The following is a 54,687-nucleotide window of genomic DNA, read 5'->3' on the forward strand; positions in this document are numbered from 1 at the left end:
CGAAGGCGCAGGTCGGGGAGGCGGCGGTCAGTCCGGCGCAGGAGGCCGTCCTGACCGCGCTGGTCGAGCGCGAGGGACGGCTCGGGCGGAAGAACGCGAAGGGCTTCTACGACTATCCGCCGAAAGGCCAGGGCCAGAAGAAGCTATGGCCGGGCCTTGCCGAACTCCAGCCGACGAAGCTCGATCCCGATGCGGTCAGCGTCGCCGAGCTGAGGCAGCGGTTCCTCGTCGTCCAGGCGCTCGAGGCGGCCCGCACCGTCGAGGAGGGCGTCGTGACCGATCCGCGCGAGGCGGATGTCGGCTCCATTCTCGGCTTCGGCTTCGCGCCGTTCACCGGCGGAGCGCTCTCCTATATCGACGGGATGGGCGCGAAGGCCTTCGTGGAGCTCGCGCGCAGCCTCCAGGCGAGACATGGCGCCCGGTTCCAGCCGAACAAGCTTCTGCTCGAGATGGCGGAATCAGGCCGGTCCTTCTACGGCCAGGGGGCTGGGAAGAAGGCGGCATGAGCGATGGAGATGCTTCCGCATGTCCGCATGTTCGCGGCCTACAACTCTTGGGCGAATCGCCGCCTGTATGATGCCGCGGCGCGGCTCCCGGACGAGCAGTACCGGGCCGATCGCGGCGCCTTCTTCAAATCGGTTCATGGCACCCTGAACCACCTGCTGGTCACAGACCGGATATGGATGCGCCGCTTCACGGGCGAGGGCGAGGTCGCCGACCGTCTCGATGCGATCCTGTTCGACCGACTGCCCGACCTGCGCGCGGCACGGGAGGCGGAGGACCGCCGCATCGAGAGCTATGCGGCGGGTCTGGGCGAGGCCGATCTCGTCGGAATCATCCGCTACCGGCGCGTCTCGTCGCCCGAGGAGGTGGTCCAGCCGCTCGGGCCCGCGCTCGCCCACTTCTTCAACCATCAGACGCATCACCGCGGGCAGGTGCATTGCCTGCTGACCGGGCTCCTGGGCGATGCTCCGGCCCTCGATCTCCTCTTCTTCCAGCGTGAGACCGGGACCGGGATGAGCTGAGCGCTCACTCTGCCTGCCCCTACGAATTCGCCCCTGGCTGGCGTCCTCCCGCGACCCGACCTCGGAGGCCTTGTACGGCCGCAAGCCGCGCCGCTCGAGCCACCGCAACGCGGCTTGGCGGCGCATTACTCAGCGGCCTCCGCCCGGGGCGGGGAAGCGGCGTTCACTTGCGGCAGCACCTTCTCGGCGAGCAGCACCATCGAGCGGCGCGCGAGCTCGCGGTCCGCCCAGTCATGGCCGGCATAGAGCAGGGTGCCGAACTGGCCGACCTCCTCGCGGAAGGCGAGCAGCTCGTCCGCGACCTTGTCCGGCGTGCCCCAGGTCACGAGCTTGTCGCAGACGAAATCGAGCGTCACCTCATCGTCCGGCATGTCGCGGCTGGTCTTGAAGAGCTCGAGCCGGCCGGCGCGCTTCATCTTCGTGAGCATCTGGCTGTAGTAGAAGCGATAGGGGCTGTTCGGGTTCGTGGCGTAGTCCCGGGCGGTCGCGAGGTCGTCGGCCACGAAGACGCTGCGGGCCACGCGCCACTTGCCGAGGTCGGTCTCGCGTCCCGCCCGCTCGCAGCCCTCGACATATTTTGGCCAATGGCTCTTCACCCAGGGCGGCATCAGGAAATTCGCCGAGATCGGGTCCCAGCCGCGCGCCGCCGCCTCCGTAACGCCTTTCGAGAAGGGCGCGACCGCCGTGACGACGATCGGCGGATGCGGCCGCTGCAGCGGCTTGGGCAGGATACCCTGCCCGATATCGGCGAGGAGCGTGCGCTCTGTCGTGATCTTCCAGAACTTGCCTTCGATCTTGTAGGGCGCTTCGCGCGACCAGATCTCCAGGATCGTGTTGATGCATTCCAGGAACATGGCTGCCCGGTCCTGGTCCAGGTTCCCGAAGACCTCCGCGTCCGAGATCAGACCGCCCGGGCTGATGCCGAAGATGAAGCGGCCGTCCAGCATGTGGTCGAGCATGGCGATGTTGGATGCGACCGCAGCCGGATGCGAGTTCGGCAGGTTCACGGTGCCGGTGCCGAGCTTCATCGTCCTGGTCCGATCGATGAGCGTCGCCAGAAACAGCATGCAGGAGGTGATGTTCTCCGCCTGATCGGTAGCGTGCTCGCCGCAATAGCCTTCCGCGAAGCCGAGCTCGTCGGCCAGGATGAAGGCCTCCTGATCCTCGCGCAAGCATTGCCGCCAGTCCTTGCCCAGCGGGTGGATCGGCATGGTGAAGAAGCCGAGCTTCATGCGGCGCCTCGAAAAACGAACGGGTCGCAGCCGCTCTACGGCCCGGAGCTCGCGCGGTGAAATGATAAGAACTGGTCTGCCCGATCCGGTTTCCTGATGGGCCGGACGGCGCTCATTCCGCGGTCCAGCCGCCGTCGACGAGGAGGGCCGAGCCCGTCATCAGGGCCGAGGCATCCGAGGCCAGGAACAGGATCGCGCCGGTGAGGTCCTGCACCTGTCCGAGGCGCCCGAGCTTGATCTTGGAGAGGACGCTTTCCCGGAACGCCTCGTCCTCGAAGAAGGGCTTCGTCATCGGCGTCTCGACGAAGGTGGGGCAGAGCGTGTTGACGCGGATGCCGTGCGGCCCGAGCTCGACCGCCATGGCCTTCGTGAGGCCCTCCAGCGCGTGCTTGGACGCGCAGTAGATCGTGCGGCGCGCGCTCCCGACATGGCCCATCTGCGAGGACATGTTGATGATCGAGCCGGCGCGGCCTGCCTCCAGCATCCGCCTGACCACCGCCTGCGCGGCGAAGAAGGCGGCCCGGACGTTCAGGTCCATCACGGCGTCGTAATCCTCGACCGAGACCTCCGCGAAGGGCTTCGGGCGGTTGGTCCCGGCATTGTTGACGAAGATGTCGAAGGGCTCGGCCCGCGCGACCGCGGCCGCGAAGGCGGCGAGGTCCGTCACGTCGACCGCCAGCGTCTCGGCCCGCCCCCCTCGGGTCCGGATCTCGGCCGCCGCCGCTCCGATCTCCCCGGCGGAGCGGGCCGCGAGGGTGACCTCCGCGCCGGCTTCGGCCAGCGCCTGTGCGGCCGCGAGCCCGATGCCGCGTCCTGCGCCGGTCACCAGCGCGCGCCGTCCGTCCAGGCGGAAGGACGGGAGGACCGGGGCAGCCAAGACAGCGTTCATTCGGCCGCGGTCGCGTAGGGGATGTTGCGGCCGCCATAGCGGCGCACCCGGATATTCGCCTGCTCCGCGTGGCCTGCGAAGCCCTCGAGCATGCAGAGGCGCGAGCAGTACTCCCCGATCATGGCCGAGGCCTCGTCCGTCAGGACCTTCTGATAGGTCACGGTCTTGAGGAACTTGCCGACCCAGAGCCCGCCCGTGTAGCGCGCCGCCTTCCTGGTCGGCAGCGTGTGGTTGGTGCCGATGACCTTGTCGCCGTAGGCCACGTTGGTGCGCGGCCCGAGGAAGAGCGCACCGTAATTCGTCATCCTCTCCAGGAAATAGTCCGGGTCGCGCGTCATCACCTGGACGTGCTCGGATGCGATGCGGTCGGCCTCGGCGACCATCTCGTCGTCGTCCGCACAGAGGATCACCTCGCCGTAATCCTCCCAGGCCTGCCGCGCGACCGCGCCGGTCGGCAGGATCTGGAGCAGGCGCTCGACCTCCTCCATCGTCTCCCGCGCGAGCTTCTCCGAGGTGGTGAGGAGGATCGCGGGCGAGTTCGGCCCGTGCTCGGCCTGGCCCAGGAGGTCGGTCGCGCAGAGCTCCGCATCGACGCTGTCGTCGGCGATGACGAGCGTCTCGGTCGGGCCCGCGAAGAGGTCGATGCCGACCCGGCCGAAGAGCTGGCGCTTGGCCTCCGCCACATAGGCGTTGCCCGGCCCGACCAGCATGTCGACGGGCTGGATCGTCTCCGTGCCGAGCGCCATGGCGCCCACGGCCTGGACGCCGCCGAGGCAGTAGATCACGTCGGCCCCCGCAAGGTGCTGCGCGGCGACGATGGCCGGGGCGGGCCTGCCCTGGAAGGGCGGGGCGCAGGTCACGATGGAGGGCACGCCCGCGACCTTCGCGGTGACGACCGACATATGCGCGGAGGCGAGGAGCGGATACTTGCCGCCAGGCACGTAGCAGCCGACCGAGTTCACCGGGATGTTCTTGTGGCCGAGCACGATGCCGGGCAGCGTCTCGACCTCGATGTCCTTCAGGGCCGCGCGCTGGTGCTCGGCGAAGTTCTTCACCTGCGCCTGGGCGAACTTGATGTCCTCGATGTCGCGCGCCGAGAGCTGGCTCAGGCAGTCGCGGATCTCGGCATCTGTGAGCCGGTAGTCGTCCCGGTCCCAGCCGTCGAACTTCCTCGACATCTCGCGCACGGCCGCATCGCCGCGCGCTCCGATATCGGCCAGGATGCCTTCGACGACGGCGCGGGTCTTGGCGTCGTCCTCCGCCTTCTCGTCGGCGCTGCGGCCGCGCTTCAGCACCTGTGGCATGGCTGGCTCCTAAATCACTCGGCCGTCATTCCGGGGCGTGCGGAGCATCGAACCCGGAACCCACGTCTCGCGTGCCGGGTGGGTTCCGGGTCTGCGCTGCACCGCGGAGCACTGCAGCGCGCCCGGAATGACGGAGTTTCAAACCGAACAATAGCGTTCCTGGATCTCGGCGTCCGCAAGAAGCGCCGCGCCCGTCGCCTCGTGTACGATGACGCCCTGATCGACGACATAGGCGCGGTCGGCGATGCCGAGGGCGAGCTCGACATTCTGCTCGACGAGCAGGATCGTCTGGCCCTCCGCCTTCATGGCCTTGAAGAGCTCGAACATCTCGTCGACCAGGACCGGCATGATCCCTTCCGAGGGCTCGTCCATCATGATGAGCTTCGGCTCGGAGATCATGGCGCGCGCGATCGCGAGCATCTGCTGCTCGCCGCCCGACATGGTGACGGCGGTCTGCTCCAGCCGTTCCGCGAGGCGCGGGAAGATGCGCTTGGTCCGCTCGATCAGCTCGGATTCGCGGCTCTTCAGCGGCGAGGCGACGAGACCGAGGCTCAGGTTCTCCCGCACCGTAAGGCCCGGGACGATGCGGCGCTCCTCCGGCACATAGGCGAGTCCGGCCCCGTAGCGGATATGGGCCGGGCGCCCTCGCATCTCCTGGCCCTCGAAGACGATGCTGCCCGTCGTCTTGGGCAGAAGGCCCATGATCGATTTCAGCGTCGTCGTCTTGCCGGCGCCGTTGCGGCCGATCAGGCAGACGATCTCGCCCCGGCGGATCTCGAGATCGATCCCCTGGAGCACATGGCTCGGCCCGTACCAGGCGTTCAGCCCCTCGACCCGCAACATGGCTCAGAACTCGCCTTTTCCCGCGAGCATGATCTTGTCCGCCAGCCGGTGCCCGTTTTGCGGGATCATGCTCAGTGCTCCCGCTGGCCGAGATAGACGCGCTTCACGGTCTCGTTCCGCCGGATCTCGTCCGGTGTGCCCTCCGCGAGCAGCTCGCCGTGATGGAGCACGAGCAGCCTGTCGCAGATGCCCATGACGAGCTTCATCTTGTGCTCGACCAGGATCACCGTGCGTTCGGAGGCAAGCCGCACGATCAGATCCATCATGGTGCGCGTCTCCTCCGGGCTCATGCCGGCCGTCGGCTCGTCGAGGAGAAGCAGGCGCGGCCTGGACGCGAGCGCCATGCCGATCTCGAGCGCGCGCTGCTCGCCATGCGCAAGCGCGGAGGCGAGCTCGCCGCGGCGGTGCCAGAGGCCTACGGTCCTCAGGAGCTCGTCCGCCGTCTCGATGAACTCGGTCATGGCGGCGCGCGGCCGCCAGATGTCGAACCGCGTCTTCAGCGCCTGGGCGGCGATGCGGACGTTCTCGCGCACGGTGAGCTGCGGGAACACGTTGGTGATCTGGAAGGACTTGGCGATGCCGAGATGCGCGAAGCGGTGCTGCGGCAGGCCCGTGACGTCCTTCCCCTCGAAGGTGACCTTGCCGGTGGAGGGCGCGAGCGAGCCGGAGAGCAGGTTGAAATAGGTGCTCTTGCCGGCTCCGTTCGGGCCGATGATCGAGGTCAGCGCGCCGCGGCGGAACTCGGCCGAGACATCCTTGAGCGCCACGAACTTGCCGAAGGAGCGGCCGACCCGCTCGGTGCGCAGGATGACGTCGGAGGAAGGCGCGCTCATCGGCGGCTCCAGTGCAGGATCGACCCCCAGATGCCGCGCGGGAAGAACAGCACGCAGACGATGAACACCACGCCCACCACGAGCTGCCAGTGGACGGTGTAGACCGAGACGAGGTTCTCCAGGATCAGGAACACGGCCGCGCCCACGAAGGGGCCGAAGAACGTGCCCATGCCGCCGAGCAGGCACATCATCACGGCGAGGCCGGAAGTCTCGATCGCCAGCATCTCCACCGGCACGATCGCCAGATGCAGCGCCTGGAGCGCGCCGGCGAGGCCGCAGAAGGCGCCCGAGAGCACGAAGGCGACGAGCCGCGTCCGGGTCACGTCGTAGCCGCAGGCGCGTGCGCGCGCCTCGTTCTCGCGAATGCCCTCGATCACCGCCCCGAAGGGCGAAGCGAGGATGCGCGACAGGAAGAACAGGCTCGCGAAGACGAAGGCGGCGACCACGTAGTAGCGCGTGAGCGGGTCGACGAAGTTCAGCGGGATGCCGAACGGGCTGATGGCCGTCACGGAGGGCAGCCGCAGGCCGTTCTCGCCGCCCGTCCAGTCCACTGCCTGGTAGAAGAGGTAGTAGACGCATTGCGCGAGCGCGAGCGTCACCATGGCGAAATAGATGCCGCGGGTGCGGATCGCGAGCGATCCGATGAGGGTGGCAATCAGCACGCCGCCCAGCGTGCCCGCCAGGATGCCGAGCCACCAGGGCGCGCCGAAATGGACCAGCGATATGCCGCAGAGATAGGCGCCACCGCCGAACAGCGCCGCATGCCCGAAGGACAACAGACCAAGATAGCCGAACAGCAGGTTGAAGCCGAGCGCGTAGAGCCCGTAGGTCAGGATCACGATCGCGAGCGCATGGAACGGCAGCACGAGCGGGAAGACGAGGAGGAAGATCCCGGCGAGCAGCACGCGGTGGCGCTCGGCGAGGTCGAGGAGCCGCGCGCCGGTCGAGGCGGGCGCCGTCTCCATGCGGGAGGTGGCGAATTCGGCCGACATCGGTTCAGCTCATCAGCCCGGCGCGGCCGAAGAAGCCCTGCGGACGGACGAGCAGGACCACGGCCATCAGGGCGAAGATCGATACCTTCGCCATCTCGGGCGCGAAGAGCGATGTCATGCTGACCACCACGCCGACGAGCAGCCCGGCCAGCACCGCGCCGAGCAGCGACCCCATGCCGCCGACCACCGTCACGACGAAGGCCTCCGCCAGGATCGTCGCCCCCATCTCGGGCGCGACGCCCTGGAGCGGCGCGGCGAGCAGGCCCGCGAGGCCGGCGATGCCGGTGCCGATGCCGAACACGATGAGCCAGACCTTCGACACGTCGACGCCGAGGATGCGCACGATCTGCGGATCGCGCGCGCCGGCCCGGATGATGAGGCCGAAGCTCGTCTTCTCCAGGAACAGATAGAGCCCGGCCAGCACGACGGCCGTCGCCGCGATGATGAACAGCCGGTAGAGGGGAAAGTAGCCGACCCAGATGTCGACCGCGCCCTGCAGCAGCTCCGGCGTGTCGAACGGGTATCCGGTGCGGCCGAAGATGATGCGTACCACCTCGATCATCACGTAGCCGAGGCCGAACGTGAGAAGCAGCGGGTAGTCGATGCCGCGGCCGTAGAGCGGCCTGATCAGCACGCGCTCGACGGCGAGCCCCACGAGCCCGACCGCGACCGGCACGACGAGCAGCGCCACCCAGAAGTTCGCTCCGATGGAGAGCGCGTAGAGGCCGATATAGGCGCCGATCATGTAGAACGCGCCGTGGGCGAAGTTCACGACGGTCAGCATGCCGAAGATCAGCGACAGTCCGATGGACAGGAGGACGTAGACCGCCCCGAGCGCGAGGCCTGTGAAGAGCTGGAGCGCGATCAGATCGGGCGTGAGGCCGGCTAGCATGGGCGTTCTCCCCTCCCCCTTGTGGGGAGGGCGGACTCGCGCTGAAGGCGCGAGCCGGGTGGGGGTGGTGCAGGGTGGAACATCGCCGGGGCATGAAGGGGAACGACCCCCACCCCGGACCTCCGCTTCGCTCCGGCTCGACCCTCCCCCCAAGGGGGAGGGATGAAGGCGGAGCGTGTCACGCCTTGTGGCCGAGCTCGGCGCAAGAGCGCAGCACGGACTCGCTCGGCTCCTCCGTATGGACGATGTCGAACACGTCCTCCGGCGTCTTCATGTCCTTCGACTTCGACTGGAGGATGAAGACCGACTGCACCGACTGGTGGTCGCATTTCCGGTAGTATTGCGGCCCCTTGTAGTAGTCGTACTTGAGCGCCTCCATCGCGTCGACGACCTTCTCGGTGTCGGTCGTGCCGGCCATCTTGGCGGCCTCGAGCAGGGTGCGGACGCCGCCATAGCCCATGGCGCCGTAATCGGTCGGGATCGCACCCCTGTGCATCTTGCGGAAGGCGTCGTTGAACTTCTTGGCCGAAGCGACCTTGTCTTCGAGACCCCAGTAGTAGGACGTACCGCCGACCACTCCGTCGAAGGCCTGCGCGCCGCCCGCGACGCGCGCGGTGTAGAGCATGACGGGCACGATGATCTTGGTGTTGCGCTTCAGCCCGAAATCGGTCGCCTGCTTGACCGAGATCTGCTGGTCGCGGCCGAAATTGATGATGCACAGGATGTCGGGCCGCATCGCCTGGATGCGCGGCAGCAGCGTCGAGAAGTCCGTGGTGCCGAGCGGGTGCTTGATCTCGGCGAGCGTCTCGGCGCCCAAGTCCTTGCCGGCCCGCTGGAAGCCCCGGGCCATCTCGTAGCCGTAGGCGTAGTCGGCCAGCAGATAGACGACCTTCTTGCCGAGCTTGCTGAAGGCGTAACGGCCGACCGCGCCCGCCGTCATGTGCGGGTTCATCGCCTCGTGGAAGGTGTAGCGGCTGAAGTCGCTCGCCTCGTTGATGGCGTCCGACTGGCTGATGGAGTTGAAGATGACCTTCCGCTCCTTGGTGATGTTGTTGATCGCGAGCTGGACCGAGGCCGACAGGCTGCCGACGATGAAGTTCACCTTGTCGTTCTCGATGAGCTCGAGGGTACGGGTCGCGGCCTCGCCCGGGTTCAGCTTGTCGTCGCGCGGCAGCAGCTCGGCCTTGCGGCCGTTCAGCCCGCCGGCATCGTTGAATTCCTGCACGGCAAGCTGCGCCGCCATGACCTGGTTCTGCGCTTCCGCGCCGTAGGGCCCGGTCAGCGGGCAGGGGAAGCCGATCCTGATCGGGCCTTCCTGGGCCTTGAGGATGTTGATGCGGAAGGACGAGGCCGCGAGAGCGAGGCCGGCCGCGCCGGTGGCGAGAGCACGCCGGCGGCTGAACCCGGCATTGCCGAAATCGTCTGTCGTCATCCGTTCCTCCCTGTCCCGCCCCCTGCGGCCCGGCGAGGGGCCGTAGCCTTGTCCGGCCTCGGCTGGGCTTACCGGCGCCTGCCGCGGCAAGTGAAACAATAATCCCTGCTCGCCGCCATCAGGCTTTCTGATGCGGTCAGACCCGCCCGAGCGCCCTGAGCACTCGCTCTGGCGTCATCGGGATGGAGGTGAGGACCACCCCGAAGGGGGCGAGCGCGTCGTTGACGGCGTTCATCACGGCAGCCGCGGCGCCGGCGGTCCCTGCCTCGCCTGCCCCCTTGGCGCCGAGCTCCGACTCGCCGGTGGGCGTCGAGACATGCCCGACCTCGATATCCGGCATCTCGAAGGCCATCGGCACGAGGTAGTCGGCCATGTTGCCGTTCAGGAGCTGGCCGTGCTCGTCATACAGGCAGTGCTCGTAGAGGGCGGGCCCGAGCCCCTGCACGATGCCGCCGCGCACCTGCTCGTCCACGAGCTGCGGGTTGAGGATGGTGCCGCAATCCTCCACGCACCAATGCTTCAGGAGCTTGATGAAGCCCGTCTCCGCATCGACCTCGACATAGGACCCCTGGATGCCGTTGGTGAAGGCGAAGGGATATCGCTTGGGCACGTAGTGCCGGGTGGCGACGAATTCCGGCTGGACGCCCGGCGGCAGCGTGTCCGGCCGGAAATACGCGATGCGAGCCACCTCATCGAGCGGCATGCGCTCGCGCCCGGTTTCGGCGTCGACGACGAGGCCGTCGCGGATATCTAGGTTTTCCGCCTGCGCCTGCAGGATTGCACCCGCGACCGAGAGCACGTTTCCGCGCAGGACCTTGCCGGCCTGCCAGGCGGCCTCGCCGCCGATGCCGGCTGCGCGCGAAGCCCAGGTGCCGCCGCCATAGGGCGTGTTGTCCGTATCGCCCGTGACCACCCGGACGCGCTCGATCGGCACCCCGAAGGCCGTCGCCACGACCTGAGCGGTCACGGCCTCGGCGCCCTGTCCCTGCTCCGTGACGCTCGATGCGACATGGATCGAGCCCTGGGCGTCCATGCGGACCGTGACGCCGTCCTGCGAGGATATCCTCGCGCCGCCGACGCCGTAGAAGGCGGCCGACGGGTTCGTCACCTCGATGAAGCTCGCGATCCCGATGCCGCGATGGATGCCCCGCCTCCTCGCCTCCGCCTGGTCGGCCCGCAGCGCCTCGAGATCCATCATGTCGAGGAGCTTTTCGAGCGCGGCCTGGTGCGACAGGCGCTCGAACTTCATGCCGGCCGAGGATTGGCAGGGATAGGCGTCGTCCGGGATCACGTTCTTCCGGCGGATCTCGACGGGGTCCATGCCGATCCGCCGCGCCGCGAGATCGACGAGCCCTTCGGTGACCGAGCAGGCGATCGGGTGCCCGACGGCCCGGTACTGGCAAGTGACGTTCTTGTTCTGGAATACGACCCGGGCGAGCGCGCGGTAGTTCGGGCAGGTATATTGCCCGCCCGTGAAGTTCACGACCTGGTTCGCCTCGATGGCGCTCGTGCGCGGATACATCGAATACGGGCCGATGCCGGTCAAGTCGTCGATCTCGAAGGCCGTGATCGTGCCGTCGTTCATGACGCCGATCCGGCCCTTCACGCGGTGGTCGCGGGCGTGGATGTCGGTGACGAAACTCTCGATCCGGTCGGCCACGAACTTCACCGGCCGGCGCAGGAGCTTGGACAGCGCGGCCGTCGCGACCTCGTCGGCATAGACATGGACCTTGATGCCGAAGGAGCCGCCGACATCCTTGCACAGGACCCGCACCTGGCTCTCGGGAAGGTCCAGGTGCTTCGCCAGGATGTTCTGGATCATGTGCGGCGCCTGGGTCGCCTGGTACACGGTCAGGCGGCCATCGCCGGCATTGTAGTCGGCGACCACGGCGCGCGGCTCGAGCGTGACCCCCGTATGCCGGCCGAACCCGAAGGTCGCCTCGATCACGTGGTCGGCGGACGCGAAGGCGGCGTCGGGATCGCCGGCGACGTGCAGGCGCTCCCAGGCGAGATTGTCGCCGAGCTCCGGATGGATCACGGGCGTCCCGGGATCGAGCGCCGTCTCCATGTCGGTGACGACCGGCAGCTCCTCGTAGTCCACGGCGACGAGCTCGGCCGCATCCTCGGCCTGGGCGCGCGTCTGGGCCACGACGGCCGCGACGGCCTCGCCCTGCCAGGAGGCCTTCTCGATCGCGATTGGATGCTGCGGCGCCGACTTCAGCCCCTTCAGGTGTGTGAGGACGCCGATCCAGGGCGTGCAGACGCCCGCGAGCTCGCGGCCCGTGACCACCGCGATCACGCCGGGCGCGGCTTTGGCTGCCGCCGTCTCGATCGACACGATCCGCGCATGGGCGTGCGGCGATCGCACGAAGGCGACATGGCCCATGCGGGGCAGCACCACGTCGCTGACATATTGGCCTCTGCCCTGCGTGAGCCGGGTGAGGTTCGGGCGCGGGACGGAACGGCCGATATAGGAGTTCGGCCGGTCGAGCTCGGAGAGGCCGGTCGGGCCCGTGGTGTCGAGTTTCGCGCTCACGCCGCGGCGCTCCCCTTGGCGGTCCGGCCCGCCGCGGTCGCCGCGACCGCGTCCACGATCGCGTGGTAGCCGGTGCAGCGGCAGTAATTGCCAGACAGGTGCTCGCGGATCTCCTCGCGGGTGGGTTCGGGATGGCGGAGCAGCAGGTCCTGCGCCGTCACGATCATGCCCGGAGTGCAGTAGCCGCATTGCAGAGCGTTGCGGTTGCGGAACGCCTCCTGCAGGTCGGCCACCTCGCCTGAATCGGAGAGGCCCTCGATCGTCTCGACGCGCGCGCCCTCGCATTGCACGGCAAGGGTCAGGCAGGAGCGGACGATCTCGCCGTCGAGTCGGATCGTGCAGGCGCCGCAGACACCGTGCTCGCAGCCGAGATGCGTGCCCGTGAGGCCCAGATCCTCGCGCAGGACGTCGCCGAGATGCCGGCGCGGGTCGACGAGAAGCCGGACGGTCTCGCCGTTGACCATGAAGGACAGAGGGCGCGGGGTCACGCTGCCACCTCCTGCGGGCCATCGAGCCCCGCCTCGGGCACGAGCCGAGCGACGGCCCGGCGGAAGATGACGCGAGCCAGGTGAATGCGGGTGTGCGCACTGATCTGCAGGTCGCCTTCCGGCGAAAGATCGTCGGCGAGAGCGGCGGCCGCGGCCTGGACGAGCGCCGCCGTCGGCTTGCGCCCGTTCAGAACAGAGGCGGCATGGTCCGCCACCATCGGGTGCGGCCCGGCCGCGAAGAAGACGGGGCGAAGGCGGGCCATGATGTCTCCGTCCATCTCCGCCGTGCAGCTGATGCCCACCAGTGCGTAATCGCCTGAGCGCCGCGCCAGCTCGAGAAACGCGTGTCGTCGGTTGGTACCTGCCTGTGGGACCTCGATTGCCGTCAGGATCTCGTCGGGACCGAGATCTGTCTCGTATACGCCCTTGAAGAACGCATTCGCCGGCACGCGGCGTTCGCCGTCCGGTCCTGCCAGGGTGAACCAGGCCCCGAGTGCCACCATGCAGGCGGGTAGTTCCGAGGCGGGATCCGCATGGCAGAGATTGCCGCCGATCGTACCCCGCGTCCGGACCGCCGGATGCGCGACATGGCGGATCGCCTCCGCGAGGAGGGGAGCATGCTGGCGGATCACGGGCGAGCGTTCGAGCTCGACATGGCGCGTCATCGCGCCGAGCCGCAGGTGCCCGTTCTGGACCGAGACGCCCTTCAGCTCCCCGATGCCGTTCAGGTCGATCAGAATTCCGGGCGCGAGGAGCCGCAGGTTGAGGGCCGGAACGAGGCTCTGCCCGCCCGCGATCAGCTTCGCGGCCTCGCCATGCTCCGCCAGCGCCGCCAGCGCTCCGGCGAGGCTGGTGGGAGCGAGATAATCGAAGGCCGGGGCCTTCATCTGATCGCCAGCGGGTTGATCGGCGAGCCGGTGCCGCCGGAGATCACGAGCGGCGGCCCCGTGAAGAAAAACTCGTAGACGCCGTCCGCGGCGCAGGCCTCGGCGAGCTCCTTCACGTAGAACATCTCGCCCATCGTGAGGCCGATCGCCGGGATGACGACCCAGTGCCAGGGCTGCTGCACCTCCGTCGTCTCGTTCGGGCGCACCTCCACGCCCCAGGTGTCGGAGCAGATCGCCGCGATTTCCCTGGCGTACGACCAGTAGCAGTTCTCGAACTTCACGCCGGGGGCATCGCCGCCGGCATAATCGCCCCATTTGCCCTCGTGCAGGCAACGCTCCATCTGGCCGGTCCGAATGATGACGAAGTCGCCCTTGCGCACCTCGACGCCCTGCGCCCTGGCGGTCGCGTCGAGCTCGTCATTGGAGATGCCGTAGCCGTCATCGAGCCAGTCCACGCCCTTGTAGCGGGCGACGTCGAGCAGCACGCCGCGGCCCACCATCTTGGCGCGCGTATGCTCGATGCCGAGCTCCTGCACGCCGCCGCCGTCGACGAGCCGCGCATCGAGGCCGTTATACATCTTGTCGTCCAGGAAGATGTGCCCGAGCGAGTCCCAGTGCGTCGCCGCCTGGACCGGCATGTTCAGGGCGTCGTCTGCATAGCGCAGCTTGTTCGTGTGGTCGAACCGGCCGGCGATCGCGTCCGTACCGGTGGCGAGCATCGTGTGGATGGGATTCCAGCGTCCGCCGAAGAGCCCGCTCTGCGGCCCCTTGTTGTCGAGCGGGATACCCATCGCGAAGACTTGGCCGGTGCGGACGAGCTTCGCCGCCTCGCGGACCATCTCGGGCGTGACGTGATTGAGCGTGCCGATGCGATCCTCGGCGCCCCAGCGGCCCCAGTTCTTCAGCTTCTCGGCAGCCTCGTAGATGGCCGCCTTGCCGACCTGGATCCCCATGCATTCCTTCCCTTGCGCCGGGTTGTCCGGCCGCGATTCGGTAGGGAGGATCCCGGCGGCGCCCGCTGGCGCCTCGTCGCCTCCCCCGTGGGCTCAGGCCCTTGTTGAGCGGATGTTAAATAAGCGCCCGCCGCGGTCAAGCGGTTCCGCGAGGATTTCGCCGTCCGGGGCCGCGCCGGGATATCGGATCGCGGCCTGCGCGGGGTGGGCCGCAGCCCTCCCTACCAGCCGATCGCCTTCGGCAGCCAGGTTGCGATGCCCGGATAGGCGAAGCAGATCGCCAGCGCCAAAAGCTGCAGGAAGATGAAGGGAACCACCCCCTTGTAGATGTCGAGCGTCGTGACCTCGGGCGGGGCGACGCCGCGCAGGTAGAACAGCGCCCAGCCGAAGGGTGGCGTCAGGAACGAGGTCTGCAGGACGACCGCGATCAGGGTCGCGACCCAGACCTGGTCGAGACCCGCCCCGATGATCATCGGCAGGAACATCGGCACCACGATGTAGCTGATCTCGATCCACTCGATGAAGAAGCCGAGAACGAAGATCAGCGCCAGCATGAAGACGAGGCCGCCGGTGGCGCCCCCCGGCACCATCTGGAACACGTCATGCACGAGCTGCTCGCCCTGCAGGCCGCGAAAGGCGAGTGCGAAGACCTGGCTGCAGATGAGGATGAACATCATCACGGCCACCACCCGCGCCGTCGTGTGGACGACGTCCACGAGCGTTCTCCAGGAGAGGCGGCGGGCGAGCGCCGCGACCAGGATCGAGCCGACGGCGCCCATCGAGGCCGCCTCGGTCGGGGCCGCGATGCCGCCGATGATCGAGCCGAGGACCGCGAGGACGAGCGCGATCGGCGGGAGCGCCACCTTGAAGACCTTGAGGAGCAGCTCCTGCCGAGGCAGCGCCTTGCGCTCGTCCACCGGGATGGGAGGCACCTTAGCCGGCCAGATGATTCCGACCAGCAGCATCCAGACGACGAAGATCCCCGACAGCAGCAGGCCGGGCAGCACGGCGGCGGCGAAGAGCGTGCCGACCGACTGACCCATGATGTCGGCAAGCAGGATGATGATGGTGGAGGGTGGGATGAGCTGACCGAGGGTGCCGGAGGCGCAGATCGTGCCGCAGGCGAGGCTCTTGTCGTAGCCGCGGCGGAGCAGCGTCGGCAGGGTCAGGAGCCCGAGCGTCACGATGGTCGCGCCGACGATCCCGGTGGTCGCGCCCATCAGCACGCCGACCAGGATGATGCCGATGCCCATCCCGCCGCGCAGGTTGCCCGAGACGTGGCCGATCACCTCCATCAACTCGTCGGCGATGCGCGACTTCTCGAGCATCACGCCCATGAACACGAAGAGCGGGATGGCGATCAGCGTGTAGTTCGCCGTCACCCCGTAGATGCGGGCCGGCAGCAGGTTGAACAGAAGAGACCCGAAACCGAGCCAGCCGAAGACGAAGCCGGATATCGCGAGCGTCAGCGCGACCGGGACCCCGATCGCGAGCAGAATGAAGAAGGACGCGATGCAGCCGAGAGCCAGGATCTCGTTAAGGGGCATTGATGGTGACCGTGGCGGGCACGTCGCGGTGCGGGCCGCCCAGGAACGGGCCGAGCGCACGCAGCACCGAGGCGACGCTCTGGAGGCCGAGGAGGACGAAAGCTGCCGGGATCAGCGCCTTGAGGATCCACCGGTGCGGCAATCCTCCGGGGTCCGGCGAGCCTTCTCCGACGCGGTAGGACTGCATCACATAGGGCAGCGACAGCCAGACCAGGAGGAGGCACAGGGCGACTGCCGCGAGCGCGGAGAACAGGCCGATCGCCTCCTGCACGCGGCGCGGCAGGCGCCCGTACAGGATGTCGACCTGGACATGGCCCTCGTGCTTGATCGCGTAGGCGATGCAGAGCAGCGAGAGCGGCGCCATCAGGTGCCATTCGAGCTCCTGCATGGCGACCGAGCCGGTGCGGAAGACGTACCGGATGATGACGTTCGCGGCCATGACGAGGACCAGGGCCAGCCCGCTCCACGACGCGATCCGTCCGGAGGCCTCGACGATCGCGTCGAGGCCCCGAGCCCACCGCTCCAGACGTTCCGGCATATGGATCAGGCGCGGATCTGGCTCTGGAAGACGGCTTCGGACACGCCGGCCCAGGAATCGTGCTTCGCCTTGAAAGCCGTGAAGCTGTCGTAGACGCGTCTGATCTTCGCATCCTTGGCGAGGTCGTCGAGCACGGTCTTGGTCACCGCCCTCAGCCTCTCGATGACGGGCTGCGGCAGCGGTCCGGCGATCACGCCCTGCTTCTTCAGGTCGTCCAGCGCCTCGGCATTGGTCGCCTCGCACCAGGTATGGCTGATCGTGTTGCAGGCCGCCGCTGCCGTGCGGACGATCTGCTTCAGGTCTTCCGGCAGCGAGTCCCAGGCGGCCTTGTTGACGATCAGCTCGGTGACGTTGTTCGGCTCGTGCCAGCCGGTCGTGTAGTAATACTTGGCGGCCTTCTGCAGCCCGAGCCTGCGGTCCTGGTACGGGCCGACGAACTCGGCCGCGTCGATGACGCCGCGCTCGAGCGCCGGGAATATCTCGCCGCCGGGGAGCAGCTTCACGTCGACGCCGAGCTGCGCGTAGACCTTCCCCGCGAGGCCCGGGATGCGCATCTTGAGGCCCTGGAAATCCTCGACCTTCTCGATCGGCTTCCTGAACCAGCCCGTCATCTGCACGCCGGTATTGCCCATCGGCATCGGCACCAGGTTGAAGGGCGCGTAGAGCTCCTCCCACAGGGCTAGCCCGCCGCCATGCATGATCCAGGCGGTCTGCCCCTGGAAGTTCAGCCCGAACGGCACGGTGGTGAAGAATTGCGCAGCCGGGACCTTGCCGGCCCAGAAATAGCTGTTCGCCGCATTCATCTCGACAGTGCCGGCCGAAACCGCGTCGAAGCCCTCCAACGCCGGGATCAACTCGCCCGCCGCAAAGTGCTGGATATTCAGGCGCCCGCCGGACATCGCCTTGACCATGGCGCAGAAGTCGGTCGGGCTGCCCGGGCCGGTCACATAGAACGGCGAGCCCGGCCCGTAGGCATTGGTCATCTTCCAGTTGAATGACTTCTGGGCGCGGGCCACATGCGGCATCGCAACGGCGGCGCCCGTGCCCAGGACGGCGCCGGTGAGCAGGTTACGCCTCAGCATCGGGAGAGACCTCGTCCGGGGTGAGCGAGCGCCGTCACCCGGGACGGGGCGGCGCGACGCCCTCTCCAGCAAGCTCCGTGCCGAGAGGCTGTTCGGTTGCCAGGCCGGCCTCGAAGAGCGGCGCGCCGGGCTGGCGTCGCGGTCAGGCCGCCCTTTTCTGCGGCTGCAGGCGCACCGAATCCGGGATCGGCAGGGGCTTGTTCGCGCTGTCCTTGAACTCGACGGTCGAGAAGAGGAGGTCCGTCTCGCCGATATTCTCCAAGTCGTGGATCTTGTACTCGCCGGCCGCGTAACGCGCGTGCTGCGTCTCGCCGGCGTAGTATTCGGTCTCGTAGGTCGTGCCGTCAGCATGGTTGGAGCGGGCGCGGCCGGGATTGAGGGCCGTCCAGAAGTAGTCGAGCACGTGCTTGTGGAAGCCGATGCGCTCGCCCGGCTTCAGCCGGATGGTCCAGACGCGCACGCGCTCGTCCTCCGAGACGAGCTCCGTCCCGACGCAGCCGTTCTGCTCGGCCCGAGCCAGGTCGTCCTTCAGCCATTGCGGCCAGGGTCCGCGCGGTACCGCCGAGCCGGGTGTCATCGCCATCGACATGTCAGCCTCCCTTTACGCTTTATTTAGCACTTGATCATCAAGCGGGCGGGTGTCAAGGGTGCGGCCATGAGGACCTGCATCGCGGGCCGGCGCAAGGGCTCCGCCGCATGAGCGGAGCCGTCGCGGCGCCGAGAAAGCCCGTCCGCCGGCTCCCGCCCGCCGATCGTCGAAAGCAGATCGTCGAGGCGGCGGTCGCCTATTTCGCCGAATTCGGCTTCGAAGGCGCGACGCGCGGGCTCGCCGAGCGGCTCGGCGTCACGCAGCCGCTGATCTACCGCTACTTCCCGTCCAAGGACGAGCTGATCCGGGCCGTCTACGAGGAGGTCTATCTCAGCCGCTGGCGCGGCGAATGGATCGAACTCCTCGGCCGGCGCGAGATGCCGCTGCGCGAGCGGCTCATCGCCTTCTACGAGGACTTCGCCCGGGTCGTGTTCGAGCCGCAATGGATGCGGATCTACATGTTCTCGGGCCTGCGCGGCCTCGACATCAACCGGTGGTGGATCTCCTTCGTGGAGGACCACGTCCTGCGCCGGGTCTGCGAGGAGGTCAGGATGATGGCCGGCCTTCCCGATCCTGCGCAGGCGCCGATCACGGCCGCCGAGATCGACGGCTACTGGCTCTTCCACGGCGGCATCTTCTATTACGGCGTCAGGGAGAACGTGTACGGGATCGTGCCGCAGACACCGCTGCCCCGCTTCATCGAGATGGCGATCGACAGCTTCCTCCAGGGCTTCCCCGCGACCGTGAAGGAGGCGGTCGCCCGGCAGGCTTGATCCCAGGCCGAGCCGAGTTTATCGGTCGATAAACAAAAGGGGGAAAGCCGGATGGGATCGTGGCGGCGCGCGCTGGTGATCGGCGGCTCGGTTGGGGGGCTGTTCGCCGCGATCCGGCTCCTTCGCGACGGCTGGGACGTCGAGGTCTTCGAGCGCTCGCCCGTCGAGCTCGCGGCGCGGGGCGCGGGCATCGTGGTCCAGCCGCAGGTCGTCGCCGCGTTGCGGTCTCTCGGCCTCGGACTGACGCGCGATCTCGGCGTCGACGTGAGCCGGCGCCAGACGCTCGACCGGTCGGGCCGCGTGATCGCGCAGGCCCTCCGGCCTCAGGTCGCGACCTCATGGAACCGGCTGTTCGACATCTTGCGCACGGGCTTCCCGGGCGGGCGCTACCATCTCGGCCGCGACCTCGTCGGCGTAGAGCAGGACGGCTCGGCCGTGACGGCGCGCTTCGCCGACGGCGGCGCCGCGACGGGCGATCTCCTGGTCGGTGCGGACGGGTTCCGTTCCAGCGTGCGCCGGACTTTCGCGCCGCAGACGCGGCCCCTCTATGCCGGCTACGTCGCCTGGCGCGGCCTCGTCGAGGAGGAGGCCTTTCCGCCGGATCTCCACCGGCAGATGTTCGGGTTCTTCTCCTTCGGCCTGCCGCCAGAGGAGCAGATCCTGGGCTACCCGGTGGCGGGCGACGGCTCCGCGGACCAGGCCGGCCGGCGCCGCTACAATTTCGTCTGGTACCGGCCGGCCGACGAGCTGACCGAGCTGCCCCGCCTCCTCACCGACGAGACGGGGTACAGGCACGAGATGTCCATCCCGCCGCCGCTGATCGCAAGGGCCGCGATCGCCGAGATGCGGGCGCATGCCGAGGAAGTGTTCCCGCCGCAATTCTGCGAGATCATTCGGCTCACGGAGCAGCCCTTCCTGCAGCCGATCTACGATCTGGAAAGCCCGCACATGGCGTTCGGCCGCGTGGCGCTGATCGGTGACGCCGCCTTCGTGGCGCGGCCGCATGTCGGTGCCGGAACCGCCAAGGCGGCCGACGACGCGATGCGCCTCGCCGACATGCTGACGGCCGAAGGCAGCATCGAGGCCGCGCTTGCCCGGTTCGAGGCCGAGCGGCTCCAGATGGGACGGCGCATGGTCGAGCAGGCGCGCCGGCTCGGCACCTACATGAAGCGGGACTTCGTCTCGGAGGCGGAGCGTCTCCGGGCGGAGCGGCACCGTTCGCCCGAGGCCGTGATGGCCGAGACGGCGCTTCTCGATTTCCTCGGCGCCTGATCAGGCGGGCTCGCGGCGCCTGAGCCCCGAGCGGCTCTCGATGACGCGGCAGACGCAGGCCGTGTCGACGGCCCCGAGCCCCGCCGCGACCGCGGCTTCGTAGATCGGGCCGGAGGCGGAGAAGAGCGGCGTCTCCACGCCGAGCTCGGCCGCGAAACGGCGGATCACGTCCATGTCCTTCTGCCAGATTGCCGTCTTCATGGTCGCGGGCTCGTAGCGGTCCGCCGCCATCATGGGCGCGCGGAGCTCGAAGATCCGGGACGTGCCGGCGCCGCCGGAGACGAGCTTGACGATCTGGTCCGGATCCAGCCCGGCCTTCATGCCGAGCACCATCGCCTCCGCGGAAGCGACGTTGTGGATCGCCACCAGCAGGTTCGCGACGAGCTTCATGCGGGTGCCGTTGCCGAAGCGGCCGAGATCATGCGCCTCGCGCGCGAAATCGGCGAAGACCGGCATGGCCCGCGCGATCGCGTCTCTCGCGCCGCTCGCATAGACGACGAGATCGCGGCTCCGGGCTTGCGCGCCCGTGCCCGAGAGCGGGCAATCGAGCGCGGCATGACCTGCCGCCGCCATCACCGTCTCGAAAGCGAGCTTATCCTCCAGCGCCAGCGTGCTCGCTTCCGCGACGACGCGCGGCCCGGCCTCGGCTGCCGCGATGGCCTTCGCAGTCGCCGCGGCCGCCTCCGGGCCCGGCAGGCTTGTCAGGATCAGGGGCGCCTGCCGCACGAGCTCCGCGACGTCCGCCGCGAGCGCGACCCCATGCGCTTGCGCCTCGTCCCGCCGCTCGGGACTGACGTCGAACCCGACCACGCGCCAGCCGCGCTCGACGAGGTTGCGGGCGATAGCTCCGCCCATGATCCCGAGACCGACGATGCCGACCGAGCCCTGTCCCATCCCGATGCTCCGCGGCAGCGTCGCGCCCGGGCCGCCGTCAGCGGATCGGCTGGGCAGTCGGCGCGCCCGCGGCGGGTCCGCCGGCACCGCTCACGGAACGGCTCGCGACCACGATGCGGTTCGGCTCCCCGCCGCCGAGCGCCACCCAGGCGAGCCCGTCCGAGCCCTCGCGCTTCACGAAGTCGTACCCGGTCTTGTTCCAGGGAAGAACGAGATCCGTCTCGTTGTCGAGAATGAAGTCGCCCCTGTCGGTCCGGACGGTCAGCACGGCGTGGCCGGCATCACGCCGGTCGATCACCACCGTCATGCGCATGGCGCGGCGCGGCAAACCCGCCTCGGTGAGGAGCCGGCGCTTCAGCAGCTGGATGTCCTCGCAATCGCCCTTGCCGTCGTCGGGATAGTCCCAGCGGTCGTTCACGCCCCAGTGCTTCTGGTCCGTGACCTGCTGGATCGTCTCGTTCACCTGCAGGTTGATGCGCTTGATAAGAGCCCAACTCTCGGCCGTGAGGGTCAAGAGCTCGGGCTCGGCCGTGTTCACCTCGCATTCCGCCGGGAGGCGATGGCAGAACTCCTTCCAGGCGGTGGTCGGGCGGTCGTCCTCACCGCCGAGCGCGATCGCCGGCGCGACCGGCAGCGGCTCCGGAGCCTCCGCCCGCGCGGGCGCGGCCAGAGCGAGCCCGAGACACAGCAAGGCGGATGCGAGCCGGCGCGAGCCGGCCGTGCGGAGATCCCCCATCGTGTTCGCCCGTTCGTTCTTGCTTCGCCCATGCAGGCGGAGTGCCAGGCGAGGCCCTCCGCCTTAGGACGGCCGCTCCAGGCTGCGGCAGCCATGGTTAACGGGAACTTACCTCCTGAGCTTCGTGCACAGGCCTGTCGGCATCTCACGCCGATCCGCCCATCTTCCGACGAAGAAGGCAGGGCGGAATGCCGGACGGGGGCGGGTGCTCTTCGGCACAGGTCCCGGGAGCGGGCGGGCTACCCGGACCGGGCGGGAAACGGGTCCGCCACGCCGTCGGGCAGCGGCACCTCGAAGGCGTTGATGGTCATGGAAATGAGCCCGTAATAGCCGAGCACGCCGACGAGATCGACGAGCCCGACCTGGCCGAGGGTCTCCAGCGCGAACCTGAAGGTCTCGTCCGACACGCGCCGCGTCCTCAGGATCTCGGACGAGAACATGTAGACGGCACGCTCGTCGGCGCGGGGGAGGTCCGGCTCGCGGCCGGTGCGGATCGCCTCGATCGCCTCGATATCGATACCCGCCTCCTGCGCGATGGGCGCATGCACGGCCCATTCGAAGCCGGCCTGCCAATGCGCGCCGGTCGTGATGATAGCGAGTTCCGACAGGCGCTGCGGCAGGCTCGTGCCGTAGCGGCAGAATGCGCCGAGCGCCTGCGCCTTGTCGGCGAGGCCGGGGCTGTTCACCCAGACCCGGAGCGGGCCCTGCACCACGCCGCGGGGGCCGGACAGGATCGCGTCGTAGACCCGGCGCTGCTCGGGCGTGAGCCGGTCCGGCTCGATATCGGGAAGGCGGGGCATCTCTGTCCTCTGCTGCGGGTCAGGCGGAAACGGCAGCGACCGGCACCGGCGCGTTCTCGGCGGCGGAGCGGCAGATCGCCTCCAGCACCGCCACGTTCCCGATCTTCTGGGCATCCGTGAACGGGTACGGCGCACCCGCCGCGATCGCGCGGGCAAAGGTCTCCAGACCCGTCCGGACGCTGTCGAGCCATTCGTAATCCCGCGTCTCGCGGCGGCCGTCGCGGTAATGCACGGTGAAGGTGGCCGGGCCGGGCGTGTCGGGATGCGTGTGGTTGCGGATCTCGGCCCAGCCCTCCGAACCGAAGACCGTCAGCCCGATATAGAGCGGCGTGACCAGGATCGCGTTCAGGTAGCCGGTCGCGCCCGATTCGAAGCGCATCAGCACCGAGACGACATCGCCCGTCCGGCTGAACGCGACCCGGCTCGCCGTCGCCGCGAAGACCTCCCGGATCGGCCCGAACAGGTCGAGATAGAGGTCCGTGAGATGCACGCCCATGGCCGTCATGCCGGCTGCTGGCGCGTCGGCCGGCGAGGCGCGCCAGTCCGTCTCCGGGACCTGCGCGAGCTTGTTGTGGCTGAAATTCGCCTCCGCATGCATGATCGTTCCGAGCGCGCCGGCCCGGACCAGGCGCCGCAGCTCGCCGACCGCGGCCTCGTAGCGCCGCTCGTGGCCGATCCCGAGCATCACGCCCGCGCGCCGGCAGGCCGCGACGGAGCGTTCCGCGTCGGTACGGGTGAGGGCGAGCGGCTTCTCGCAGAACACGTGCTTCCCGGCCGCGGCGGCGGCAAGCACCTGTTCCGCATGGAGCGCGTGCGGCGTGGCGAGGATCACGGCGTCGATCGCCGGATCGGCCAGGACCTCCGGAAGCGAGGCCGCGAACCGGATGCCGTGCTCAGCCGCGAAGGCGGCGCGCTCCGGGTTCGTCTCGACCGCGGATACGATCCGCATCGCGTCCGAATCCGCCATGCGCCGCACGATGTGCTGTCCCCACCAGCCGAGTCCGGCCACCGCAGCCCTGATCAAGCGCGCTCCCCGTTGTCCTTCTGCGACGGCCCGCTCAATCGCCGTCGAGCGGCGCATGCGTGCCGTATTTGCCGGCCGCGAAGATGAGCGGCTCGCCCTCGCGGTAATGCGCCTGGACGACCCGCCCGATGAAGATCATGTGGTCGCCGCCCTCGATCGTGCTTTCCGTGCGGCACTCGAAGATCGCAAGGCTCTCGTCGAGCATCGGGCAGCCCGCGATTCCGGCCGAGAACCGCACTCCCTCGAACTTGTCGTGGCGCGGCGTCGCGAAGTGGCGCGAGGTCAGGCTCTGCGCGGTGGAGAGCACGTTCACCACGAAATGCCCCGCCGCCTTGAACCCCGGGAGCGACGGCGCGGCGAGCCTCAGGCTCCACAGAACGAGCGGCGGGTCGAGCGAGACGGCCGAGAAGGAGTTCGCGGTCAGGCCCTCGTATTTCCCGTCCGGGGTCTTGGTGGTGATGACGGTCACGCCCGTGGCGAAGCGCCCGAGCGCCTGGCGGAGCAGTCGGGGATCCGTCGCTTCGCGATCGAGCGGAAGGGACAGCATCGTCATGGAGGCACCGCCTATCGGGTTCCGGCCTGTCGAGAAAATGATAGTTTGTTCTTCGCGCGATTACGAATTCCGATGACCGCGGGAGGAACGATGGCCGGCAGCCTGCAGGATATCAGGCTCTTCGTGGCCGCCTACGAGGAGCGCTCGTTCACGGCGGCCGCCCAGCGCGAGAACGCCACCCAGTCGGGCGTCTCGCAGCATATCCGAAAGCTCGAGGAGCGCTTCCGGCTGAGCCTGTTCAGCCGCGACAAGGGCCGCGTGTGCCCGACACCCGCCGGGGATTCGTATTACCGCGCCTGCCTGGACGTGCTGCGCGCGCACGACGCCGCGACCAAGGCCGTGCAGGGTTTCGTGGGCGGGCTCGAAGGCGAGCTCGTGGTCGGGCTCATGCCCACGATGACGCGCTGCGTTCTGGCGCCTGCGCTCGCCCGCTTCACCGAGGCGCATCCGAACGCCGCGATCCGCGTGGTGGAGGGATACAGCGCCGCCCTCACGCAGCACGTGCAGGCGGCCGAGCTCGATTTCGCGATCGTGCCCGGAACCGCCGGGATAGCAGGCGTGAAGAGCCGGCTCTTCACCCGTACGCCGGAGGTGCTGGTCGCGAGCGTCCGCCATGCCGGCCGGCGCAACGGCGAGCCGGTCCGGACCCGCGAGCTCGGGCCGCTGCGCCTGGTGGTGCCGAGCCGGGCCAATACGCGGCGGCTCAGCATCGAATCCTACTTCGCATCGAACGGGATCGCGATCGAGCGGCTGCTGGAGCTCGACGCCATGCTCGGCACGCTCGACCTCGTCGGCCGCTCCGAGTGGGTCGCGGTACTGCCGGGCATCATGATGGCGGCCGACCCAGAACCCGGCATGCATGTGATCAATCCGCTCGCGGACCCGCCCCTGACGCTCGACCTCGTCCTGATCGAGCCGGCCCGGCGCATCCTCTCGCCCTTAGCCTCGGCCTTCCTCGGCCTCCTGCAGGAGGAGGCCGCCCGCGTGAATGCCCGGTGGGACGTCCCGCGCCCGGGCTGAGTGGCGACCCCGGCAGGGCTCGAACCTGCGACCTGCCGCTTAGAAGGCGGCTGCTCTATCCAGCTGAGCTACGGGGCCAATGCGCCGAACGACCTCTAGCAGAGGGCACCTGAGCCGTCACCAAGTCGCTGGCCCGGATGAAGAAACGTAACGGGCGTGAGTCCACGGGAGCGGGCAGATCGGACCTCCGCCACCCGTGACAGAGAAGGTGACAGAGAAGCTTGAAAACCCTCCTATCCTCGGATCGGAGAACTCATGGCCACGCCGCGTACGAGCCCCCTGGAGCGGGCAATTTGTGCGCGCGCCGCTCCCGCCGGTAGCGTCCCGGTGGCATGCCCAGATGTCTGCGGCAGAAGCGGCTGAAATAGCCCGGGTCCCGGAAGCCGAGCGCGAACGCGATCTGCTCGACGGGCACGTCCGTCGTCTCCAGCTGGCTGCAGGCTTCCTCCAGCAGCCGTTCCCGGATCAGCGTGCCTGGCGGCCTGCCATGGCTGCGGACGGAAGCCGCGTGGAGCCGATCCTCCGTGACACCCAACACGTCGGCGTAGCGCTTCACGCTCCAGCCGTCCCGAAGATGCAGTTCGAGCAGGTGCCGGAAACGCTGGGCGACCGAGGCGGCGCGCTCTGGAGCCACGCGCGCACCCTTTGCGGGCGCATCCGCAAGGCGCCAGACATGGAGGCAGAGAAGCGCCAGATGGGCAGCGATCATTCCCGGCGCGATCTCGCCCGGCTGCCGCACCTCGCGCGCGAGGACGCGGAAGGATGACCCCAGCTCCTCGGCAAACGGCTCGATGCGGGCTGCCGGAACGGTGGCGGGCTGCACCAGCAGCCGCCTTAGCCGCGCCGTCCCCGGCATGCCGCTGATCGCCCCGGCCAGGACATCGATGGAGGCCGCGAGCCGATGGCCGCGCGCGCCGGCCTCAAGGCGCACGGTTCGGCCGGGCCCGCCCGGCACCCAGGCGAGCCCCGGCGCAGCAAGCTCGATGCGCGCGCCAATGCCGACCAGCGACATGCGACGGGATGAAGTCAGGAAGAGCTGGACCTCCTCGGGCGCAGAGGCAGACCATTCCCGGGGAAGAAGCGCCGGCTCGATGGCTTCCGCTTGCAGCGACACCTCGCCCGGACTTCTCGAGGCGGTCGATCGGGGAGGCGGGTAACCGGTCTGCGGCACCGCGGGAAAGTGCAATTTTTCGCCTGTTATGTCCAGTCCCGCCGCTTCGGCCCCGTTCTACTCTGATGTTGCCGCAGACGCCCGAAGAGCGACGCGAGCACGGGACCGGGAGGACGACATGAGAGGTATCGGATTGCGGCTCGCAACCGTTGCGTCGCTCGCAGCCGCACTCGGCGCCGCCGTCGGATCGGCCGCGGCCCAGGACAAGATCAGGATCGGCTACGCCATCTCGAAGACCGGGCCCTTCACGGGCGGTGCCAGCATCACTACGCTGCCGAACTATCAGCTCTGGGTGAAGGAGGTGAACGCTGCGGGCGGGCTCATGATCGGCGGCAAGCGCATTCCGATCGAGGTCATCGAGTATGACGACCGCTCCAATTCCGAGGAGGCCGTGAAGGCGATCGAACGGCTCGCCACACAGGACAAGGTCGACTTCATCCTGTCGCCCTGGGGCACGGGCCAGAACCTCGCCGTGGCCCCGATCATGAACCGGCTCGGCTACCCGCACCTGGCCGCGACGACCAACACCAACCGCGCGCCCGAACTCGCCAAACGCTGGCCGAACGCGACCTTCTGGCTCGGCCTGCCGTCCGACATCTCTGTGTCCTTCGTCGAGCTGCTCGCCAAGCTGCGGGGCGAGGGCAAGGTCGGCCCGAAGGTGGCGATGGTCTCCGTCTCCGATCAGTTCGGAATCGAGCTCTCGACCGCGGCGCGCGATGCGCTGAAGAAGGCCGGCTTCGAGCTCGTCTACGACAAGTCCTATCCGGCCGGGACGCAGGACGTGCAGCCGCTCCTCAAGGACGCGATGGCGGCTTCGCCGGATGTCTTCGCGGCGTTCTCCTACCCGCCGGACACGCTGGGGATCACGGACACGGCGAAGGTCTTGGGCTTCAACCCGAAGGTCTTCTTCGTCGGCGTCGGCACCGCCTTTCCGGTCTTCAAGCAGCGCTTCGGTCAGAACGCGGAAGGCGTCCTCGGCATCGGCGGCTGGAACGCGGATTCGCCGACGCTCAAGGACTACTTCAAACGCCATGTCGAGGCGCTCGGCCGCGAGCCCGACCGCTGGGCGAGCCCCATCACCTATGCCAGCCTCCAGGTGCTGGGGCAGGCGATCGAGCGCGTCGGCAAGATCGACCGTGCGGCCGTGATCAAGGAGATCCAGACGGGCTCCTTCGATACGATCATAGGCAGGGTAAAGCTCGAAGGCGGCCTCCTGAAGGAGGTCTGGGCCGTGGGGCAGTGGCAGGGCGGCGAATTCTACGGCGTCGCGCCGACCGCGATGGCAGGCGCGCGTCCGGTCGTGGTGCCCAAACCCGAGTGGAAGCAATAGGGCGCCTCCCCGGGGGCGCGAGATGCTCATCCTCGACATCGTCCTCGGAGGTCTGATCCTCGGCGGCATGTACGCGCTGGTCGCCTCGGGCCTGACCCTGCAATACGGCGTCGCCCGCATCATGAACCTAGCCTATGGCGAGGTCCTCGTGGCGGCGGCCTTCGCGTCGTACCTTCTGGTGACCGCGGCGGCCCTGAGCCCGCTGTTCGGGCTCGTTTTCATCCTGCCGGCGGGCTTCCTGGCAAGTTCGCTGATCTACCGCGTCCTGCTCGTGCCCCTGGTGAGACGGGCTAAGACCCGCGAGGCGCTGGAGGTCGATTCCATTCTCGCCACGTTCGGCCTCCTGTTCGTGGTCCAGGGCCTCGCCTTCGTGCTCTTCGGCGGCCAATATTACAGCTACTCCTACTTGTCCGTGCCGGTGACGATCGCGGGCTCCACCGTGCCGGCGAACCGCCTCCTCGCCTTTGCGGTCGCGGCCGTGCTGGCGGTCGGGATCTATGCGGCCCTGATGCGCACCCGGACCGGAACTGCGATCCGGGCGGTCGCGGTCGATCCCGCTTCGGCCCGGCTCGTCGGCATCGACGTGCAGCGGGTCGCCGGCTTCGCCTTCGCGCTCGGCGGCGGGCTGTGCGCCGCAGGCGGCGTCCTCGTCTCCATGTTCCTCACCTTCAACGCTGCCATGGGCGTCGTCTTCACCATGAAGGCGCTCGTGGTGGTGATCATGGGCGGCGTCGGCAACCTCATGGGGGCGCTCGTCGCCGGCCTCCTCCTCGGGCTCGTCGAGACGAGTGTCGCCCGGCTGGTCGATCCGGGCCTGACCCTGGCCGCGACCTTCGGGCTGTTCCTCCTGGTCCTGCTCGTGAAACCCACCGGGCTGTTCGGAAGGGCCGGGCGATGAAGGGGGTGCCGCTCGCGCTCGTTGTCGCCGCCATGGGTGCGCTGGCGCTCGTGCCGTTCCTCGGCACGGGCTACCACCTCGCCCTCGCGATCGGCATCCTCAACAACCTCGTGCTCGCAACCGCCTGGGCGCTCTTCTCCGGCCCGACGCGCTATGTCTCGCTGGCGACGGCGGCATTCTTCGGCATCGGCTCCTACGCGGCGGCGGGCCTCGGCGAGGCGCTGCCCTGGCCGGTGCTGCTCGCCGTCGCCCTTGTCCTGGGGGCCGCGATGGCCCTCGTGGTCGGGCTTTCCACGCTCCGTCTCTCCGGCATCTATTTCGTCATCTTCACCTTTGGCTTGTCGGAGCTCATCCGACAGCTCGTCACCTGGTGGGAGGTCAATGTCAGCCGCTCGGTCGGCCGCTACATCTTCCTGGACGTGACGCAGGAGGGCATCTTCTGGCAGCTCTTCGGGCTCGCCGCGCTCGTCTTCCTCGTCGGCTGGCTGATCGGGCGCTCGCGGCTCGGCCTCGCGCTCCGCGTGGTCGGCGACGACGAACTGGTCGCCCGGCACTGCGGGATCAACGTGACGGGCGCGAAGCTCCTGCTCTTCGCGGTGAGCGCCGCCTTCATGACCCTCGCCGGCGCGATCATGGCGCCGCGCTGGACCTATCTCGACCCTTCGATCGCCTTCAACCCGGTGATCTCGTTCCAGGCGCTCATCATGGCGCTGCTCGGCGGCGCAGGGCGGCTCTGGGGGCCGCTGCTCGGCGTCGTGCCGCTGACGCTCCTCTTCGAGGTGCTCGGCGCCAACTTCCCGAACGCCTTCTCGATCCTGCTCGGCCTCGTCTTTATGGCGATCGTGTACGCGGTCCCGAACGGCATCGCCGGCTGGTTTGAGGGCGCATGGCCCCGCGCGGTCCGGCTCCTGCCGCAGAAGGCGGTGCGATGACAGTCCTGCTCGAAGTCTCGGGCCTGGTCCGCCGTTTCGGCGGGCTGGTCGCCGTGAACGGGCTGAGCTTCACGGTAGGTTCGTCGGAAATCCTCGGCCTCATCGGGCCGAACGGCTCGGGCAAGACCACGGCGCTCAATCTCCTGTCCGGCGCGCTGAAGCCCGATGCCGGCGATATCCGGTTGCGGGGCCGCCCCGTCGCCGGGCTCTCGCCCGACCGCATCGCGCGGCTCGGCGTCGCGCGCACCTTCCAGCTCGTGCGCGTGCTCCCCTCGCTCGACGCGCGCGAGAACGTGCTGGCAGGCCTCGCCTTCCGTGCGGATCCGCTCTGGGGCGAGGCGGCGGACCGCGAGGTCTCGCACCTGCTCCAGCGGGTGGGCCTCGGCGGCCGCGGACATCAGCGCAGCGCCGAACTCACCTATATCGACCAGAAGCGGCTCGAACTCGCCCGGGCGCTGGCGCTCGCTCCGAAGCTCCTCCTCCTCGACGAGTGGCTCGCAGGGCTGAACCCGTCCGAGCTGCAGGACGGCATCGGGCTGATCCAGTCGCTGCGTCGCGAGGGGCTCTCGATCGTGCTGGTCGAGCATGTGATGGACGCCATCCGAACCCTTTGTGACCGCTGCATCGTGATGAACGCAGGCTCGGTCCTGGCCGAAGGCGCGCCCGACGCCGTGCTGTCCGACCCGCAGGTGGTCCACGCCTACCTTGGAGACCCGGATGCTTGAGGTCTCCGGCCTCTCCGTCTCCTACGGCCTGCATCGCGCGCTGGAGGACGTCAGCCTCGGCGTCGGAGCCGCCGAGATCGTCGTGATCCTGGGCGCGAACGGGGCCGGAAAGACCACGCTCCTGAAGGCGGTCGCGAACACGGTTCCGGCCGAACCGGGACGCTGCGTCGTCCTCGGCGGGCGCGACGTCTCGGAGCTCCCGGCGCATCTCCTGGTGGAGGAAGGCCTCGCGCTCGTGCCGGAGGGACGCGGCATCTTCGGCGAGCTGACCGTGCGCGAGAACCTCCTGCTCGGCGCCTATCCCAAACGGGCACGGGCCGGCGAGGCGGCCACCCTGGAGCGGGTGCTCGCGCTGTTTCCGCGCCTCTCCGAGCGCCTGGGCCAGACCGCCCGCACCATGAGCGGCGGCGAGCAGCAGATGGTGGCGATCGGCCGCGCGCTCATGTCGAATCCGACGGTGCTGCTCCTGGACGAGCCCTCGCTCGGGCTGTCGCCGCTCATGTCCGGCGAGCTCTTCGCGGCGCTCGGCCGCGTCCGCGAGACGGGCATCGGCGTGCTCCTGGTCGAGCAGAACGCGCGCCGCTCGCTCGCCATCGCGGACCGCGCCTACCTGATCGAGACCGGCCGTATCGTCGGCGAAGGCCCGGCCGCGAGGCTGCGCGACGATCCGGCCGTGCGCCGCGCCTATCTCGGGGAGGCGGCGCCCGGCGCCGCGCTCCCGTCCCACGCATGAGGAAGCAGCCATGACGGACATCGCATTGCTTATCGAGGATCGCGACGTCGCCGCGACCGGCGGGGCGACCTTCGAGCGCCTGAACCCGATCACCGGCGCCGTCGCGAGCCGCGCCGCCGCCGCGACACCTGAGGATGCCATCGCGGCGGCGGATGCGGCCGCTGCCGCCTTCCCGGCCTGGTCCAACATGGGTCCGAATGCCCGCCGCTCGCTCCTGTCCAAGGCCGCGGACCTGCTTGAAGCGCGGGCCGGCGAGTTCGTCGACCTCATGGCTGCCGAGACCGGCTCGACGGCGGGCTGGGTGGGGTTCAACGTGCGCCTTGCGGCGGGCATGCTGCGCGAAGCTGCGGCGCTCACGACCCAGATCTCGGGCGAAGTGATCCCATCCGACAAGCCGGGCTGCATCGCCATGGCCATCCGGCAGCCGGCCGGCGTCGTGCTCGGAATCGCTCCCTGGAACGCCCCTGTGATCCTCGGTGTCCGGGCGGTCGCGACGCCGCTGGCCTGCGGCAACACGGTGGTTCTGAAAGCCTCCGAGATCTGCCCCGGCACGCACAGGCTCATCGGCGAATGCCTCCGCGAGGCCGGGCTCCCGGCCGGGGCCGTGAACGTGGTCACCAATGCGCCGGACGACGCCGCGGACGTGATCTCGGCGCTCATCGCCCATCCGGCCGTGCGGCGGATAAACTTCACCGGCTCGACCCGCGTCGGGCGCATCATCGCCGAGAAGGCGGCGCATCACCTGAAGCCGGTCCTCCTCGAGCTCGGCGGCAAGGCGCCGCTCGTCGTGCTGGACGATGCCGATCTCGATGCGGCCGTGGCCGCCGCCGCCTTCGGCGCCTTCATGAACCAGGGCCAGATCTGCATGTCGACGGAGCGCATCATCGTGGACTCGTCGGTTGCGGACGCCTTCGTCGAGAAGCTCGCCGCCAAGGCCAAGAGCCTGACGGCCGGCGATCCGCGAGAGGCCAGGACAGCGCTCGGCTCGCTCGTCGGGCCGGAGGCGGCGCAGCGCATCCTCGGGCTCGTTCACGATGCCGTCCAGAAGGGCGGCAGGCTTCTCGCCGGCGGCGAAGCGCGGGGCACGCTGATGGGCGCGACGGTGATCGACCACGTCACACCCGCCATGCGGATCTATGCCGAGGAGAGCTTCGGGCCCGTGGTTGCGATCATACGTGCGCAGGGGGTCGAAGAAGCCGTCCGGATCGCGAACGACACCGAGTACGGGCTCTCGGCCGCGGTCTTCGGACGCGACATCGCCCGTGCGCTGGACGTGGCCAAGCGCATCGATTCCGGCATCTGCCACGTCAACGGCCCGACCGTGCATGACGAGGCGCAGATGCCCTTCGGCGGCGTGAAGGCCTCCGGCTACGGCCGGTTCGGCGGCAAGGCTGGGATCGCCGAATTCACCGAGCTGCGCTGGATCACGGTCGAGACGGGGCCGCAGCACTATCCGATCTGAAGTAGAACGCCGGCGCTGAACCGGTCGTAGCCGGAGGACCGACGGACATCGGCGAGAGCACAACTTGTCCGAGGGTCCCCGATCCGCGCTGCCCGGCGATCGCGAACGGAGCTGCGCCGCCGCCGTGGCTCCGAGCGGAATATCGGCTCTCGGCCGGGCATGCGCTCGGGGCGAATTCCGACCCGCCCGACGCCTGCGTCGGCTGGGGGCTCAGGCCGCCACGTCGCGCAGGTGGCGTGCCCCGCCGCCCCTGAGCCACACGGCCATGTCCTCAGGCCGGATCGGTCGGGACATCAGGTAGCCTTGGCCCTCGTCGCATCCCGATTGCCGCAGGAACTCAAATGCGGCCTCGTCCTCGACACCTTCGGCAACGACCACGAAATCCAGTTCTTTGGCCATCGAGATCATCGACCGAAGAAGGGTGCGGCCACGGTCGTCGAGGTCTAGGTTTCGCACGAACGACTGGTCGATCTTGATGATGTCCGCTGGCAGGTTCTGGACGTAGGAAAGGCTGCTGTAGCCGGTTCCGAAATCGTCGATGGCCACCTTGATGCCGGCTGCGCGAATGTTCCGTAGCTGCTCTCCGACGCGCACCTCGTCGCGGATGATCGCGCTTTCGGTAACTTCGACCTCCAAGGCGCTGCAGGGTAGTCCCGCGGCTGCGATGCGCAGAATGAGCCGAGACGAGAAGTCCTGCTCTTCGAGGTTTGCCGAGGATACGTTGACGGAGATCGGAAGAGGAGTGCCGGCCGATCTCCACGCCTGTGCCTGGCGGATTGCGGCGTCGATGACCCAGTCCGTGACCGGCCGGGCGAGATCCGTCTTCTCGACGATCGGAATGAACTCGCCGGGCGAGACCGAGCCCAGGAGCGGATGGTTCCAGCGCAACAGGGCCTCCACGCCGACGCAAGCTCCCGTCTTGAAAGCGATGCGAGGCTGGAAGGCGAGGAAGAGCTGGTCGTCTGCAGCCAAAGCCGCTCGCATGTCGGCGACGAGCCGAAAGCGCCGCCGATGAACCTTGTCCGCCTCTTCCGAGTAGATGCTGACGAGCTCGCCGGTGTTCCGGGCATCGAGAACGGCGCTGTGCCCGGTCCGGAGGAGATCGGCGGCCGCGATCTCGCCCAGGCGGAAGGGGGTGACCACGGCCACGGGACTGGCCAGCCGTGGAAAGGAGGCTCGCCGCAGATAGCGGGCGAAGCGAGGGCCTGCCGCGGCAAGATAGCGCGTGCGAGCGTCCTTATCCGCGTGGGCCACAATCCATCCGAGCTGGGCCGTTCCGACCTGGTAGATCTTGAGGCTCGGTCCGAATTCCGATCGCAGTGCCAGCGTGGCCTCACGCACCAGCTCGTCGACCGTATCGGGTCCTAGCACCCGGGTGGCCTCTTGCAGCCGAGCCGCGTCCGCAAGCTCCAGGAGAACGAGCGATCTCAGTGCTCCAGGACTGTCTCGGGCCGCGTCGTCCAGATCGTCCAGAAGTTGATGCCTGTTCGGCAGTCCGCTGACCGGTTCGACGCGGCCGAACGCGTGCTGGAGCTCGATCTGAGCCATGACCATCGCGGCAAGGTCGACGAGCACATGTTTTTCCTCGGGTGTCACCTCCCGCGGCTCGGTCCCGAGCACGCACATCGCGCCAAGCCCATATCCATCGCGCGTGACGAGAGGAGCTGCCGCGTAGAAACGGATTCCGGACTGCGCGAGCAGGCTGTCCCGGTAGTGCGGGCTCTCCAGCAGGTCCGGCACGACCAGCGGGCCTGCCGTCTCGGCGACCTCGGCGCACGGAGCCTTCTCGCGTGGGATTTCCCGATGGTCGACCCCGACCCGCGATTTGAACCACTGCCGATCCCGGTCGGTCAGCGACACGGCGGCAATCGGCAGCCCGAACATCCGGCTCGCCATCCGGGTGATGCGGTCGAAGCTTTCACTGGGCGGTGTGTCGAGGAGGCCAAGCTGAGTAAGCGCCTGCAGCCTCATCTCTTCCGAACGCGTACGATCCATCCCGGTCTCCTGAGAAGACTCTGGTCCGGAGGAGCAAACACACGCTTAACTTGCTCGCACGTTTCCGAGAGTATCGGGAGATTTTCGGTCCCGTTAGACGCAGCCGATCTGCTTGCAGCTGCGGATGTCGAGCGCGGGCCGACGTACCCTCGGCTTCAGAACTTGGCTCCTAAGCGACGGGTAAGATCCCCAGACCAAGCGAGTTCGGCGATCGGGGTGGCACAGGCTGGGTGAGGTTTCTCGCGAGAGCGATCCGATCCCCGCTGGCTGCTCGAACGGAAGAGACCGTGATCTGCCGCACACCGCCACGCGGCCGCCGCGCGCATCCTTCATCCGTCCGCCGAAGCGGCGGCAAGCGGAGGAGGGTGCCATGCGATTTCCCCTGCCATTCGTCCCCACGACGACCTACAAGGGCGGCAACGGGTTCGGGGGCGACCGGAGCAAGGTCCGGGCCGGGCTGAAACATGCCGCCAACGACCTCGCCGCCAAGGCGGGCACGCCGGTGCTGGCGATGGCCAGCGGCAAGGTCATCGTCGGATCCAAGCCCTTCTTTCGCGGAACCAACGCGCTGGCGATCCAGCATCCGGACTTCATCGCCCGTTACTGTGAGATCGCGCCTAGGGCCGAGGTGAAGGCCGACGACGACGTCGTTGAAGGACAGGTCATCGCCTATGTCGGCGACCAGCCGGGGCAGGACATGCTGCATATCGAGTTCTTTTCCGGCGCGGAGACGGGCGAGCTCAGCAACGGCACCCCGCCCTATTACCGCCGGGCCGACGTCTTCGACGGCGTGAAGTACCTGGACGACACGCGCGGGACCGCCACGCATTGGGCCGACTGGAAGACCGGCTACCGCTACAGCGTCGATGCGAACGGCCGAAAATTCGTGCAGCGGATGGACCTCCGGGACATCTGAGGCCGCGAAGGCGGGCGCGAGGCGACCGAGCCGCCCGCCTCAGGCCTTGTTCCGCCGAGCCGCCTCGTATTCTGCGATCGTCGCTTCGCTGGGCGGGAAGGTGCCGGCGAGGGGAGCGCCCGCTGCGACACGCTCGGCGAGCCAGGTTTCCATCTCCTCCTGCTCGACCGCTTCGCGAGCGATCTCGCCGGCCATGCTGCGAGGGATGACGATCACTCCGTCCTGATCGCCCATGATCACGTCTCCAGGATAGACCGCGACGCCGCCGCACGCGATGGGCCGGCCGTGATCGAGCGCGTGATGCACGCCGCGGTTCACCGGCGGGCTCGGGGCCGCGCAGAAGACGGGAATGTCGAACTTGGCGATCGGGCCGCTGTCACGGACCCCGCCGTCGGTGACCACGCCCGCCCCGCCGCGCACCATCAACCGCGTGACCAGGATGTCGCCGCAACAGGCCGCACGGGTCTCCTCGCGGCAATCCATCACAAGCACATGGCCGGCCGGGGTCGCCTCGAATGCCTCCCGCTGGATTTCGTTGGCGTCGGGCTTGATCCCGAAGGCGTCTATGTCCTCGCGCGCCGGGATGTAGCGGAGCGTATAGGCAGGCCCGACCATCACCCCGTTCGACTCGCCAAGCGCCCGGACGTTGCGGATGAGCACGTTTCGCAGCCCGCGCCGGAAGAGGCGGCCGCTGACCGTCGCGGTCGATGTCCGCCGAAGGAGAGCGAGAACTTCGGGTTCGAGGTCGAGCATGAGAGGTTTCGAGCTCAGCGAAAGTGGCAGCCGACGATCCCGAGCGGGTCATGATCCGCTCGGATCGTATCGCCTGCTCCACCTTCGATGGAACCTACGGAACCGGCAAGGAGCACTTCGCCAGCCTGGAGCCCGTACCCGTGAACCGGAGCCCGCTCGCGAGACCGGTACCGCCTCTCAGGGCTTCGGCCGGCGGGCGGGCGCGATGCCCGCGCCGGCATCGCCCAGAGTGCGTTCGATCGCGGCTGCCTCGGCGGTGCTGATCGCGGGCTCGCCTGACGAGCCCTCCGCGCGGATGAGCGATGCGAGCCGGATCTTCGCGCGCTGCGCCAGCGTCCGCGAATCCCAGCCGAGCCGCACCCGCGCCTCGCGAATCTGCGGCCCGGTAATCATGCCGGTTCCTCCGCGCGGGCCTTGCGGCCCGCCGCTTTCGGACGGACCGCCGCGGCCGCTGAGGCCTGGCGCTCGGCGCGCTCCTTCTCGAGCCTGAGCGCCCGAAGCCGCGCGGTGTTGACCTCCACGGCTGCGCGGCCGGCCTCGTACTCGGCCATTGCCTTGGCCCCGTCCGCGGCGCGGTCGAGGGCCTTCTGGGCCTTCGCGGCCCTCTCCTGGGCCGCGTGATCCTCCTCGGACATCGAGATCTCCCGAGCTATCGCGTGCTGTGCGCGCTCAGGAACTGGCGCTCCACGGCCTTGAGGCCGTCCTTGCGGGCCGCGTCTTCCGACCGCTGCACCCGGTCGGAGCGCTGTATCAGCTTGCCGTGGCGGCGGATCGCCCAATCAAAGGCGCCAGGCGTCCGGACAGAGGCCTGTACTTCGAGTTCGTAGGGGTACATCGAGGTGTCGTTCATCCAGGATATATAGGACAGAAAATCTGGATTTGCACCCCGGGATTTCGCGCCGGCTGCGAAGACCGGCCTCGCGGTCCCGGAAAAAACCGGGCGAAATCAGCAGCGAGCACGCTGCTATTTGGCCTTCGGATGCGAGCCGCCGCAATCAGTCCTATTTCGGCTCACGCGGCGGCAGGTGGCGCAGGTAGCTCTCCTCCCGCTCGGTGCGCGCCTTGATCTGCTCCTCGTAGGCCTGCCTGGCCTCGGGGGAGACCGCGACGCGCTTGCCCTTGTCGGCCTTGCGGCGCGGCTGCTTCGTGAACTTGCTTCCGATCTCGACCATCGGCATCCCCGGTCCGGCTCACGAGACGGCACGGGCCGTTCTCGCCTTGCCACCCTACGCGAATGGCGGCCACGTGTCTGCGCGGAGCGGGTGAGGATCAGCCGCCTTTCGCGGCCCGTTTCTGCCGGTCGAACTCCGCCCGGCGGCGGGCCAGCTCCTCGGGCGAGAGCTTCTCGACCGAGGCGTAGTCCCGCTTCCACGCATGATCCTCGCTCCAGCGCAGCGGCGAGTGCAACGTGGTGCGCGGCCCTGGCGCGGATTCCAGGAGGCGGAGCGCCAGCTCCAGCGTGAGCTCCTGCGAAGCGAGGTCGTCCGGCCTGCCCGCGCTGTTGCCGAGCGGGAAATCGCTGAACAGGAATCGCGGCGCCCCCGCATGCTCCACGATGTCCTTGGCGCAGCCCGCCACGACGGTCGGGATGCCGTTCGCCTCCAGATGCCGGGCGGCGAGCGTCGCGCTCTGGTGGCAGACGGGGCAGTTCGGCACCAGGATCGCGGCATCCGCCGCATCCTGGCGGATGCGGGCGAGGAGCTCAGGCGCATCCGCCTCCATCGTGACGCGGTGGCTGCGGTTCGTCGGCAGGCCGTGGAAGCGGGGCGCGACGCGCCCGATCCGGCCGCGCTCCGCCGCTAGCCGGAGCTGCCGGAGCGGGAAGTAGGTCCCGAGATCGGCCGCACTCGTGTGGTCGCGGTCATAGGCGATGTGGGAGATGCGCAGGTCGGGCATCGCGCCCTCCGCCGGGCCGGAATAGACGGCGAAGAACTTGGCCGAGCCGTTATAGGGCGCGCCCGGGCCCTGGTCGCCCTTGTCCGGCTGGTACGGCGCGGCCGTGGTGACCAGCGCGATGCTGCATTCGGAGAGCCGCCTCCCGAGCGGCGCGAAGGGCGCGTCGAGGTGATACGCCCAGCGGTACGGGGTCTCGTAGCCGAGCGCGGCGTAATAGGCGCGGGTGCGAGCCATGTAGGCGATGGGGACGTCGCCGTCCGGGGCGAAAGAATGGGCGGCTTCGGTCGGCATGGCCGGAGGCTAGCACAGGAAGGTCGCCCGATGCCCGTTGTCATGGTCGGGCTCGACCGACCATCCAGGTCGGAGGGCATCTGGATCCTCGGGTCAAAGTCCGAGGATGACAGAGAGGCGGCGCAACCCCCGGCCAGGATTCGGCTTGCCGGAGCCTCCCTTCCCAGCTCCGCCGAACCTTCCTAAGACCCCGGCATGACAGAGACGAACATCATGAGAGCGGCGCGCGTGACGGCGCCGGGCCGGATCGCGGTCGAGACGGTCCCGAAGCCGGCGCCCGGGCCGGGCCAGGTGCGGATCAGGCTGGAGGGGTCGGGCGTGTGCGCCTCGAACCTGACGCCCTGGGCCGGACCGGACTGGATGACCTTCCCGACCGAGCCGGGGAGTCTCGGTCACGAAGGCTGGGGCGTCGTGGACGGCCTCGGCGAGGGCGTCGCCGGGCTGGCGCTCGGCGACCGCGTCGCCGCCCTCTCCCACAAGGCCTATGCCGAATACGACCTCGCGGATGCCGGGGCGGTCGTGAAGCTGCCGGATTCGCTCGCCGGAGAACCATTTCCGGGCGAGCCCCTCGGCTGCGCCATGAACATCTTCCGGCGCTCCGACATCCGGGCCGGACAGGACGTCGCCATCGTCGGTATCGGCTTCCTCGGCGCGATCCTGACGAAGCTCGCGAGCGACGCGGGCGCGCGCGTGATCGCCATCTCGCGCCGGCCCTTCTCGCTCGACCTCGCCCGACGCATGGGCGCGGCGGAGACGATCCCGATGGAGGACCACGGGGCCATCATCGGGCGCGTGAAGGAGCTGACCGGCGGCATCTTCTGCGACCGCGTCATCGAGGCTGTCGGAAAGCAATGGCCGCTGGACCTCGCGGGCGAGATCACGCGCGAGCGCGGCCGCCTCATCGTGGCGGGCTACCACCAGGACGGGCCGCGGCAGGTCAACATGTGGCTGTGGAACTGGCGCGGCATCGACGTGATCAACGCGCATGAGCGCGATCCGGAGGTCTACGTCCAGGGCATGCGCGAGGCGGTGGACGCAGTTGCCTCCGGCCGGCTCGATCCGAGCGGTCTCTACACGCACCGCTTCCCGCTGGAGAAGCTCGACGAGGCCCTGAATGCCACGCGCGACCGCCCGGCCGGCTTCCTCAAGGCTCTGGTGACGGTCTGATGGCGGTGGTCGAGACGGAGGCGGCGCGGCCGCGCCTGGGGTTCCTCGGCGTCGGCTGGATCGGTCGCCACCGGATGAATGCCGTCATCGAGGCGGACGTGGCCGAGGTCGCGGCCATTGCCGAGCCGTCGGCCGAGGCCGCTGCGGAAGCGCTGAAGCTCGCGCCGGGCGCAGAACGCGTCGGCGGGCTCGACGAGCTTCTCGCCATGGGGCTGGACGGCATCGTCATCGCGACGCCGTCCGCCCTTCATGCGGAGCAATCGGTCCTGGCGCTCGCCTCCGGCGCCGCCGTGTTCTGCCAGAAGCCGCTCGGACGGAACGCGGCGGAGGTGCAGGCGGTGGTGGACGCAGCCCGCGCGGCCGACCGGCTGCTCGCGGTCGACCTGTCCTACCGCTTCACGGAAGGCATGCGGCGGATCCGTGACGTCGTGCGCTCGGGCGAGCTCGGGCGGATCTACGCGGTCGATCTCGTCTTCCACAATGCCTACGGGCCGGACAAGGCGTGGTTCTACGACCCGAAGCTCGCCGGTGGCGGCTGCGTGACCGATCTGGGCGTCCACCTCGTCGACCTCGCGCTCTGGTGCCTCGACTTTCCCGAAGTTGCGGAGGTTGCGGCACGGCTCTTTGCCGCGGGCGAGAGGCTCGGGCCGAACCCTTCGCAGGTGGAGGATTACGCGGCCGCCACGATCGAGCTCGCGAACGGCACGGCGATCCGGCTCGCCTGTTCCTGGCGGCTCCAGGCCGGCTGCGACGCGGTGATCTCGGCGGCCTTCTACGGCACGGGGGGCGGCGCCGCGCTCAAGAACGTCGGCGGCTCGTTCTACGACTTCACGGCGGAGCGCTATCGCGGCACCGCGCGCGAGGTGCTGGCCTCACCGCCCGACGAGTGGGGCGGGCGCGCCGCCGCGGACTGGGCGCGCCGGCTCGCGGCCGGCGGGCGCTTCGACGAGAGCGCGGTGCAACTGGTCGAGGTCGCCCGCGTGCTCGACCGGATCTACGGGAGGTAGCCTCCGTCAGTAGACGGGGTGGTACTGGTACAGCCAGGTCTCCGAGAGGATCTGGTCGCCGCTCCTGAGATAGCAGCGCAGCTCCACCGGCTCGTTCCCTGCCGTGGTCAGGTCGAACTGGGCGCGCCAGTGGCCCGGCACGTCGTTCGGCACGGCCTCGGTGCGGATATAGGAGAAGGCGCCGCGCGAGGCGGTCAGGACGGGCTCGGGCAGCACGCCGGCCGGCAGGTCCTTGAGCGGGCCGCCCAGGAATTCCAGCATGAACTTGCGGACGCCGCGCGGGCGGTCCGTCCCGGGCTGGCCGCCATTGCCGAGCCGGGTCGCCACGCAGCGCGCGAGCGGGGTCGGGAACGGCTCGTCCGCCGCCCAGTGCAGCCGGTAGGACAGCTCGTAGCTCTTGCCGGCCGTCGCGGGCTCGGCCGGGACCCACATCGCGTTCAGGTTGTCGTGGATCTCGTCGTCCGTCGGATTCTCCACGAGCTGGACCGTGCCGCGCCCCCAATCGCCCTTCGGCTCGACCCAGAGGGACGGGCGCCGGTCGTAGTAGACGCCGTCCAGATAGTGGTCGAAATTGCGGTCGCGCTGGAGCAGCCCGAAGCCGCGCGGGCTCTGATCGGCGAAGGCGGAGACCTGGATCGTGCGCGGGTTGTTGAGCGGCCGCCAGATATGCTCGCCGGCCCCCGTCCACATGGCGAGGCCGTCGGAATCGTGCACCTCCGGCCGCCAGTCGACCATGGTGGGCTTCGCCGTCTCCGAATACCAGAACATCGAGGTCATGGGCGCGAGGCCCAGCCGCACGACGTCGCGCCGGAGAACGAGGGAGACGTCGATGTCCATGATGACGGCAGCCGTGCGGCGCATCACGAAGCGGTAGGCCCCGACGACGCTCGGTCCGTCGAGGAGCGCATAGACCGTCACTGTGTCCGCGCCAGGGGCAGGCGTTTCGAACCAGATATGGGTGAAGTCCGGGAATTCCTCGGGAACGTTGTAGACGACCGTGTTGACCGCGACGCCGCGGGCCGAGAGCCCGTATTGGGCAAGTTCGCCGATCGCCCGGAAATAGGAGGCGCCCAGGAAGGCCACCCAGTCGTTCCTGCGCCAGTCGAGCCTGCCGTCCCGCGCCTCCTGGAAGCGGAACCCGGCGAAGCCCGAGTTCTTCGGCAGCTGATGGGCCGGCGAGTCGGCCGGCATGTCGAAATAGCTCTCGTCGTAGAGGATCTCGCGTGCCTCCCCGGCCTCGACGACGTGCATCCTGACCGGCTTCTGGAAGTAGCGGCCGAGATGGAAGAAGGTGACCGGGAACTTGCCGGGGCCGTTCGCGAACAGCGCGAGCTCGGTCTTGTACCGGATCTTGCCGTGGGCGTCGTAGTCGATGCTCCAGAGGACGTCCGGCTTGGATGGCTGCTCGGCCGAGTAGGGCCGGGCCGCCATGTCACGAACGCGCGCCTTCAGGGCCTCGAAGGAGAACGGGGCGGAGGAGCCGAGCGTGAGCCCGGCTGCCGCGATCGCCGGCGCGCGGAATCCCGATGCGGCGAGCCCGGCGGTCCCGAGGGCGGCCGCGCGGAGGAGGGAGCGTCTGTCGATCATGAACGATCCGAGGGGAGGCGCCGGGGAGGTATGATCCGCCCCCCTCTACGTCAATCGTTGCAAGGCGCGGGAGGTTGTGGCGTGGTAACTGACCAGCTCAAGACCGCGGCGAAGCGGCAAAGCGGCGGACGTGGAGGGAGCGGGCTCGATGGCGGACGAGGAGCAACACGCGGCGAAGGAGCCGGCCGCGCTCTCGACCGAAGCCCTGCGCAAGGCCGAATCCTATATCGAGGCGGAGGAGGGCGCGACGAACCGCATCTCCGGCCTGCCCGGGATGGTGGTGACCGGCATCGCGGTCGTGATGAGCCTGTTCCACCTCTATGCCGCCTACGCGATCGTGCCCACGCAGGAGCTGCGCTACACGCACGTCGCCTTCGTCCTGCTGCTCTCGTTCCTCCTCTTCCCTGTCGCGGCGAAGTACCGCGACCGGATCCGCTGGTGGGATGTTGCACCGGCCGCGATCTCGGTCGGGCTCATCGCCTACGCTCTCTGGGGCGGGGAGGATTTCACGGACCGCGCGACCGTGCCCGAGCGGATGGACGTCTGGGTCGGGATGGCCTTCATCATCATCCTGCTCGAGGCGACGCGGCGCACCACCGGCCTCATCATGCCCGTCGTGGCGCTCGTCTTCATCGCCTATGCGATGCTCGGCCCGCACCTTCCCGCGCCCTGGACGCATCGCGGCTACGACCTGCCTCGCCTCGTCGGTCATCTCTTCATGACGCTGGAGGGCATCTTCGGCGTGGCGGTGGATGTGTCGGCCACGCTGATCATCCTGTTCACGATCTACGGGGCCTTCCTGGCCCAGTCCGGCGCGGGCAAGTTCTTCATCGACTTCTCGCTGGCCCTGATGGGCGGGAAGGCCAACTCGGCGGGCCGGACGGTGGTGCTCTCCTCGTTCCTTCTCGGCGGTCCCTCGGGCTCGGGCGTCGCCACCACCGTGATGATCGGCACCGTCGCCTACCCGATGATGGAGAAGGCGGGCTTCAAGAAGAACGATGCCGGCGGCCTGCTCGCGGCAGGCGGGCTCGGCGCGATCCTGTCACCGCCGGTGCTCGGCGCCGCCGCCTTCCTGATCGCCGAGTTCCTGAAGATCTCGTATCTGGACGTGATCTGGATGGCGACGATCCCGACCTGCCTCTACTACCTGTCTCTGCTCATCATGGTCGAGCTCGATGCACGGAAGTTCGGAGCACGGGACGTCAGCATCGCGCAGGAGATGACACTCGGCCAGATGACGCGGCGCTACGGCTTCCACTTCATCTCGCTGATTGCGGTCGTCGCCTTCATGCTCGTCGGCTATTCGCCGATGCTCTCGGTCTTCTATGCGACGCTCGTCACCTTCGCGCTGTCGTTCCTCCGCCCGGACACGGCGCTCTACCCGAAGAAGCTGGTGCGCGCGCTCGCGGACGGCTCGATCGGGGCGCTGAACGCGGCAACCACCTGCGCCTCGGCCGGCATCATCGTGGGCGTCGTCACGCTCACTGGTCTCGGGCTCAAGTTCTCGTCCATCGTGATCGCCTATGCGGGCGGCAGCCTTCTGCTGACGGCGATCTATACGGCGCTCATCGTCTGGGTCATCGGCCTCGCCGTGCCGGTCACGGCGTCCTACATCATCTGCGCCGTGATCGCGGCGCCCGCGTTGACGAAGCTCGGCGTGCCCGATTTCGCCGCGCATATGTTCATCTTCTACTACGCGGTCCTGTCGGAGGTCTCGCCGCCGACCGCGCTCTCGCCTTTCGCGGCCGCCGCGATAACTGGCGGCGACCCCTACATCACCACCCTCCAGAGCTGGAAATACACGCTCCCGGCCTTCCTGGTGCCCTTCGTGTTCGTGCTCGATCCGCAGGGCGTCGGGCTCCTGCTGTCGGTCCCGAAGGACGGCTCGTGGGTGGACATCATCCTCATCACGCTCAAGACTGCGGCCGGGCTCATGGCGCTCGCGGCGGCCGCCCAGGGCTGGGCGCTTCGGCGTGCCACGGGCGCCGAGCGCGTCGCGCTGGCGCTCGCGGGCCTCCTTCTCGTGTTCCCGAGCCTCATCGAGGCTCTCGGCGAACTCATCACCGGGCGCGACCTCGCCTATAGCTGGGCGATCGGGCTCGTCTTGGCCGGGGCCGTGCTGGCCTGGCAGTCATTCCGCCCGCACCCGCAGGCGGCAACCATCTAACGGGAGAGAAACATGCATCATCGGATCACCCGGCGCGGCTTCAATCTGGGCCTCGGGGCCGGCGCGGCGAGCCTCTGGCTCGGCGGCGGCACGGCGCTGGCGCAGAACAAGACGATCTCCATCGGCACCGGCGGCACGGGAGGGGTCTATTATCCCCTGGGCGGCGCCATCGCGAACGTCCTGACGAAGAACCTCCCGGGCATGCAGGCGACCGCCGAGGTGACGGGCGGCTCCGTCGACAATCTCAAGCTGATCGGCTCCGGCCAGAGCGAAATCGGCTTCACGATGGCGGATGCCGCCCTCGACGCCTTCAAGGGCGAGGACAAGTTCAAGAGCGGGAAGGTGCCGCTCCAGACGCTGCTGGTCCTCTATCCGAACCGCATGCATGTGGCGACCGTCGAAGGGACCGGCATCGAGAAGATGTCGGACCTGAAGGGCAAGCGCGTCTCGACCGGCTCGCCCGGCTCCGCGACGGAGGTCATGGCCTTCCGGGTGATCGAGGCGGCAGGGCTCGACAAGGACAAGGACTTGAAGCGCGAGCGGCTTTCGGTCGCCGAGTCGGTGAACGCCCTGAAGGACCGCAAGATCGACGCCTTCTTCTGGGTCGGCGGCGTCCCGACGGCGGCCGTGACGGACCTCGCGGCGACGCCCGGGCTGAAGATGAAGCTGATCGACCACGCCGACCTGGCCGACAAGATGAACGCCAAGTACGGCAAGCTCTACGCGGCCGGCACGATCCCGCCGGGCTCGTATCCGGGCTACGACAAGCCGAACCACAACGTCGACGTGTGGAACATCCTCGTTACCGGCAATCGGATGAGCGATGACGACGCCTACCAGATCGTGAAGACGCTCGTGGAGCGGAAGGCGGACCTCGTCGCCGTGCACAAGGACGCGGAAGCCTTCTCGCTCGAGAACCAGATCCAGTCGCGCTCGCCCATCCCGTTCCATCCGGGCGCGCTGAAATACTTCGCCGAAAAGGGTGTGAAGGGCTGAGCCCTCCCGCGGGCCGGCCTCTGCGCCGGCCCGTTCAGCCCCCCTGGACGGAGGTCGCGCGGCGCCAGAACTGGACCATCATGTAGAGGGCGGCGAGCGAGAAGATTCCCATCAGCCCGTAGCCGACCGTCTGGCCGAGCTCGAACAGCCCGGCAATGGCCCAGCCGCCGGACAGCGCGACCGCGAAGACCTCGATGCCGACCAGCACCATGAGGCTGACGAGGGTGAACATTGAGCGGCCCCTTGCGGGGCGTGAGGCGAGGGCCAAGCCGGCTCTCCAGTTGCGGTGAGCGCGCCACCTAACGCAAAGCGGGCCGCGCGTGCAAGAATATGGCCTTTCGCGCCCGATATCCCAGAGCATGACAGACACACCGACCTTCGCGGCGGCGGCCGTCGCCGCCCCCCATCGCCTTGCCGCCGAGAGCGGCCGCGCCGTGCTGGCGGAGGGCGGCAATGCGATCGAGGCGATGGTCGCGATGGCGGCCACCATCGCGGTCGTCTACCCGCACATGAACGCGCTCGGCGGCGATGCCTTCTGGCTGGTCCGCGAGCCCGGCGGGCGCATGCGCTCCATCGAGGCCTGCGGGCCGGCCGGCAGCCTGGCGACCATCGGGCGCTACCGCGACAAGGGCTATGACGTCCTTCCCTTCCGCGGCCCCGACGCAGCCATCACGGTCGCGGGCGTGGTGGGCGGCTGGGAGGCTGCGCTCGGCCATGCCCGGAGCCTCGGCGCCGGGCTGCCGCTGCCCGACCTCCTCGCGGACGCGATCCGTTTCGCCAAGGACGGCTACGAGATTTCCGCCTCCGAGCTCCGCACCCGGCCGAACGAACCGGAGGCGTTGAACGCCGCGCCGGGGTTCCTGGCCACCTTCGGCTTCGACGGGAAGCCGCCGAAGAGGGGCGATGTCCGCCGCGTGCCGGCTCTCGCGGCGACGCTGGAGCAGCTCGCCCATGTCGGGCTCGGCGACTTCTACCGCGGCGATGTCGGGCGCGAGATCGCGGCCGACCTGGACCTGCTCGGGGCGCCCATCACCCGGGCCGATCTCGAGCGCTTCGAGGCGGTGTTCCGCGAGCCGCTCGCGGCGAAGCTCCGGCACGGCACGGCGTATAACAAGGCACCGCCGACGCAGGGCATCGCCTCGCTCCTGATCCTCGGCATCTACGAGCGCCTCCGGATCGCCGGACCCGAATCGGTCCGGCACCATCATGGCCTGATCGAGGCGACGAAGCGCGCCTTCCGCATCCGCGACCGGATCGTGACGGATTTCGACCGGCTCAGGCACGATCCGGCGAGCTTCCTGACCCCGGCCGCGTTCGAGCGCGAGGCGGCCGCGATCGACATGAGCCGTGCCGCGCCCTGGCCCGCGCCGCCCGGCGACGGCGATACCGTCTGGATGGGCGCGATCGACAAGGATGGGCTCGCGGTATCCTACATCCAGTCGATCTACTGGGACTGGGGCTCCGGCTGCGTCCTTCAGCGCACGGGTATCCACTGGCAGAACCGTGGCGCCTCGTTCTCGCTCGACCCGGACAGCGTGAACCCGCTCGAGCCCGGCCGCCGGCCGTTCCACACGCTGAACCCGGCTCTCGCCGTTCTTTCGGACGGGCGGGTGCTGTCGTACGGCGCGATGGGCGGCGATGGGCAGCCGCAGTTCCAGGCGCAGATCTTCACCCGCTATGTCGAGCTCGGCGAGGGGGTGGCCGAGGCGGTGGACCGGCCGCGCTGGCTGCTCGGCCGCACCTGGGGCCAGAGTTCGACGAGCCTGAAGATGGAGAGCCGTTTCGATCCCTCCCTGATGGAAGGGCTTGCGCGGCTGGGCCACGATGTCGAAGAGGTGGGTGAGCCCTATTCCGACGGGTTCGGTCATGCCGGGCTTCTCGTCAAGCATCCCGGCAACGGCCGCGTGGAGGCGACCCACGATCCGCGCTCGGACGGCGGAGCGGCCGGCATCTAGCCCAAGCGGGCGCAGCCGCGCCGATCGCGGGCGAGACATGCAGCCCGACTTCGGGCATCGCGAGAACGGCCCCGAGCCCGGCGATCGGGATGCTCCGAGGCCGCTGCGGTTGCGATCGGCCGCGCGGCTCCTCATCTGCAAGCTCCCCAACGCCTTTCCGGGACGACCATGAAACGTCGGCAGCTCCTGCTCGGCGCGACCCTTCCGTTGCTCCCGACCGCCGGACGCGGACAGGAGGGCAGGCAGGTCAGGATGGACGAGTTCACGAGCGGCGCACGCCGCATCAGGACCGAGTGGTTCCCGGCCGGCGCAGGCGAGGCCGGACCGGATGAGCTGCGGCCCGGCCTTCTCCTGCTGCACGGTGCCGACGGGCTGGCCTTCGGCGGCGACCGCTACCGGCTCGCGGCAGGCCTCGTCTCCGCCTCGGGCTACCATGTCGGGCTCGTCCACTATCTCGACCGTACGGGAGAGCGGCGGGTCGACTACGCCACCCTGCGCGAGAACTATCCGCTTTGGGTGGCGACGATCGGCGATGCGGTCGGCTGGCTCGCCCGGCGGCCGGGCGTGGATGCCGGCCGGCTGGGGCTCGTCGGCGTGTCGCTCGGCGGCGCGCTCGCCCTCTCGACGGCGGCCTCCGACGGCCGGGTCCGGGCCGTGGTCGAGTATTCCGGGCCGGTTCCCGAGGATTTGCCGGATCCCCGTCCGAAGCTGCCGCCCACGCTCGTCCTGCATGGCGAGGCGGACCGGATCGTTCCGGCGAGCCACGCCCGCCGACTTCAACAGATCCTCCGGGAAAGCGGTACGCCGCACGAGGTGCAGGTCTATCCGGGACAGGGGCACGTCCTGTCCGGGGCGGCTCAGTTCGACGCCGCCTCACGCGTGGCGAGCTTCCTCGCGCGCCATCTCTGAGACAAGCGCACCCGGCTCTTGAGCTTCCTCCCCGGCTCGGATAGCCAGACAATCAGTCAGGCTGGCGACCTGGTCAAAAGAGCGAAGCGGAGGAGACGGACCATGCTGAAGGCGCTCTGCGGCGCGCTCGCCTTGTGGGGCATGGCGGCGACAGCGTCCGCCCAGGGTTTTCCGACGCGTCCTGTCACGTTCGTCGTCCCTTACGCGCCGGGCGGCACCACGGATGTTCTCGCGCGCATCATCGGCAAGGCGATGAGCACCGATCTCGGCCAGACCGTCATCATCGAGAATGCGGGCGGCGCCGGCGGCACGACGGGCACGCAGCGCGTGGTCCGGGCGGAGCCCGACGGCTACACGCTCTCTTTCGGCAATATGGGCTCGCTCGCGGCGAATGTATCGCTCTATCCCAAGCTCAGCTTCGACCCGCGGCGCGACCTCGCGCCGGTGGGGCTGGTCGCGACGGTGCCCATGGTCCTCTCGGTGTCGAAGAAGAGCGGTATCAAGGACCTCGCGGGTTTTCTGGCAAAGCTTCGATCCGGCGACGACGCGGTGAATTTCGGCAGCTCTGGCCCCGGCTCGACCGGCCACCTCGCCGCGATCGCCTTTCTCGCCGTGACGAAGACCAAGGCGACGATGGTCAACTACCGGGGCGCCGGCCCGGCCATCAACGATCTCGCGGCCGGCGTCGTCGACGCCGTCATCGACCAGACCGTGACCATGATCCCGATGCACACGGGCGGCAACGTCACGGCGATCGCGGTCTCGTCGAAGGCCCGCCTGCCCCAGGCGCCCGAGGTCCCGACCTTCGCGGAGGGCGGAGTGCCCGAATTCGACCTCAGCGTCTGGAACGCCATCGCGGCGCCTCGCGGGACGCCAGCTGCCGTCCTGGAACGGCTGCAGGCTTCTCTCGCCAAGGCGCTGAACGATCCGGAGGTAAAGCAGCGCTTCACGGATCTCGCCGCCGAAGCTCCCGCACCGGAGGCGCAGGGTGCCCGGCATCTCGGGGAGCTGATCGCTGCCGATGTGGAGCGCCTCGGCCAGATCGTCCGCGCCGCCGGGGTTACGGCCGAGTAGGCCCTAACCGTCGGCAGGGGGACCGGAAGCCGCGGCCGCAAAGCCGAGAAGGTGCCCGGCCCGGTCGCGCTTGGAAGCGAGATAGCGAGCATTCTCGGCCGTCGTCCGGGCCGGCGCCCGCTGATGCGACACGAGCTCGAGGCCGCTGTTCCGAAGCGCCGCGATCTTGTCCGGATTGTTCGTGATGAGGTTGACCCGGGTGACGCCGAGCTGCCGCAGCATCTCGGCCGCGAAGTCGAACCGCCGCTGGTCGGGCCCGAAGCCGAGCATCTCGTCGGCGTCATACGTGTCGTAACCCTCGGCCTGGAGCCTGTAGGCGCGGATCTTGTTCGCGATCCCGTTCCCGCGCCCCTCCTGGTCCAGATAGAGCAGGATGCCGCCGCCGTGCTCGGCCATCCAGCGCACCGAGAAGCGGAGCTGGTCGCCGCAATCGCATTTCAGGCTGCCGAAGAGGTCGCCCGTGAGGCAGGCCGAATGGAGCCGCACGGTGACGGGCTGCGTCAGGTCGGGCGCTCCGACGATGACCGCCACCTGGTCGCGCAATCCCTCGCCGCCGCGGAAGACCACGAACTCTGTCTCCGCGGCATCCTCCAGAGGAACGGGTGCACGCCCGACGATCTTCAGGTCGCGCGCGCGGGCCGCGCGATAGCCCTCGACGGCTCCCGTCGAGACACGTAGCACCGTTCCGTCGATCCCGAACCCCTCCGACAGGGGCATCACCACCACGGCCGGCAGCGACAGCGCGAGACGGGCGAGTTCCAGGGCCGCCTGGTCGAAGCGGCCGGCCGGCCGCACAGGCCCGTCGAGCCGGGCATCCATGGAGAAGGCGAGGGTCGCGATCCGGCGCACGTCCAGGCTCGGCAGGCCGATCCAGCCGTCGTGCGGACGCTCCAGGCCGAGCCGCTTCAGGCGCGCCGCCGGCAGGACCAGACGCCCCTGCCGGACCGAGACGGCGTCGAGCCGCTCCGCCTGCTCGCGCCCGAGATCCTCGGCGCTCTGCACCAGCGCGCGCTCCTCGCCGCTCTCGAGCAGCACGGGCCGGCCCATGCGCAGCTCGGCGATCGCGCGTTCGACGGAGGTGCGGTCCAGGTCGCCGGACAGGCTGGGCGTGTTGGGGGTGGCCCCGTTCATGGCCCGACATATGGAGCGCAGCCGGGCGGAGGGCAAACCGCCTGGCGCAAACGGGACCCGGCATGGCTGCAGGGGCGCGTGGGTCAGGCCTCCCACCAGGGCGGAAGCGCCGGAGAAACGGGGTTTGGAGCGGCCTTCCGGAACGCTCGTCAGTTGAGCCCGGGCCCGACCACGCCGGCCTCGAGGCCGAGCGTGATGCGGTCGGTCACGGCCCATTCCACCCCGACGCGCGCCTCGGGCCGGACCACGATGTCTTCGCGCGTGAACGGCGCGGTGGTCGAGGTCGCGCCGAAGCGCAGCGTCTCGTGCACGGCCGAGGCGCCCGCCTTGGCGTAGACCAGGACGTCGGGCGTGACGAGCGTCCCGACCTTCACCTGGACCCCGCCGGCGAAGTCGCGCGTATACGCGACGCCGCCGAATCCGGGCGCGGCGCCGCCGCGGATCGCCGCCAGATAGTCGAAGCCGCCGACAACCCCATAGACGAGCGAGCCGTCCTGCCACATGCGCCCGCCCTCGAACCCGACGGTCGGCCCCGCATAGCTGCCGAAACGCCTGGAGGAGGAGACGACGAAGCCGGTCGACATCCGGGCAAAGGACCCGGCCCAGCGGCTCTCCTCGCCCTCGGCCGGCTGCGGCCGGGCGAAGGAGGGTAGCGACGCCCAGGAGCTGGCAGGCGGGACGGCTTGCGCCGCCGCGGGGCGCGGCAGGGCAAGGAGCCCGCCGAGGGCGAGGCAGGCCGCGGCAACCCGGCGGAACGGACGGGAGTCCAAGAGGCTGATCACCCCGCGATCCTACCCGAAGGCGGTCCTTCGGGACAGACCGGCGGACGGGATTATGTCGAGGGGTCGGACCGAAGGAGCTCGTTCGCGAGCCGTCGCCTCGCGTCCGAGAAAGGTTCCGGCCGGCGCGTGGCGCGACTCATCTGCACGCAGACCGCCTCGGCGGTCGCCGCGACCCCGCCGTCGTCGCGCTCGATGATCTGGGCGAGCCCGAGCGAGGAGCGGCCGAGATGCCGGATCCAGGTCCCGGTACGCACCCGGCCGGGATAGTAGAGTTCCGACTTGAACTCGATCGTCAGCTTCGCGATCACCCAGAAGGTCTCGCCGCGCTCGTCGTCGCCGAGGCGGGTCCGGAACAGGTTCACGCGGCCGCTCTCCGCCATGGCGGCGAAGACGGCGTTGTTGACGTGGCCGTTCATGTCGGTGTCGCCGAAGCGGAGGATGTCCTCGACCCAGACGACGCGCGGATCGGCGCGGAGCGCCGGAAGGTCGATCTCAGGCAATCGGCTCGACCCCGCACCATTCGGCGACGAAGAGCGCCATCGCGGTCGTGATCCGCTTCAGCGACGATAGGCTCACAGCCTCGTCGAAGCCGTGGATGTTGCGGCTGGCCGGGCCGTAGCACAGGGCCGGGATGCGGTCGTAGAGCGCGTGGACGCGCGTATCGAGATAGCCCGCCGTCATGAAGCTCTCGAGCTCCCGGCCCGTCGCGGCCTTGTGCGCTTCGCCGAGCACGCGCTCCGCGTCCGAGCCTTCCTCGAGCACGTAGCCCTCGGCGAAGAAGCCGTTGAAGGTGACGCGCGGCGGGTTGTTGGCGAGGAACGGATCGCCACGCGAGAAGGCGCGCACCGCGTCCTCGATCTCGCGCGCCGCGGCCGCCGCGGAGATGCCGGGATAGATCGAGATCCGGCAGGAGAGCCGGCACCAGGCCGGGACGGAGGAGGCCCAGTCGCCGCCTTCGATCTTGCCGATGTTCAGGTTGATCGGGTGCTCCTCGGTCTCGAAATGCGACCGGCCCGCCTTGTCGGCGTTCCAGCGCGCCTCGATCTCGCGCAGCGCGCCGACGACCCGGTAGGCGGCGTCGATCGCGTTCTGCCCCGCGCCCATCTCGCGCACATGGACCGGCATGCCCCGCACCTCGACCTCGAACCAGAGGACGCCGGTATTGGCCCGCACGAGCTTCTCGTCCTCGGGCTCCGGGATGAGGACGGCATCGGCCTTGTAGCCGCGCAGATGGGTCATGAGCGCGCCGTTGCCGGTCGATTCCTCCTCGACCACGGACTGCACGGTCACCGTCGCGGCCGGCTGGAGGCCGATGCGGCGCAGCGCGTCCAGGCAGGCGAGGTTCGCCGCATGCCCGGCCTTCATGTCGGCGCCGCCGCGGCCGTAGAGCCAATCGCCCTCGACCACCGGCTCGAAGGGCGGATGGGTCCACATGTCCTCCGGCCCGGCCGGCACCACGTCGACATGGGCTTGCAGGATCAGCGAGCGGCCGGTCTCCTGCCGCGGCCGGTGGATGCCGACCACGATCGGCGCCTCGGAATGGTCGGGCGTGAATTTCGAGCCGCCCGGATGCGCCTCGATAGCGGCGCGATCCATGAGGAAGCGGTCCATCGCCAAACCGCGGTCGCGAAAGGCGCGGAACACGAAATCCTGGATCGCCTGTTCCTCGCCGCGGGTGGAACGGAAGCGGATCAGATCCTGCGTGAGGGCGAGCTGCTCGGGGAAGCCTTCGTCGACGGACGCGACGATGCGGTCGCGCAAGGCGGGATCGAGCGCCATCGGATCAGCCCTTCTGCCGCAGCGGCTTGAGGGCGTTCGTCCAGCGCAGCAGCTCGTCGAGCATCGCCGTCGCGGAGCTTGCGTGGATGTCGGTCGGCCGGAAGGCGCCGGTCTCCTTGTCGATATGCTGCGGCACCATCGGGATGAGCACCGTCTCGAGGATCGGCACCATCTTGAGCGTCGTGAGCGTCAGCTTCTCGGTCTGGACCGCCCGCATGCCGCCGGAGACCCCACCGTAGCTCACGAAACCGGCAGGTTTGTAGTTCCACTCCAGGTAGACGTAGTTCAGCGCGTTCACGAGCGAGGGCGGCGGGCCGAAATTGTATTCGGGCGTGACGAACACGAAGGCATCCGCCGCATCCACGATGGCGGACCAGCGCCTAGTGTGCTCATGCTCGTATTGCTGCAGCCGCGGATGCTTGGGCTCGTCGTAGATCGGCAGGTTCACCTCGGCCAGGTCGACGAGCTCCACCTCGAACCCGCCATGCTGCCTGGCAACCCCATCGAACCAGTCGCCGACGGGCTTGCCGACCCGCCCGGGCCGTGTCGAGCAGATGATGACGTCGAGCTTGGGTGCCAAGGCGGCCTCCGTGAATGGGATGTCCGCCTCTCGTAGCCGTTCGGGCCGGGGGTTCAAGCCACCCGGCCGCGGGTCTCAGGCGAGGATGCGGCAGATCTCGGCCGGCAGACCGCGGATCCCGACCTCGAAGGCGAAGACGTGGCCGGCCATCGGGTCGATCTCGGCGTCGCGGCCCTTCGCGGCCGTGGTGACGTAGAGCGTCGTGAGATCCGGCCCGCCGAAGGCCGGCTTCGTCACCTGCGCGGTCGGGATCGGCACGACGAGTTCGGGCCGGCCCTCCGGCGAGAAGCGCGTCACCCGGGAGGCGCCGAAATGCGCGATCCAGACATGGCCCTCGGCATCGACGGTCATGCCGTCCGGATGACCCGAGCCTTCCTCGAACGACACGAACAACTCCCGCGCGCCGGGCGCTCCATCCTCACCGAACCGATGCCGGAAGACGCGTCCGCTCGTGGTGTCGGCGCAATAGAGGAGCCGGTGCACGGGATCGACCGCCGGCCCGTTGGTGATCACGGCCGGGTCGCCGAACGAGGCGAGGCCGTCCAGCGACCAGCGGTAGAAGCGCCCGGTCGGCTCGGCTTCCGCATCGTCCATCGATCCGAAATAGAGCGAGCCGTCCGGCCCGACCGCGGCATCGTTCAGCCGGTTGCCCGGACGGTCCGGCTCCGGCCGGAGGACGATTTCGCGCATGCCCGAGCCGAGGTCGAGACGGGCCAGGCCCGACTTCAGCCCGATGACGACGACCTCCGGGTCGGGCGTGAGGGCAACGAAGCCCAGAGGCTCGTCGAGCTCGATCGCGCTCGGCTGGGCGCCGGGTCGCCAGCGCCAGAGCCGGCCCTTCGCGATGTCCACGAACAGGAGCGTTCCCGTCCTGCGGTCCCAGACCGGACCTTCCCCGAGGGTCGCCCCGCACGGGACCGCAACCCGGTGCCGGCCTTGGAAGACTGCTGGGGTCACGGATGTGCTTCGCCAGGCATCGCCTCGGAACGGCCGGGTCAGAGCAGCGGTTCCGCGGCCTCCCTGGCCAGCCGCACCGCGAGCGCCGCGAGCGACAGGTCCGAGCCGCGCGGGCCCATGATGGAGATCCCGAGCGGCGCCCCGAGCCGGCTCGCGAGCGGGATGGTGACCTGGGGCGTTCCGGCGAGGCCCGAAAGGCAGAGGAGGTTGATCGCCTGATTGCGGTAGAGGTCGAGCGTGCCCTCGCTTTCCGTCAGCAGCGGCGCGATGTCCGGCATCGTGGGCAGGACGAGCACGCCGTCGCTGCCGAGGATCCCGTCCATCCGGTCGCGGAACTCGGCCCGCAAGCGCGTCGCGTCC

The 54,687-nt window shown here is 69.0% G+C and carries 57 protein-coding genes and 1 tRNA gene (2 of these 58 cut by a window edge); 19 read left to right on the top strand and 39 right to left on the bottom strand.

Translation table 11 applies throughout. The features are described from left to right. Both HJG44_RS00810 and HJG44_RS00815 read left to right on the top strand, forming a co-directional pair. A protein-coding gene (locus HJG44_RS00810) for an FAD-dependent oxidoreductase (RefSeq protein ID WP_171216454.1) crosses the window boundary here: on the top strand, positions 1 to 506 show its 3' end. It extends 1,705 nt beyond the left edge of the window; only the last 506 of its 2,211 coding nucleotides appear in the window; its start codon lies beyond the left edge, outside the window; it ends in the stop codon at positions 504 to 506. 9 nt (positions 507 to 515) lie between these two features. After that, positions 516 to 1,025: a DinB family protein gene (locus tag HJG44_RS00815; protein WP_171217235.1), complete on the top strand. Its 510-nt coding sequence runs from the start codon at positions 516 to 518 to the stop codon at positions 1,023 to 1,025. 125 nt (positions 1,026 to 1,150) lie between these two features. Here HJG44_RS00815 and HJG44_RS00820 read toward each other — a convergent pair whose 3' ends face one another. The 16 genes from HJG44_RS00820 to HJG44_RS00895 all read right to left on the bottom strand — a co-directional run bounded on the left by HJG44_RS00820 (position 1,151) and on the right by HJG44_RS00895 (position 18,056). Beyond that, complete coding sequence (locus HJG44_RS00820) at positions 1,151 to 2,257, bottom strand: LLM class flavin-dependent oxidoreductase (RefSeq protein ID WP_171216455.1); 1,107 nt, start codon at positions 2,255 to 2,257, stop codon at positions 1,151 to 1,153. 112 nt (positions 2,258 to 2,369) lie between these two features. Then, positions 2,370 to 3,134, bottom strand: a complete 765-nt coding sequence (locus HJG44_RS00825) for an SDR family NAD(P)-dependent oxidoreductase (RefSeq protein ID WP_430395003.1) — start codon at positions 3,132 to 3,134, stop codon at positions 2,370 to 2,372. Between the two features lie 8 nt (positions 3,135 to 3,142). After that, on the bottom strand, positions 3,143 to 4,450 hold the full coding sequence (gene hisD / locus HJG44_RS00830) for a histidinol dehydrogenase (RefSeq protein WP_171216457.1): 1,308 nt from the start codon (positions 4,448 to 4,450) through the stop codon (positions 3,143 to 3,145). 138 nt (positions 4,451 to 4,588) lie between these two features. Beyond that, positions 4,589 to 5,293, bottom strand: coding sequence for an ABC transporter ATP-binding protein (locus HJG44_RS00835; RefSeq protein WP_171216458.1), 705 nt, complete (start codon positions 5,291 to 5,293; stop codon positions 4,589 to 4,591). A gap of 71 nt (positions 5,294 to 5,364) precedes the next feature. Further along, positions 5,365 to 6,126 (bottom strand): ABC transporter ATP-binding protein, encoded by a 762-nt coding sequence (locus HJG44_RS00840; RefSeq protein WP_171216459.1) that lies wholly within the window; start codon positions 6,124 to 6,126, stop codon positions 5,365 to 5,367. Beyond that, the gene (locus HJG44_RS00845) at positions 6,123 to 7,118 is read right to left on the bottom strand and encodes a branched-chain amino acid ABC transporter permease (protein ID WP_430395007.1); all 996 of its coding nucleotides are present in this window, start codon (positions 7,116 to 7,118) and stop codon (positions 6,123 to 6,125) included. The genes HJG44_RS00840 and HJG44_RS00845 overlap by 4 nt, the downstream gene beginning before the upstream one ends. Before the next feature lie 4 nt (positions 7,119 to 7,122). Further along, positions 7,123 to 8,010 (bottom strand): branched-chain amino acid ABC transporter permease, encoded by an 888-nt coding sequence (locus tag HJG44_RS00850; protein ID WP_171216460.1) that lies wholly within the window; start codon positions 8,008 to 8,010, stop codon positions 7,123 to 7,125. Positions 8,011 to 8,188: 178 nt separating this feature from the next. Further along, a complete protein-coding gene (locus HJG44_RS00855) occupies positions 8,189 to 9,442 on the bottom strand; it encodes an ABC transporter substrate-binding protein (protein WP_171216461.1) in 1,254 nt (417 codons plus the stop codon). Positions 9,443 to 9,578: 136 nt separating this feature from the next. Then, complete coding sequence (locus HJG44_RS00860; RefSeq protein WP_171216462.1) at positions 9,579 to 11,978, bottom strand: molybdopterin cofactor-binding domain-containing protein; 2,400 nt, start codon at positions 11,976 to 11,978, stop codon at positions 9,579 to 9,581. Then, complete coding sequence (locus HJG44_RS00865; protein ID WP_171217237.1) at positions 11,975 to 12,442, bottom strand: (2Fe-2S)-binding protein; 468 nt, start codon at positions 12,440 to 12,442, stop codon at positions 11,975 to 11,977. Before HJG44_RS00865 ends, HJG44_RS00860 begins: the two co-directional genes overlap by 4 nt. Positions 12,443 to 12,462: 20 nt before the next feature. Further along, on the bottom strand, positions 12,463 to 13,353 hold the full coding sequence (locus HJG44_RS00870) for an FAD binding domain-containing protein (RefSeq protein WP_171216463.1): 891 nt from the start codon (positions 13,351 to 13,353) through the stop codon (positions 12,463 to 12,465). Next, positions 13,350 to 14,306 (bottom strand): cyclase family protein, encoded by a 957-nt coding sequence (locus tag HJG44_RS00875; RefSeq protein ID WP_171216464.1) that lies wholly within the window; start codon positions 14,304 to 14,306, stop codon positions 13,350 to 13,352. The genes HJG44_RS00870 and HJG44_RS00875 overlap by 4 nt, the downstream gene beginning before the upstream one ends. Before the next feature lie 221 nt (positions 14,307 to 14,527). Continuing rightward, positions 14,528 to 15,853 carry a TRAP transporter large permease gene (locus tag HJG44_RS00880; protein WP_171216465.1) on the bottom strand — a complete coding sequence of 442 codons (1,326 nt, stop codon included), beginning with the start codon at positions 15,851 to 15,853 and terminating at the stop codon, positions 14,528 to 14,530. Continuing rightward, positions 15,843 to 16,391, bottom strand: coding sequence for a TRAP transporter small permease subunit (locus HJG44_RS00885; protein ID WP_171216466.1), 549 nt, complete (start codon positions 16,389 to 16,391; stop codon positions 15,843 to 15,845). Before HJG44_RS00885 ends, HJG44_RS00880 begins: the two co-directional genes overlap by 11 nt. Positions 16,392 to 16,396: 5 nt before the next feature. Beyond that, positions 16,397 to 17,473 (bottom strand): TRAP transporter substrate-binding protein, encoded by a 1,077-nt coding sequence (locus tag HJG44_RS00890; RefSeq protein WP_171216467.1) that lies wholly within the window; start codon positions 17,471 to 17,473, stop codon positions 16,397 to 16,399. A gap of 142 nt (positions 17,474 to 17,615) precedes the next feature. Beyond that, positions 17,616 to 18,056 carry a cupin domain-containing protein gene (locus tag HJG44_RS00895; protein WP_171217238.1) on the bottom strand — a complete coding sequence of 147 codons (441 nt, stop codon included), beginning with the start codon at positions 18,054 to 18,056 and terminating at the stop codon, positions 17,616 to 17,618. 113 nt (positions 18,057 to 18,169) lie between these two features. Between HJG44_RS00895 and HJG44_RS00900 the strand changes: the two genes are divergently transcribed. Together HJG44_RS00900 and HJG44_RS00905 are read left to right on the top strand one after the other, a co-directional pair. Then, on the top strand, positions 18,170 to 18,835 hold the full coding sequence (locus HJG44_RS00900) for a TetR/AcrR family transcriptional regulator (RefSeq protein WP_171216468.1): 666 nt from the start codon (positions 18,170 to 18,172) through the stop codon (positions 18,833 to 18,835). A gap of 51 nt (positions 18,836 to 18,886) precedes the next feature. Next, positions 18,887 to 20,107: an FAD binding domain-containing protein gene (locus HJG44_RS00905; protein WP_171216469.1), complete on the top strand. Its 1,221-nt coding sequence runs from the start codon at positions 18,887 to 18,889 to the stop codon at positions 20,105 to 20,107. Here HJG44_RS00905 and HJG44_RS00910 read toward each other — a convergent pair whose 3' ends face one another. From HJG44_RS00910 to HJG44_RS00930, 5 genes are all read right to left on the bottom strand, one after another. After that, positions 20,108 to 21,001, bottom strand: a complete 894-nt coding sequence (locus HJG44_RS00910) for an NAD(P)-dependent oxidoreductase (RefSeq protein ID WP_171216470.1) — start codon at positions 20,999 to 21,001, stop codon at positions 20,108 to 20,110. Between the two features lie 37 nt (positions 21,002 to 21,038). Next, positions 21,039 to 21,737, bottom strand: a complete 699-nt coding sequence (locus HJG44_RS00915) for a transglutaminase-like cysteine peptidase (RefSeq protein ID WP_171216471.1) — start codon at positions 21,735 to 21,737, stop codon at positions 21,039 to 21,041. 239 nt (positions 21,738 to 21,976) lie between these two features. Then, a complete protein-coding gene (locus HJG44_RS00920) occupies positions 21,977 to 22,537 on the bottom strand; it encodes a carboxymuconolactone decarboxylase family protein (protein ID WP_171216472.1) in 561 nt (186 codons plus the stop codon). Between the two features lie 19 nt (positions 22,538 to 22,556). Further along, positions 22,557 to 23,561, bottom strand: coding sequence for a Gfo/Idh/MocA family protein (locus HJG44_RS00925; RefSeq protein WP_171216473.1), 1,005 nt, complete (start codon positions 23,559 to 23,561; stop codon positions 22,557 to 22,559). A gap of 34 nt (positions 23,562 to 23,595) precedes the next feature. Then, positions 23,596 to 24,114, bottom strand: coding sequence for a flavin reductase family protein (locus tag HJG44_RS00930; protein WP_171216474.1), 519 nt, complete (start codon positions 24,112 to 24,114; stop codon positions 23,596 to 23,598). A 90-nt stretch (positions 24,115 to 24,204) separates the two neighbouring features. On the opposite strand from HJG44_RS00930, the gene HJG44_RS00935 reads away from it, so the two are divergent. Continuing rightward, entirely contained in the window at positions 24,205 to 25,134 is a 930-nt protein-coding gene (locus tag HJG44_RS00935) for a LysR family transcriptional regulator (RefSeq protein ID WP_171216475.1), read from the top strand. 1 nt (position 25,135) lies between these two features. Here HJG44_RS00935 and HJG44_RS00940 read toward each other — a convergent pair. Together HJG44_RS00940 and HJG44_RS00945 are read right to left on the bottom strand one after the other, a co-directional pair. Further along, positions 25,136 to 25,212 (bottom strand) — tRNA-Arg (locus HJG44_RS00940). A 175-nt stretch (positions 25,213 to 25,387) separates the two neighbouring features. After that, the gene (locus HJG44_RS00945) at positions 25,388 to 26,146 is read right to left on the bottom strand and encodes a helix-turn-helix transcriptional regulator (RefSeq protein WP_171216476.1); all 759 of its coding nucleotides are present in this window, start codon (positions 26,144 to 26,146) and stop codon (positions 25,388 to 25,390) included. Between the two features lie 277 nt (positions 26,147 to 26,423). Here HJG44_RS00945 and HJG44_RS00950 point away from each other — a divergent pair, with 277 nt between their 5' ends. Genes HJG44_RS00950 through HJG44_RS00975 form a run of 6 tightly spaced genes read left to right on the top strand, consistent with a single transcriptional unit; the run spans position 26,424 to position 32,385 of the window. Beyond that, the gene (locus HJG44_RS00950) at positions 26,424 to 27,635 is read left to right on the top strand and encodes an amino acid ABC transporter substrate-binding protein (RefSeq protein ID WP_171216477.1); all 1,212 of its coding nucleotides are present in this window, start codon (positions 26,424 to 26,426) and stop codon (positions 27,633 to 27,635) included. Positions 27,636 to 27,657: 22 nt separating this feature from the next. Then, complete coding sequence (locus HJG44_RS00955) at positions 27,658 to 28,533, top strand: branched-chain amino acid ABC transporter permease (RefSeq protein ID WP_171216478.1); 876 nt, start codon at positions 27,658 to 27,660, stop codon at positions 28,531 to 28,533. Next, positions 28,530 to 29,465: a branched-chain amino acid ABC transporter permease gene (locus tag HJG44_RS00960; RefSeq protein ID WP_171216479.1), complete on the top strand. Its 936-nt coding sequence runs from the start codon at positions 28,530 to 28,532 to the stop codon at positions 29,463 to 29,465. Before HJG44_RS00955 ends, HJG44_RS00960 begins: the two co-directional genes overlap by 4 nt. After that, a complete protein-coding gene (locus HJG44_RS00965; protein WP_171216480.1) occupies positions 29,462 to 30,190 on the top strand; it encodes an ABC transporter ATP-binding protein in 729 nt (242 codons plus the stop codon). The genes HJG44_RS00960 and HJG44_RS00965 overlap by 4 nt, the downstream gene beginning before the upstream one ends. Then, on the top strand, positions 30,183 to 30,923 hold the full coding sequence (locus HJG44_RS00970) for an ABC transporter ATP-binding protein (RefSeq protein ID WP_171216481.1): 741 nt from the start codon (positions 30,183 to 30,185) through the stop codon (positions 30,921 to 30,923). Before HJG44_RS00965 ends, HJG44_RS00970 begins: the two co-directional genes overlap by 8 nt. 10 nt (positions 30,924 to 30,933) lie before the next feature. After that, a complete protein-coding gene (locus HJG44_RS00975; protein ID WP_171216482.1) occupies positions 30,934 to 32,385 on the top strand; it encodes an aldehyde dehydrogenase in 1,452 nt (483 codons plus the stop codon). A 210-nt stretch (positions 32,386 to 32,595) separates the two neighbouring features. On the opposite strand, the gene HJG44_RS00980 is transcribed toward HJG44_RS00975, so the two are convergent. Then, a complete protein-coding gene (locus HJG44_RS00980) occupies positions 32,596 to 34,380 on the bottom strand; it encodes a sensor domain-containing phosphodiesterase (RefSeq protein WP_171216483.1) in 1,785 nt (594 codons plus the stop codon). 370 nt (positions 34,381 to 34,750) lie between these two features. Between HJG44_RS00980 and HJG44_RS00985 the strand changes: the two genes are divergently transcribed. Continuing rightward, positions 34,751 to 35,296 carry a M23 family metallopeptidase gene (locus tag HJG44_RS00985; RefSeq protein ID WP_171216484.1) on the top strand — a complete coding sequence of 182 codons (546 nt, stop codon included), beginning with the start codon at positions 34,751 to 34,753 and terminating at the stop codon, positions 35,294 to 35,296. A gap of 39 nt (positions 35,297 to 35,335) precedes the next feature. Here HJG44_RS00985 and HJG44_RS00990 read toward each other — a convergent pair whose 3' ends face one another. From HJG44_RS00990 to HJG44_RS01015, 6 genes are all read right to left on the bottom strand, one after another. Beyond that, positions 35,336 to 36,049, bottom strand: coding sequence for a ribonuclease activity regulator RraA (locus tag HJG44_RS00990; RefSeq protein WP_171216485.1), 714 nt, complete (start codon positions 36,047 to 36,049; stop codon positions 35,336 to 35,338). Between the two features lie 177 nt (positions 36,050 to 36,226). Beyond that, on the bottom strand, positions 36,227 to 36,442 hold the full coding sequence (locus tag HJG44_RS00995; protein WP_171216486.1) for a helix-turn-helix domain-containing protein: 216 nt from the start codon (positions 36,440 to 36,442) through the stop codon (positions 36,227 to 36,229). Beyond that, complete coding sequence (locus tag HJG44_RS01000; RefSeq protein ID WP_171216487.1) at positions 36,439 to 36,684, bottom strand: transcriptional regulator; 246 nt, start codon at positions 36,682 to 36,684, stop codon at positions 36,439 to 36,441. Before HJG44_RS01000 ends, HJG44_RS00995 begins: the two co-directional genes overlap by 4 nt. A 14-nt stretch (positions 36,685 to 36,698) precedes the next feature. Next, positions 36,699 to 36,884 (bottom strand): hypothetical protein, encoded by a 186-nt coding sequence (locus HJG44_RS01005; RefSeq protein ID WP_246735987.1) that lies wholly within the window; start codon positions 36,882 to 36,884, stop codon positions 36,699 to 36,701. Between the two features lie 166 nt (positions 36,885 to 37,050). Next, positions 37,051 to 37,221, bottom strand: coding sequence for a hypothetical protein (locus tag HJG44_RS01010; protein WP_171216489.1), 171 nt, complete (start codon positions 37,219 to 37,221; stop codon positions 37,051 to 37,053). Positions 37,222 to 37,318: 97 nt separating this feature from the next. Next, positions 37,319 to 38,236, bottom strand: coding sequence for a glycine reductase (locus HJG44_RS01015; protein ID WP_171216490.1), 918 nt, complete (start codon positions 38,234 to 38,236; stop codon positions 37,319 to 37,321). Between the two features lie 195 nt (positions 38,237 to 38,431). Here HJG44_RS01015 and HJG44_RS01020 point away from each other — a divergent pair, with 195 nt between their 5' ends. Both HJG44_RS01020 and HJG44_RS01025 read left to right on the top strand, forming a co-directional pair. After that, entirely contained in the window at positions 38,432 to 39,403 is a 972-nt protein-coding gene (locus tag HJG44_RS01020) for an MDR/zinc-dependent alcohol dehydrogenase-like family protein (protein WP_246735988.1), read from the top strand. Continuing rightward, complete coding sequence (locus HJG44_RS01025) at positions 39,403 to 40,410, top strand: Gfo/Idh/MocA family protein (protein WP_171216491.1); 1,008 nt, start codon at positions 39,403 to 39,405, stop codon at positions 40,408 to 40,410. Before HJG44_RS01020 ends, HJG44_RS01025 begins: the two co-directional genes overlap by 1 nt. 6 nt (positions 40,411 to 40,416) lie before the next feature. Here HJG44_RS01025 and HJG44_RS01030 read toward each other — a convergent pair whose 3' ends face one another. Then, the gene (locus HJG44_RS01030; RefSeq protein ID WP_171216492.1) at positions 40,417 to 41,997 is read right to left on the bottom strand and encodes an OpgD/OpgG family glucan biosynthesis protein; all 1,581 of its coding nucleotides are present in this window, start codon (positions 41,995 to 41,997) and stop codon (positions 40,417 to 40,419) included. A gap of 148 nt (positions 41,998 to 42,145) precedes the next feature. On the opposite strand from HJG44_RS01030, the gene HJG44_RS01035 reads away from it, so the two are divergent. Then, the gene (locus HJG44_RS01035; protein WP_171216493.1) at positions 42,146 to 44,164 is read left to right on the top strand and encodes a TRAP transporter permease; all 2,019 of its coding nucleotides are present in this window, start codon (positions 42,146 to 42,148) and stop codon (positions 44,162 to 44,164) included. Positions 44,165 to 44,176: 12 nt separating this feature from the next. Then, a complete protein-coding gene (locus tag HJG44_RS01040; protein ID WP_171216494.1) occupies positions 44,177 to 45,160 on the top strand; it encodes a TAXI family TRAP transporter solute-binding subunit in 984 nt (327 codons plus the stop codon). A 34-nt stretch (positions 45,161 to 45,194) separates the two neighbouring features. Here the strand turns inward: HJG44_RS01040 and HJG44_RS01045 are convergent, their stop codons facing one another. Further along, on the bottom strand, positions 45,195 to 45,392 hold the full coding sequence (locus HJG44_RS01045) for a hypothetical protein (protein WP_171216495.1): 198 nt from the start codon (positions 45,390 to 45,392) through the stop codon (positions 45,195 to 45,197). A gap of 127 nt (positions 45,393 to 45,519) precedes the next feature. On the opposite strand from HJG44_RS01045, the gene HJG44_RS01050 reads away from it, so the two are divergent. The 3 genes from HJG44_RS01050 to HJG44_RS01060 all read left to right on the top strand — a co-directional run bounded on the left by HJG44_RS01050 (position 45,520) and on the right by HJG44_RS01060 (position 49,098). Then, on the top strand, positions 45,520 to 47,115 hold the full coding sequence (locus HJG44_RS01050; RefSeq protein ID WP_171216496.1) for a gamma-glutamyltransferase family protein: 1,596 nt from the start codon (positions 45,520 to 45,522) through the stop codon (positions 47,113 to 47,115). A gap of 168 nt (positions 47,116 to 47,283) precedes the next feature. Beyond that, positions 47,284 to 48,024: a dienelactone hydrolase family protein gene (locus HJG44_RS01055; protein ID WP_246735989.1), complete on the top strand. Its 741-nt coding sequence runs from the start codon at positions 47,284 to 47,286 to the stop codon at positions 48,022 to 48,024. A gap of 102 nt (positions 48,025 to 48,126) precedes the next feature. Further along, positions 48,127 to 49,098 (top strand): Bug family tripartite tricarboxylate transporter substrate binding protein, encoded by a 972-nt coding sequence (locus HJG44_RS01060; RefSeq protein ID WP_171216497.1) that lies wholly within the window; start codon positions 48,127 to 48,129, stop codon positions 49,096 to 49,098. A gap of 3 nt (positions 49,099 to 49,101) precedes the next feature. On the opposite strand, the gene ribA is transcribed toward HJG44_RS01060, so the two are convergent. The 7 genes from ribA to HJG44_RS01095 form a co-directional block, all read right to left on the bottom strand. Then, positions 49,102 to 50,229 (bottom strand): GTP cyclohydrolase II RibA, encoded by a 1,128-nt coding sequence (gene ribA / locus HJG44_RS01065; RefSeq protein WP_171216498.1) that lies wholly within the window; start codon positions 50,227 to 50,229, stop codon positions 49,102 to 49,104. Positions 50,230 to 50,378: 149 nt separating this feature from the next. After that, on the bottom strand, positions 50,379 to 51,011 hold the full coding sequence (locus HJG44_RS01070) for a porin family protein (RefSeq protein ID WP_171216499.1): 633 nt from the start codon (positions 51,009 to 51,011) through the stop codon (positions 50,379 to 50,381). 50 nt (positions 51,012 to 51,061) lie between these two features. Beyond that, the gene (locus HJG44_RS01075; RefSeq protein WP_210260873.1) at positions 51,062 to 51,511 is read right to left on the bottom strand and encodes an acyl-CoA thioesterase; all 450 of its coding nucleotides are present in this window, start codon (positions 51,509 to 51,511) and stop codon (positions 51,062 to 51,064) included. Continuing rightward, positions 51,504 to 52,790, bottom strand: coding sequence for an ArgE/DapE family deacylase (locus HJG44_RS01080; RefSeq protein ID WP_171216500.1), 1,287 nt, complete (start codon positions 52,788 to 52,790; stop codon positions 51,504 to 51,506). The genes HJG44_RS01075 and HJG44_RS01080 overlap by 8 nt, the downstream gene beginning before the upstream one ends. Before the next feature lie 4 nt (positions 52,791 to 52,794). Continuing rightward, positions 52,795 to 53,370: an NADPH-dependent FMN reductase gene (locus HJG44_RS01085; RefSeq protein WP_171216501.1), complete on the bottom strand. Its 576-nt coding sequence runs from the start codon at positions 53,368 to 53,370 to the stop codon at positions 52,795 to 52,797. 75 nt (positions 53,371 to 53,445) lie between these two features. Then, positions 53,446 to 54,327 carry an SMP-30/gluconolactonase/LRE family protein gene (locus HJG44_RS01090; protein WP_171216502.1) on the bottom strand — a complete coding sequence of 294 codons (882 nt, stop codon included), beginning with the start codon at positions 54,325 to 54,327 and terminating at the stop codon, positions 53,446 to 53,448. Between the two features lie 38 nt (positions 54,328 to 54,365). Then, positions 54,366 to 54,687: the 3' portion of an amidase gene (locus HJG44_RS01095; RefSeq protein ID WP_171216503.1), read on the bottom strand. The gene runs 881 nt beyond the window's last position; the window shows 322 of its 1,203 coding nt (coding positions 882-1,203); the start codon falls outside the window, past its right edge — the gene reads right to left on this strand; it ends in the stop codon at positions 54,366 to 54,368.

The sequence above is a fragment of the Enterovirga aerilata genome, from assembly GCF_013044135.1.
Classification (GTDB): Bacteria; Pseudomonadota; Alphaproteobacteria; order Rhizobiales; family Beijerinckiaceae; genus Enterovirga; species Enterovirga aerilata.

Coding starts and splice junctions, on each gene's coding strand:
- HJG44_RS00815 (WP_171217235.1), top strand. CDS start 516: ATGCTTCCGCATGTCCGCATGTTCGCGGCCTACAACTCTTGGGCGAAT.
- HJG44_RS00820 (WP_171216455.1), bottom strand. CDS start 2,257: ATGAAGCTCGGCTTCTTCACCATGCCGATCCACCCGCTGGGCAAGGAC.
- hisD (WP_171216457.1), bottom strand. CDS start 4,450: ATGCCACAGGTGCTGAAGCGCGGCCGCAGCGCCGACGAGAAGGCGGAG.
- HJG44_RS00835 (WP_171216458.1), bottom strand. CDS start 5,293: ATGTTGCGGGTCGAGGGGCTGAACGCCTGGTACGGGCCGAGCCATGTG.
- HJG44_RS00840 (WP_171216459.1), bottom strand. CDS start 6,126: ATGAGCGCGCCTTCCTCCGACGTCATCCTGCGCACCGAGCGGGTCGGC.
- HJG44_RS00845 (WP_430395007.1), bottom strand. CDS start 7,118: ATGTCGGCCGAATTCGCCACCTCCCGCATGGAGACGGCGCCCGCCTCG.
- HJG44_RS00850 (WP_171216460.1), bottom strand. CDS start 8,010: ATGCTAGCCGGCCTCACGCCCGATCTGATCGCGCTCCAGCTCTTCACA.
- HJG44_RS00855 (WP_171216461.1), bottom strand. CDS start 9,442: ATGACGACAGACGATTTCGGCAATGCCGGGTTCAGCCGCCGGCGTGCT.
- HJG44_RS00865 (WP_171217237.1), bottom strand. CDS start 12,442: ATGGTCAACGGCGAGACCGTCCGGCTTCTCGTCGACCCGCGCCGGCAT.
- HJG44_RS00870 (WP_171216463.1), bottom strand. CDS start 13,353: ATGAAGGCCCCGGCCTTCGATTATCTCGCTCCCACCAGCCTCGCCGGA.
- HJG44_RS00875 (WP_171216464.1), bottom strand. CDS start 14,306: ATGGGGATCCAGGTCGGCAAGGCGGCCATCTACGAGGCTGCCGAGAAG.
- HJG44_RS00880 (WP_171216465.1), bottom strand. CDS start 15,853: ATGCCCCTTAACGAGATCCTGGCTCTCGGCTGCATCGCGTCCTTCTTC.
- HJG44_RS00885 (WP_171216466.1), bottom strand. CDS start 16,391: ATGCCGGAACGTCTGGAGCGGTGGGCTCGGGGCCTCGACGCGATCGTC.
- HJG44_RS00890 (WP_171216467.1), bottom strand. CDS start 17,473: ATGCTGAGGCGTAACCTGCTCACCGGCGCCGTCCTGGGCACGGGCGCC.
- HJG44_RS00895 (WP_171217238.1), bottom strand. CDS start 18,056: ATGGCGATGACACCCGGCTCGGCGGTACCGCGCGGACCCTGGCCGCAA.
- HJG44_RS00900 (WP_171216468.1), top strand. CDS start 18,170: ATGAGCGGAGCCGTCGCGGCGCCGAGAAAGCCCGTCCGCCGGCTCCCG.
- HJG44_RS00905 (WP_171216469.1), top strand. CDS start 18,887: ATGGGATCGTGGCGGCGCGCGCTGGTGATCGGCGGCTCGGTTGGGGGG.
- HJG44_RS00910 (WP_171216470.1), bottom strand. CDS start 21,001: ATGGGACAGGGCTCGGTCGGCATCGTCGGTCTCGGGATCATGGGCGGA.
- HJG44_RS00915 (WP_171216471.1), bottom strand. CDS start 21,737: ATGGGGGATCTCCGCACGGCCGGCTCGCGCCGGCTCGCATCCGCCTTG.
- HJG44_RS00920 (WP_171216472.1), bottom strand. CDS start 22,537: ATGCCCCGCCTTCCCGATATCGAGCCGGACCGGCTCACGCCCGAGCAG.
- HJG44_RS00930 (WP_171216474.1), bottom strand. CDS start 24,114: ATGACGATGCTGTCCCTTCCGCTCGATCGCGAAGCGACGGATCCCCGA.
- HJG44_RS00935 (WP_171216475.1), top strand. CDS start 24,205: ATGGCCGGCAGCCTGCAGGATATCAGGCTCTTCGTGGCCGCCTACGAG.
- HJG44_RS00945 (WP_171216476.1), bottom strand. CDS start 26,146: ATGTCGCTGGTCGGCATTGGCGCGCGCATCGAGCTTGCTGCGCCGGGG.
- HJG44_RS00950 (WP_171216477.1), top strand. CDS start 26,424: ATGAGAGGTATCGGATTGCGGCTCGCAACCGTTGCGTCGCTCGCAGCC.
- HJG44_RS00955 (WP_171216478.1), top strand. CDS start 27,658: ATGCTCATCCTCGACATCGTCCTCGGAGGTCTGATCCTCGGCGGCATG.
- HJG44_RS00960 (WP_171216479.1), top strand. CDS start 28,530: ATGAAGGGGGTGCCGCTCGCGCTCGTTGTCGCCGCCATGGGTGCGCTG.
- HJG44_RS00965 (WP_171216480.1), top strand. CDS start 29,462: ATGACAGTCCTGCTCGAAGTCTCGGGCCTGGTCCGCCGTTTCGGCGGG.
- HJG44_RS00970 (WP_171216481.1), top strand. CDS start 30,183: ATGCTTGAGGTCTCCGGCCTCTCCGTCTCCTACGGCCTGCATCGCGCG.
- HJG44_RS00975 (WP_171216482.1), top strand. CDS start 30,934: ATGACGGACATCGCATTGCTTATCGAGGATCGCGACGTCGCCGCGACC.
- HJG44_RS00980 (WP_171216483.1), bottom strand. CDS start 34,380: ATGGATCGTACGCGTTCGGAAGAGATGAGGCTGCAGGCGCTTACTCAG.
- HJG44_RS00985 (WP_171216484.1), top strand. CDS start 34,751: ATGCGATTTCCCCTGCCATTCGTCCCCACGACGACCTACAAGGGCGGC.
- HJG44_RS00990 (WP_171216485.1), bottom strand. CDS start 36,049: ATGCTCGACCTCGAACCCGAAGTTCTCGCTCTCCTTCGGCGGACATCG.
- HJG44_RS00995 (WP_171216486.1), bottom strand. CDS start 36,442: ATGATTACCGGGCCGCAGATTCGCGAGGCGCGGGTGCGGCTCGGCTGG.
- HJG44_RS01000 (WP_171216487.1), bottom strand. CDS start 36,684: ATGTCCGAGGAGGATCACGCGGCCCAGGAGAGGGCCGCGAAGGCCCAG.
- HJG44_RS01005 (WP_246735987.1), bottom strand. CDS start 36,884: ATGTACCCCTACGAACTCGAAGTACAGGCCTCTGTCCGGACGCCTGGC.
- HJG44_RS01010 (WP_171216489.1), bottom strand. CDS start 37,221: ATGGTCGAGATCGGAAGCAAGTTCACGAAGCAGCCGCGCCGCAAGGCC.
- HJG44_RS01015 (WP_171216490.1), bottom strand. CDS start 38,236: ATGCCGACCGAAGCCGCCCATTCTTTCGCCCCGGACGGCGACGTCCCC.
- HJG44_RS01020 (WP_246735988.1), top strand. CDS start 38,432: ATGACAGAGACGAACATCATGAGAGCGGCGCGCGTGACGGCGCCGGGC.
- HJG44_RS01025 (WP_171216491.1), top strand. CDS start 39,403: ATGGCGGTGGTCGAGACGGAGGCGGCGCGGCCGCGCCTGGGGTTCCTC.
- HJG44_RS01030 (WP_171216492.1), bottom strand. CDS start 41,997: ATGATCGACAGACGCTCCCTCCTCCGCGCGGCCGCCCTCGGGACCGCC.
- HJG44_RS01035 (WP_171216493.1), top strand. CDS start 42,146: ATGGCGGACGAGGAGCAACACGCGGCGAAGGAGCCGGCCGCGCTCTCG.
- HJG44_RS01040 (WP_171216494.1), top strand. CDS start 44,177: ATGCATCATCGGATCACCCGGCGCGGCTTCAATCTGGGCCTCGGGGCC.
- HJG44_RS01045 (WP_171216495.1), bottom strand. CDS start 45,392: ATGTTCACCCTCGTCAGCCTCATGGTGCTGGTCGGCATCGAGGTCTTC.
- HJG44_RS01050 (WP_171216496.1), top strand. CDS start 45,520: ATGACAGACACACCGACCTTCGCGGCGGCGGCCGTCGCCGCCCCCCAT.
- HJG44_RS01055 (WP_246735989.1), top strand. CDS start 47,284: ATGAAACGTCGGCAGCTCCTGCTCGGCGCGACCCTTCCGTTGCTCCCG.
- HJG44_RS01060 (WP_171216497.1), top strand. CDS start 48,127: ATGCTGAAGGCGCTCTGCGGCGCGCTCGCCTTGTGGGGCATGGCGGCG.
- ribA (WP_171216498.1), bottom strand. CDS start 50,229: ATGAACGGGGCCACCCCCAACACGCCCAGCCTGTCCGGCGACCTGGAC.
- HJG44_RS01080 (WP_171216500.1), bottom strand. CDS start 52,790: ATGGCGCTCGATCCCGCCTTGCGCGACCGCATCGTCGCGTCCGTCGAC.